Genomic DNA, 56,600 nt, shown 5'->3' on the forward strand with positions numbered 1-56,600 from the left:
TTTGTTCTGATTTGAGGCTTCGAGGATGTTGATTTTGAGTAAAGCCTCGTTTGGACCCAGTAGTTGTCCTTGCTCTATAAGTGTTTCTTCATTGCTGTTTCTACTGGAGTTGGTTTCCATTGGGGAGGAGTTTTCTTCCTGGCTACAGGAATTTCCAAAAAGAATAAAAAGGAGTAAAATAAGAGGTTTCATAAAAGCACTTTTATTAATATACGGGGATTGGGGCTGATTGGATTTCATAAAAAAGGCGCGAAGAATCGCGCCTTTTTTATGTTGTTCATGACCTATCTTTTAATAATCTTGAAATCCTCATTGGTTTTTTGTCCTCTGATTTTTACAAAATAAATACCTGCAGGACTGTTAGAAGCGTTCCAAATGATTGGCTTGGAGCCACTCATCTCACTGCTTTCAAATACTTTTTGCCCCAGTAGATTAAAGATTTGTGTTGTGACTTTACGGTCCTCACTATTTTTTAAGGCAAAATAGAATTCATTGGTCGATGGGTTGGGCCACACTGCTGTGATCACATTGGTCTCAACTGTGGCCAAATTTTGGGAATCTTGTTCGACAAATGTCTCCGATGGAGCGATTTCTGCAGCGGTATCTTGGGTAGAACCACTATCGACTGTTCCAAAAATCTGGAACACTTGATCTTCAGGACCTGTGCCAAACGCTATGGATCTAGAGGTCCAGTCAATGGCGCCAACACCAAAGAGGTCTGCCGAATCCCTAAAATTAGCCTCGTTGCCAATTAATCCTGCTTGTGTGGACCAGAACCACTGAGTTGCATCTGGTAAAAAATCAAGATTGGCATAAACGGATAGCCAGTATGTACCTTCCTGCAGAACCACTGGTTCTGGGAGATCCAAACTTAGATTAGTTTGGTTGGGTTCTGAAGAAGGAGCAATGGCACCACTATCATAAACCACGGCACCAGGGGCTCCCCCGTTATCTTCATAAATTACTATGGTGGCACTGGTTAGTGAAGGACTGTTGTTGGCACCACCAAATGCTACTATGTTGTTGACCGTCCATTGACTTCCTGAAGGAACGATAAAATCATCGGCGGACTGTGCCAAGGCACCCCCAAAATCAGGAAACAATTGTGAAGGGCTACTGCTTATTATGCCCTCATTTTGTTCGTAAATAGGTAATTCCGTCAAGGTGACGGTAAAGCCCTCAGCTACCTGCTCCCCACCTGATTTGGCTATTAAACCAATTGCTGCTGACCCTTCCAGGTCTGGGGCAAAAGAAAGTTGGATGACATCATCCTTTAAAACTGCAGTTACCAAATCGGGATTGGAATTGGTCAATTCTATCGAAATTGGCTTCCATGGATTGGTGCTTACAAATAAATCCTTGACGTTGACTTCTTTATCTGGACTGCCAATGGGCAATAACAAGTCAGGCAATAAATAGGCCACGCTTAGTTTTGGTTCAGGTGAACGGAATGTAAAAAACTTAGCATTGAAAATACCATTTCCGTGGGCGGCCACTGCCACAAAACCATCTTTTCGCGTTCTTACCTGAGGGACCACGGCGTTACCTACCACAAAAGGTTCCCTAAACCATCGAGTACGGTCACCATTTAGGTAGTAAGAAACATAAAGTCCTGTGCTTGTTCCCGCAAAGTATAGATTGCTGTTACCATTTATTGTAAACCAACGTACGGAAGGACCATTCCCAGTTCCGTCATTGTTCTCTTCCAAGTTGCCGCTTATGCTTTCCCATGTCTCACCGGAGTTCTCACTCATAAAGAGACTTTTAATATTATAGTTGGAGTATACGGCGAAAACCCGATCGGCATCATTTGGGTCCACGTAAATTTGGTTTACATTACCTGGAGGCAGTCCTTTCCCCGAAGAAATATCCACGACCGCCTGGTCATCCAAATTGGCATTGTCTACTTTGAAAATCATACCTGTTGAAGTCCCATAATACAATCTATTGGCCACTGGAAATCTGGAAACGTCCAGACCGGTAATCACAGAACCATCTGGAGTAGCTGTCTGCTCTTGCTCCACCCAGTTTACTGTTGCAGGGGCATTTGAAAAGAGAGGCACCTCATCCAAGTTATTGTTTCTCCACATCCGGTCACCGGCAGGCATATACATTATATTGTCATTAATGGGATCCAGAACAAAGGGAGCCACAAAATCGAAACCGCTAGCGCCCGCTGGGGTCACTCTAGTGAAGGATATGAATTCGCCTGCATCATCGAAGTTGAAACGATAAACATTTCCGAACTGAGCCGAAACGTAGCGAGTGAGACCACCATCAGCGATGGCATTGTAAGATCCATCCCCTCCAAAATCTTCTTCCCAAGGATCGTTGCCATTTATAGAATTGGTAAACCATGATCCATTATCCTGGAAACCAGCAACCACATCTTGACTGTTTCCTTCGGGGTCTATGGCTATGGCATATGGTTGCGTTGTAATATAACCATTGTTCAAAGAGGTCCAACTCACCGGTTCTGATGTTATGGTGATATCTTCGGTCACCCTTACTCCTCCATCGTTGGCAGAGATGGCCTTATTCGGGTTAGAGGGCAGGAAAACCAAGTTGTGCTGATCAGGATGGTGATCGGGATAAACAGCAAAGCTATTGCTGAAAATAGTGTAACCCCCGATCCAGCTCTCAAAACCGGCAGGGGTAGTAAATCCTGTGGTAGAACGATATAGGTTGGTGCCACCCAAAAACACCAAATCGGGATTTGTAGGGTGCACCTTAATCACCATATTGTACGCTCCTTGTAGATTCAGGTTCCCGGCAACGCCGCCAATAGTAGTGGGCAGGTTGGCGGTCAAATCGACCCATTGCTCTTCGGGGGTAGGCGCATCGGCTTGGTACCGCCATAAAAAAGCCTCACCTAGACTGCTCAAATCATAAGAGAAGAAATAAATACGATTTTCATCTGAGGGATCATAGGCCATAACGGTCCTCCCATAGGCTGGAAAGATTCCTTCAGGAGTAATATTGGTCCACATATCTCCATCTTGGGAGGTGTAAAAACCGGCGTTATCTCCTCCAAAAATATCCACTGTGGCATATATTGTCCCGCTAGGAGTAATCAACACCTCCGTTTGGCTGTCGAATCCACTGGGGAGGACCTCCTCAAAGGACCGAGCTCCATTTCGAGATCGGAATAAGCCATCGAAAGTGGCAGCGTACACATCACCACTTTCAGGATGTACGGCCAAACTGTTTATAAGGTCAAAAGAAGAAAAAGAGGTGACGTCGTTATCTGAAGTATTCCGCATTCTAAACCAAGTTCTTCCATTATTGTAGGATTTATAGATACCTGAACCCTGATAAAAGGCACCTGGTGCACTTGCGGAGTTTCCGTATCGTTCCCCGGAAGCATAATACCAAACATTTTGTCGGTTTTTTCTGGGATCTTGAACAATGGAGGTAATACTTGGCGATTGGCTTTTTCTTGTAACCCTACGCCACGTTTGTCCAGCATTCGTAGAACGCCAAAGACCTCCCGAGACTCCTCCAGCAAGTATGGTGTTCTCGTTTCTCATATCCAGTGCCAAAGCCCTCGTTCTTCCACCAACATTGAAAGGTCCTCGATTTCTGAAATAGAAAAACTTTTTTTTAGAGGCTTCTCCACCATAGGTTTTGGACATTTGAAGTTGAATGTCTGTAGAGTCTATATTTTCAGAGAATTTGGCCTCCAATAAGCGAATGTTCTCCGGAATCCTCTTGGTAAAAGGATCTTGGGTTTGCCTAAATTCATAGGCCAATCGGTCAAGGGCACGATCGCCAGGAGCTTTAGGTGTAACACCTACAGGACCTTTCTTGCTATCATAAATTTTAGATTGTTTGTAAAGATTATGTCCCTTTTGAGGAGAATCGTCATGTGTTCTTTTTAATTCTTGGGCTTGGAATCCATAAATAAATAGGAAAAAACAAGCGAAGAAAGAAAATAATGGTTTAGAGAGTAGAGATTTTTTCATATAGAGGTTGATTATAATGAATTAGCCTCTTAATATAATAAAAAATCAATGCTAGGGATATATTATTCCTACAAAATTCGATGAAATACATCGTTAAGAAAAGTAAAATGTATTTTCCCAACATACACTATGGGAATATTGACCCCAACTTTATTTTAAAATTTGGGAGATGATTCTTTTGTTGTGTATCATTGCGAAAAACTCATGATGCGAACGTTGGTTATTGGGGACATTCATTCAGGTTTACGGGCATTGGAACAATTAATGTTTCGTGCCAATGTTACCCCACAGGACCATCTTATTTTTTTAGGGGATTACGTGGACGCCTGGAGCACTGCAGTGGAGACCATCGATTTTTTGATGAATTTAGACAAAACGCACAACTGTACCTTCATTCGCGGAAATCATGACGAACTCTGCAGAGAGTGGTTGTTGACCAAAAAAGAAAACCCCCAATGGTTGGAACACGGTGGCAGGGCAACAAGGGATTCTTATCTTAAGTCACACCATGAGGAATGGGAAATGCATTTGGAATTTTATGCCAACCTTGTCAACCATTACTTAGATGATGACAATAGGCTTTTTTTGCATGCTGGGTATACCAATCTTAAGGGAATCGAGTTTGAGTATTTTGATCAATTATTCTATTGGGACAGAACACTTTGGGAGTTGGCCAAAGCGTTGAATCCCAATCTAACGCCTAAAGACCCGAATTTTCCTAAAAGGTTGATGCATTACAAGGAGATTTTCATTGGCCACACCCCGATATCCAAAGTTGGAATAGTGGAACCGCAACAGGGGGCCAACGTATGGAATTTGGACACTGGGGCTGCTTTTAAAGGGTGCTTGACCATGATGGATGTGGACACCAAGCAGTTTTGGCAGAGTGACCCGGTACATACCCTATATCCCAGTGAAATGGGCCGCAATTAAACAGTTTTAGCTTTTTGATCAAAATTTTCCAGCCTTGTGGTCATCCTGCCATTGGGCGAGCTCTTTCCATTGGCCCATATGGGCCATTTTGGCCTGCATGGGCCAAGAAGCAGGATCATGGATTCGGTATCGGTCTCCCCCAGAATTCAAAACTTCCTGACATTTGTCCGTAGTGGTTTCGGAAAGGGCCTTCCATGTTTTTATACCAAACTTATGGAATAATCCCTCAATTTTGGGACCGATTCCCTCCACTATTTTCAAATCATCCTGTTTTATTTTTTTACCCAGGGCTGCCTTTGCGGCTTCAGCATCGAAAGCTGAGGTTGAAGGTGGCGTTGCGACTTTGGAAGAGGTTAAGGATGAGCTGGTTTTTTGCATTTTTTCCATCGCACTCAACTTTTTTCTACAGGCGTCCAATTCGGTTTTCAACCTAGCGCTATCTACTTCTAGACTTTTTAGACTTTCCTTATTATCTGGGACTGAGGGAGTTTTCATCTTACCCATGAGATATCCCAAAATTCCAGAAATTAAACCAATTAATATTGGAATGATCCAGCACCAGATATTTAGATTTTCAGTGTTCATGGTAATTGTTTTAGCGGGTTTACGGTTAATTTTCAATGGGATGCCTCTCGGAAATTTGAAAGGCAATAGGACCATAAAGAGTATTGTTTTCCAGGGTCATATTTTCGGTTAATTTTCCATCTGTCTGGATTTGTCCAGAGGAAATTCCATGCATCACAAAATGATTTTTAACAGAGTTGGCCCTTGCCAAACCTAGGTTTGAAAAATTGGTGTTGTTTGTTTCATCTGGACTGTACAATCCCGTAATATGAACTACTTTATCTGGATTGGAATCGAGGTGTTTTTTTAAATCTTTTACGCCATTTTTCAAAGGCTCGGCAATGGGCATCTGAAATGATGGTTCTGAATAGTGGAAGCGGAAGTTGTCTTTGACTTCAAGAGAAAATGAACCATCAGCAATGGAGAATGAATGAGACGGAGGCGGGTTAGTTTTTATGAAGGATTCTTCTTGTCCAACCACTTTTGCGTTTATGGAGCCGATACATTCACTACATAGGTTTATGTAGAGCAGTGTTCCAACAACAATGGTTGCCAATATCCCCAGCAAATGGTAGGACTGTGTTTTCATTGGAGGTCGATATGTGTTCGGTCTACCTAAAATATTAAAAATATCTTAAAAAAATAAGATTTAACATTAACAAAATGAGGATGTTAGCAAGAAAATTAAATTAATTGAGAAAGGACAACACTAAAAACAGGCAAAAGCATACCAATCATACACTTTTTTTTACCACTGATACGATAACCGATTCAACTTGCTTCTAATATGTGGAAATTTGCATTAAATATTAGGTAAGAAACCCTATTTCTCCCGACGAAGTTCCGGCACTGGAATAGGGTTTATTCAAATTAAGTTTGAGTTAGTTAAGTTGGTTTAAACAGGCCGCCAATTCTTAGGTTCATCAAGAATGGCGGTCTTTCGTTTTTTATAAATCAAACTTGATGCCCTGGGCCAACGGAAGTTCAGTAGTATAGTTGATGGTATTTGTTTGTCTGCGCATGTATATTTTCCATGCATCAGAACCGCTTTCACGTCCACCGCCGGTTTCCTTTTCTCCACCAAATGCGCCTCCAATCTCAGCTCCGGATGTTCCAATGTTTACATTGGCAATACCACAATCACTTCCAGCAGCGGAAAGAAATCGTTCAGCTTCCCTTAGATTATTGGTCATAATAGCCGAGGAAAGACCTTGTACCACACCGTTTTGTTGTGCAATGGCATTTTCTACACCCCCGGTATACTTCAACAGATATAATATTGGGGCAAAGGTTTCTTCCTGAACGATTTCAAACGAATTTTCAGCCTCCACGATTGCAGGTTTCACATAGCAGCCACTCTCATAGCCTTCACCTTTAAGCACACCTCCAGCAACCAAAATGTTACCGCCCTCTTTTTGAGCTTTTTGGAGTGCCTTCTCATACATTTCTACTGCATCAGTATCGATCAAAGGACCCACGTGGTTGTTTTGGTCTAAAGGATTACCAATTTTAAGCTGTTTATAGGCGTCCACAATGGCATTTTTGACCTGATCATAAATGGATTCATGAATTATCAGTCTTCGGGTTGAGGTGCAGCGTTGTCCTGCGGTGCCCACGGCACCGAAGACAGCACCGATTACTGTCATCTTTATATCGGCATCTGGGGTTACTATAATGGCATTGTTTCCTCCTAGTTCCAACAAAGATTTTCCGAGCCGTGCAGCGACTTTTTGGGCCACAATTTTCCCCATTCTTATGGATCCTGTGGCGGAAACCAAAGGAATTCGCTTGTCATTTGTCATGAGCTCACCAACCTTATAATCTCCATTTATTAGACAGGAAATTCCCTCAGGGAGCTTATTATTCTTTAAAACTTCCGCAATTATGTTCTGGCAGGCAATGCCACATAAAGGGGTTTTTTCGGAAGGTTTCCATACACAGACATCGCCGCATACCCACGCCAAGGCCGTATTCCATGCCCAAACAGCAACGGGGAAATTAAATGCTGAGATGATACCCACTACCCCAAGCGGATGATACTGTTCGTACATTCGGTGTCCAGGGCGTTCGGAGTGCATGGTCAATCCGTGCAACTGTCGGGAAAGGCCCACGGCAAAATCGCATATATCAATCATTTCCTGAACTTCTCCCAAACCTTCCTGATATGATTTTCCCATTTCGTAGGAAACCAATTTCCCCAAAGGCTCTTTGAGTTCGCGTAGCTTTTCGCCAAATTGTCTGACAATTTCACCTCTTTGGGGAGCTGGAACCGTTCGCCACTCCATGAAAGCCTTGGTCGCGGTTGTCATCACTTTTTCATAATCTTCCGGGGTTGTAGAGGTAACCTTAGCAATAAGCACTCCATCAACCGGGGAATATGATGCTATGGTTTCGCCAGTTCCGAAGAATTCAGAACCGATGGAAGTTCCCAAGTTGGTTTCTTTGACCCCAAGTTGTTCCAAGGCCTTATTGATACCAAAAGAAGCTGCGATATTTGACATTTATAACTTTTTGAATGTTTATTGTTAAATTTTCGCAAAGCTACAAATAATCCAGAAGAGACTAAGGTGTTTTATGCCAAATGATGCAGTAAAAAAAGCAGTATTCCCATCAATGCGGGAAGCGCCTGCACGGTAAAAATCTTCTTGGAAGCGGTAATAGCACCATAGACGCCGGCCACAGCCACACAGCCCAAGAAGAAGAGTGCCACATATACTTGCCAAAGGGCATCTTGAATAAGCAGGGACCAAATGAGCCCAGCTGCCAAAAAACCGTTGTAAAGCCCCTGGTTGGCGGCCAAGGTTTTTGTTGGCTCAAACAGCTCCTCGGGAAAATTACGAAACACTTTTTTGGCCTTTGTGGTCCAGGCGAACATCTCCAACCATAAAAAGTATATGTGGAGCAAGGCCACAACGACAACGATGATCTTGGCTAGTAACAGTATCATTCTTTTTTTGCTATAAAACGTTCGTCAACGGGCATCACAGTCCCACAATTGTCACAGGTTCTCAATTTCTCTGAACCATAGAAGTGCTCGAAGTGCGCCAAAAAATCCTTTTCAATGTCAAGAAGCGTGAAATAGGCTTCATAAAGTTTATGGTTACAATTGTCACAAAACCAGAGCAGCCCATCATCCACATTCATACCAGCCCTTTTTCGCTCTACGACCAAGCCAATGGACCCTTCATAGCGGACCGGGGAATGAGGTATTTTGGCCGGATGAAGATACATATCTCCAGGACCGAGTTTCATGGTTTTTTTCTGCCCATCTTCCTGAATGTGCACTTCAATATTTCCTTCCAACTGATAAAACAATTCCTCTGTTTCGTTATAATGGTAGTCTTTCCGGGCATTGGGTCCCGCAACCACCATTACGATATAATCATCGGCATCTTTATATAAATTTTTGTTGCCCACAGGGGGCTTTAATGTAGCGCGATTTTCCTCAATCCATTTATGAAGATTAAAGGGTGCTCTTATTGCCATAAATCAACATTTTAGGAAAGGTAAAAAAAACCTTGTTGGGAACATAGGCTAAAACAAAAAAAGCCTGCTTTCAAAACGGGCCTTCTTGCTATAGGGTTGAAAGAATTATTTATTCAATGGTTAAAAAAATCTGGGTAAAATAAGGTCTGCCCGCCTTATCCAATTGAACGCTCAAGGTGGTATGTGTATAATTGCCTTCCAAAGCTGCCCTATGCGAGGCACTGTTGAGCCAACCCTCCAAAGCTTGCTCGGCAGTGGTGTAAAATCGGGCCACATTTTCCGAAACCGATTTTGCATTGGTCTCTTCGGCTATTTTGGAGGCTCTCTCCTCAAAGTTGTCGTGGCTCAAACTGTTTTTGGAAATCATATATTCATTATGTTCCTGGGCGTATTTATAGGCAGAAGGACTTTTCTCCAAAGCATCGACTCCTACGGAATTGCGGTATGCATTGACCAAGTCCAATAGCGTTCCTTCCATTTCAGTGGGTTCAATGGTCTCCTTTTCATTCTCCGAAAGAGCCTCAATAAGTTCCTGCTCTTCCTGCTCTGCAGATGAGGTACTGCACATGCTCAACCCCATCATCATTGCAATCACAAAGACTGCTCCAATCAATCGTTTCATTTTTCAATAGTGTTCGTTGGACCTGTTCCAAGGGTCCTAAGTGTTCTCGAGGCTAATCTAATGGAGAGAAAGCGTTAGTCCATAGAATTTCCATAGGAGGGCATATTCCTACGTTAAACGGTAGCTATGGAACGATTAAGTGCTATTTTGGAGTAAGGGCCTATGCCGTTCGTCGATGAAAAGATACCTTTTATATAATCTGTTGGTTCGACTCTTCAGGGGCTTCAGGCTCTTTTTCTTCAAGGACCATTGAAAAAACAAAAGCTCCGATTTCTTTTACGGGCTCGTAAAAAACGGACTCTTTTTTCGTTTCTTCATTTATAATGCTGAAGGAGTCCGTTAACCGTTCAAAAAAGATGAGAAAAGCACCTAAAATAATGGCCGCTTTCAGAGCACCAAAGAGGCCTCCAGCTATTTTATTCAAAAGGCCCAACATGGCAAAATCAGCAATTTTGGTTAAAAATTTGCCCGCAAATTGAACAGCCACCACGATAATGAAAAAGGTTATTAGAAAAGCGGCTATCTTCACATATTGTTCCCCCCAATCAAAGTTTTGGGAAAGATATTCCGCGGTAATGTAAGAGAAATGGATGGACCCATAAATTCCAGCTATCAGGGCAATCAAAGAAGCTATTTCCACGAATAGGCCATTCTTGAGGCCTTTATAAAGGCCCCAGACTAAGAGAATTCCAATTACAATATCCAAGAAACTCATAGGAGCGGTTTTAACAAATATAGAATATTGATTTGTACCTTTGGAACTCTTAAAAATTAAGATGTCCAGAGACGAAAAACTGAGGGAAAGATGGGATTTGTTGGTCGAAAAACTATCCAAACAGTTTTCGGATGGCGACCCTTTGGAAATAGATGGTATCATTTATTTGGTCGGGGTACAAGAATTGGGCAATTTCCATAGAGGTTTTAAGAAGGACGAGAAAATAAATCTGATGCATGTCGCCATCTGTAGATTATTGGAGCCTTATGGATATTACGATTTTGATTTTTTTGATGAGGATGGGTGGCCCCATTTCAAAATAAAGGAGCAATTACCGCCTTTGAAGGCTGGAGAGCAGTCCGTCCTAATGAAAGAAGCATTGGTGAATTACTTTTTAGAGAAAAAATATATCCCTTGAATGGAACTACAAAATCCCTATTATGCCGTAATTTTTACCAGCATCCGAACCGAGGGCGACCACGATTATAACGAAATGGCAAATAAGATGGTTGACCTAGCCAGACAACAACCTGGTTTTTTGGATGTTGAAAGTGCAAGGGATGGATTGGGAATAACGGTTAGTTATTGGGAAAGTTTAGAGGCCATTGCCCTTTGGAAGTCCAATGTGGAACACCAAATAGCACAAAAAAAAGGTATACGGAGTTGGTATTCATGTTACAGAGTGCGTATTTGTCGCGTAGAACGGGACTATGAGTTCAAAAAAAACAAAAAATAGCATATGGAAGAAAATGTCAGATTTTCCAATCTAAACCGAGCAAACATAATTGAAAGAGCCTCGAAGGAGTCGTTCGACCTTGTGGTCATTGGTGGAGGAATTACCGGAGGAGGTATCGCTTTGGATGCGGCTTCTCGTGGACTAAAAGTAATTTTGTTGGAAAAAGGGGACTTTGCTTCGGGTACCAGCAGTAAATCAACTAAGCTCATCCATGGTGGACTCCGATATCTGAAACAATTTGATTTTTGGCTGGTGAAGGAAGTGGGCTCCGAAAGAGCCATTGTGCATAAGCTGGCCCCACATCTGGTATTGCCAGAAAAAATGTTACTGCCCCTAATTGAAGGCGGGTCCTACGGTAAATGGCTCACCTCGATCGGTTTAAAGGTTTATGACATTCTTGCTCAAGTCACGGGAGAGGATAAACGTCAGATGTTGGACAAGAAAGAAGCCTTGAAGCTGGAACCTCTTTTACCAAAAAAGATTTTGAACGGAGCAGGGTACTACGCAGAATACCGCACAGATGATGCCCGGTTGACATTGGAAAATATTAAGACCAGCTTAAAATATGGGGCACAGGCTCTGAACTATGCTCGGGTTACGGACTTCATTTATGATGATGGCATGGTTGCAGGAGTAAGAGTGCACGATGAAACGTCAGGAAAAGAATTTGAGATAAATTCAAAATATGTAATCAGTGCTGCAGGACCCTGGGTGGATGAGCTTAGAGCCATGAACAATTCCAAAAAAGGCAAGCGTTTGCATTTGACCAAAGGGGTACATTTGGTTTTTCCAAAAGAAAAACTACCTGTAAAACAGTCAGTGTATTTTGATATTCCCGATGGCCGGATGATGTTCGCCATACCAAGAGGCAAGGTCACCTATGTCGGAACCACGGACACCAATTACAATTTGGACAAAGATCACGTTACCACCGACATCGCAGATGCCATCTATTTAATATCTGCCGTAAACAATATGTTCCCAAAAATCAATTTGGAGTTGGATGATATTGTATCGTCATGGGCCGGATTAAGACCCTTGATTCATGAAGAGGGCAAGTCAGCGTCAGAACTTTCCCGAAAGGATGAAATCTTCACATCAGAATCTGGATTGGTGAGCATCGCTGGAGGAAAGCTTACTGGGTATCGAAAAATGGCAGAGCGTGTGGTCAATCGTATTGCCAACAAGTTGGAAGAAGACCATCAACAAAAGGTAAAAGGCAGTTCTACCGATAAAATTCCTCTTGCTGGAAGCGATTTCAGAAAGTTTAAACATGTCAAAAAATATATTGCAGAAGTATCTGAACGTCTCAATAAAGAGGGGTTCTCGGAGTACGATGCGTGGTATTTGGTAACCACCTACGGTAAGCAGACTGAAAAAATATGGGATAATTATCTAACATTAAAGAAAAACGATTCCCAAGAACGGATGATTCGGGCTGAGGTGCAATTTTCCATCGCCCACGAAATGTCGTTGAATCCATTGGATTTCTTCATAAGAAGAACAGGACGGCTTTATTTCGACATTGATAGCATAAGACAGTACATGGGGCCCGTTTTCGAAGAGTTCAAGACTGCTTACGGATATAATGAAGCACAAATGAAAGAATTTAAGGAAAAGTTGGAGGAGGAATTGGATATCCATTCCAACTTTTCCTTAGAACGGAACTAGTTGTTTAGACCAACTATATCCTGTGCCCATTTAATGATTAGGTTAATGGTGCCTTCGTCCCATTTCCCTGGTTTTCCCTCAAAGGAGTTTTTAGGACTTTCGTGGATGGTGTTCCAGTGATCAAGTCCCGGATATTCATACAAAATATGGTCATTATGCCCGTTTCTTTTCAATACTTCGATGATCATGTGATTGTCAAAGGCAGACATGATCCAGTCGTGTTCCCCACGTAGAATACGAATGGGGACTTTTATTTTTTCCCACTGACCGGCCAAATCAATATCCTGTAATTGTTGATAATATGCCACGGGGCGACCATACATATGGGCTGGAGCATGATAATTGTATTCCGCTAGGGCAGGATAGGCATCGACCACTTCCTGATAGGTCTTTTTTTCGATCAACATCCCATAGTAAAGTGGAAAATAGTACTTGTTCATTTTTTCAACAATTTCCGATTCGGTGTTCCCTTGAAATTGAAGTATACGTCGTTCAATTTCCAACATGTGCTCAAACCAGGTCTTGAAAAAAGTGCCATCGGAAATAACCCCGGCTAGATTAAATTCGTTGGCCAACATCGGTGCTAGGGCACTACCCATGCTGGATCCATAGGCCACAATTTTTGAAGTATCCACATAGGGTTTGGACTTTAAACTTTTTATAGCGGCACGATATCCCTCAAGGTCGGTAAGAAAATCGGAACTACCGCAATCTCCATCACTGTCACCAACTCCGGGCTTTTCAATACGCATAACCACCATTCCCGATTTTTCTACCAAATCTTTAATAGTCTGTACCCAATTTCCGCTACGCCCTGGATAGGTTTCAATACTGGAACAGCTAAGACCACCAATCAAAACAATGGCAGGTTGTTTGCCCGCTTTTTTGGGCCTGGTGATTATGGTACGCTGAGTAATGCCGTAGGGACTGGTCACTTCTTCATAAAAGGTATCCAATCCATCATGTGTTTCCTTTGGTCTAGGTTTCAATTCCACAATGGCCTCAACGCGATTGGCTCCGCGTAGTGCAACAATCCTGGTTGGATTGTTGGCCCTTAGGCCATAAGAAACATCCGTCCAGACCTCATCGTCTTTAATCAACCGGCCGTCAACTTCAATAATAATATCTCCGGTTTGAAACCCTGCTTCTTCCAAAACACTTTTAGGATTTATTTTGATGATTTCCGCTCCCGGTCTCTCTGTTGTCGGGGAATTTATGGTGGCCTCCCATGAACATCGTCTGCCTAACATTTGGGAATGCATGGGCAGGAGCACCAATATGAAAAGAACACCTGTTAATAAACTTTTGTTTTTGAGTTTCATGTATAAGGATTTATGATTTCCTTAAAACTAGAATGTCTATTTTTAGAGACAGGTTAATTTATATGAAACGCGCAGCTTTTTATATCAAATTGCCCTGATCAATGACTTGTAGTCTCCTTGGATATGAAATCGAGCGACCGTTTTTACATTTTTAATTCAAGAATTGCGACCCACGTCCTCTTTTGGTTGTTTTATTATGTTCTTTTTGGCCTTATTTGGGTCGGGGACAAAGGATACGTGGCCTCTTTTTATTTGGAATTCATACTCTTGCCCATCCGTATTTTGGCTGTTTACATAACCATTTATTTTCTGTTGCCGCAGTTTTTGTTGAAGAAAAAATATGCCCACTTTTTGGTAGGTTATGGAATCACTTTGCTGGTTGGAGGATTTATGCAACGGGTGTTTATCCATTTTTTTTATGAAGAACTCTTACTGAACGATACCAGTTCGGGATTGTTCAGCATTATGATGTGGGTAAGGGCCATTGTACTAATCAATACAACTGTTCTTTTCGTTCTTGGGGTTAAGTTATTTCAGTTATGGTCCATGGAACGGGATAAAAACAAGGCCCTGGAAAATGACATTCTGGAAATTAGGGCCAACCGAAAAACCCATAGGGTTTCTATCCAGGAAATACTTTATGTGGAAGGATTGGGGAACTATGTCACCTATCATCTTGCCGATGATAGCAAGATAACCAGTTATGGAAGTATAAAAGGGGCCCTCCAACAGTTACCCAACAATTTTAGACGCGTTCACAAATCCTACATTGTGAACAAGGAACATATAAAATCCTATGATGCCATGAGCATAGACATTCAAGATAGGACTATTCCTCGGGGCAAAAGTGTTTCGGATAAGATATTGATGCCCTAGACTAATCCAGTTTTTCCGTCAATTTGGCGAAGACTTTTTTTGGGTTCTTACCCTTGTACAAAATGCTATACACCGCATTTATAATGGGAGTTTTGGATTTTTTCTTTAGTTTTTCCATGAGCAGGTGCGCACTTTTGGTCGCATAATAACCTTCGGCGACCATATTCATTTCCATCATGGCACTTTTTACAGTGTATCCCTTGCCGATCATGTTGCCGAACATACGATTTCTACTGAAAGTGGAATATCCAGTAACAAGGAGATCTCCCAAATAAGCAGAATTATTGATGTTCCTTTTCATTTTGTATACGCGATCTATAAAGCGTTTCATTTCACGGATGGCATTACTCATCAAAACGCTTTGAAAGTTATCCCCGTAGCCCAAACCATGGGCAATTCCCGCCGCAATAGCATAAATGTTCTTTAACATTGCGGCGTACTCCGTTCCAATGATATCATCAGAAATTTTGGTACGGATGTAATCACTTTCCAAAACTTTGGCCACTTTTTTGGCTTTATCGTCGTCAGCGCAAGCAATGGTAAGATAAGACAGTCGCTCCAAGGCCACTTCTTCAGCATGGCATGGACCTGTGATTACTCCAATGTTTTCAAAGGGGATTTTATATTCATCGTGAAAATGTTCTCCAACAATTTTTCCGCTTTCTGGAACAATTCCCTTGATGGCAGAAAAAATAATCTTGTCTTTTAGGGAAACTGTTAGACTTTTCAACTCATTCTCTAGGAAAGCCGAGGGAATGGCAAAAATTAGGACATCTGAATCCCTAATGGTTTTGTTGATGTCATGGCTTAAGGCTAATTTTTCAACATCAAACTCCACAGCGCTTATATAATTGGGGTTGTGCCCCTCATTTTTTATATGCCGAATTGCAGATTCGTTCCGCATGTACCATCCGACCGTATCCAAGTTCTCCGAAAGCATCTTTACCAAAGCGGTGCCCCAGCTTCCACCTCCCAATACGGCAAAACGTAATTTTTCCCTCATAGTGCCAATTTAGCGATTAAAGCTAAAAAATATATTTGACCCAAATTTAATCATTGATTTTCAGATAGTTAAAAACATTGGCATGATGCTTGAAAAGATATGGTTGAACCAAAATATCGAGTTATGAAAATTGGAAAACTACACTTTGGACTACTATTTTTTGGACTTTTATTGAGCTCTTGTTATACGGAAGTGATTGTTGAAGATGATATTATCGTAGAAGAGACACCGTTTAATGCAGCACTGTTCTTGGAGTCTTACGACCTATGGTATGTGGACATCAATGCGACCAAGGGCAATGGTGAGGTTCCTTTTTTACAGCAAGCTTTTACCATTTCATTTAAAAATGGGGTGGTGTATGCCAACAATAATTTGGTGGGCATTGGCAAAACAGGGAATGGATTTGGAATAGACGTGGGATCTTATGCCACTCTTTTGGGGGCTGTAGAAATTGATCATGACATAGATGGAATTTGGCTATTGGATATATCTGCCTTGGACAATGGTACGCTGGAATTTTATGAACGTAGCTCAAACACCTCTTATATTTTAAGGGGATATCAAAGAAACAGTTTTGATTACGATAGGGTCTTTTACGACAATATGCATTATTTCTTACAGGAGTATTCGGTTTGGGAAAAAACCTATACCAGTGAAGTAGGGGCACTGAATGATTTTGACGACGAGAATTATATTCAGTTTATCTCTGGGGCGGAGATTGGTGTTTTTAGGTCTTCGATAGATGCAGTGGGAATCCCTTTGAATGCTTTGAAATGGGATTACGAGGGCAACTACCAAGTATTTGATGTAGCCAATTACCCGACCTTGAAAACTTTAACGCTGGATTATGACTTTTTGGGCAATGATTATTTTGAATTGTACGTTATTGATGATAGTACTATTGAACTGTATCACACGGCAAGTGGCACTGCGTATGAATTCACAGGAAGGGGCTATCAGCAGTACTTAAAATCGGGAGGCACGACATCAAAAAAACGAGTAAAGCGCAACAACCCGGTAATGAATGTGACAAGACAAAGAAAAATGTAAGGAAAATAATTAGTGTTCGACTATACAAACAAGTTTTTTGGTTGGTTATTTAGTTAAGAATCGCTTTGGGCACTTTAGCTTGAAGCGATTCTTTTTTATCGGGTTTGATTGCTCTTATAGGCTGAAGGGTTTTCACCACTTATCTTTTTAAAAGTCCTATTGAAATAGGACAAGCTTTCAAAACCACATTCATAGCAGGTTTCGCTTATATTTCTGCCTGAAAGCAAAAACCGCTTTGCCTGTGTTATACGGTATTGGTTTAAAAAATTGGTAAAGGTACTTCCGGTGGACTTTTTAAAATACCTACAAAATGCCTCCTTTCCAAGATTGACCAATTTGGCGACCTCTTCCAACTTGATTTTTTGTGAGTAATGTTCATCAATATAGGAATAGACCCTTTGCAGACGCAGTTGCTGTTTTGCGGCTTTATCGTTGATGATTGGTTTGGAGTGCAGCAATTCAAACTCAGCGCTTTTGGCCAATAGTTTTAGAATGCGAAGAATTTGCAAGAATTGTTCAAAGGTATTCATCCTGTGCAATTGCTTCATCTGATTTCCAACAGTCTCCTTGGTTTCCCCTAAAAAAGCAATCCCATGCTGCGACTTCCCCAACAACTCATAAACGTCAATGAGCTCTTCAATTTCATTAAATATTTTTTCTTTAAATGAAGCACTGATGTGCAGCACCTCTTTTCTATAGTCTGTTTTTATGCCATAATCAAAGTTCAGGTGTGGAATGTTGGAACCTATCAAAACCAGATCACTTTTCTTAAACGCTGATATGTGACGTCCCACATGTCGTGTGCCATTGGCCCCTTCAATATAAACCAATTCAAATTCGGGATGAAAGTGCCAAAAGAACAGGTCGTTAAGTTTTGGGTTATGCAAAAGCCGAAAAGAACTTTTATCATCTGGCCGAATGTTTTCCAATTGAATTTTCACTTTATTGTTTTAAATGACTTGAAAATAATCAATATAAATCAATATAATTCAAATACTGGTCAATAGTAAGGTAGATGAAATGTACAAAGGCGACTAGTTTTGAATCACGGACATTAAATTAAAGAGGTAAGAAAATGGCACAGAAAAAGATGAAAATGGAAATGGCCAACAAAGCACATGAAGAAATTCCAGGAAATCCATCCACGGCAACCAGTAGTAAGATAAAATTGAACGATAGATCAAACGGAAAGACTTTGAGGGTACTTTCTGAACAGGATTGGGATTTTTGGATTGAAAATGGATACGTTGTCATAAAAAATGCTGTCCCAAAGCATCAAGCGAAGGCCACGGCAGATTTTTTATGGGAGTTTGACGAAAAGGACCCCAACGATGCCAACACTTGGCACACACCACCTCGAGCAGAAATGAAAATGAAAGAGTTAACAGGAACCGGAATGGTAGAGGTCTACAACCATCAACATTTATGGAACAACAGACAAACACGAAGGGTGTATGATGCTTTTGTGGATATCTGGGGGACCGAAAAACTATGGGTGACCATTGATCGGGCCAATTTAAACTTTCCACAACGGCCGGGCCAAAATAAAAAAGGATTCATCCATTGGGATTATGATCCCGAAACCCGACCACAAAATGTGCAGGGTGTTCTGGCCTTGGCAGATCAAACGGATGAAAATATGGGAGGGTTTCAATGCATCCCTTGGCTTTATCAAAATTATGATACTTGGAAGCTCACCCAACCTGAAGACCGGGACCATTTTCAGCCAGATATTACAGGGCTGGAGGATAAGATTGTAAAAGTGAAGATGGATGCCGGGGACCTCCTTATCTTCAACAGTACTTTGGCACATGGGATCAGGCCCAATAAATCGGGCAACAAGGTGCGGATAGCACAATATATTTCCATGATGCCAGCCGAAGAGGACAACAAACAACTGCGGGAATGGAGAATCAATTCATGGAAACACAGAATCGCACCAGAGGGCTATGCTTTTCCCGGAGACCCCCGAAATTGGGAACGCGATAAATACAATACCGCAAAATTAACCACACTTGGCAAGAAGTTATTGGGGTTGACCAACTGGTAGATCATGAAATCCTTAAAAATCATCCCTTCGTTGGTCTCTCTGATTGAATAGCCCTATTTTTGCCGGCTTCAACACAAAGCCATGAAAAAGTATCTTAATCTCTTTGACTTCTCACAGAAAGTAAATTATCGTACTGAAGTATTATCTGGACTGACAGTGGCGCTGGCCCTGGTCCCTGAGGCCATAGCCTTTGCGTTGATAGCAGGATTATCTCCTTTAACTGGATTATATGCTGCCTTTGTGATGGGATTGGTCACATCTATTTTGGGCGGTAGACCTGGGATGATTTCTGGCGCCACTGGAGCGGTTGCCGTTGTAATTGTAAGTTTGGCAAGGGATTATGGCGTGGAATATGTTTTCGCAGCAGTTGTTTTTGCCGGCATGCTGCAGATCATTGCTGGTCTGTTGCGTTTGGGAAAATTGATGCGTTTAGTGCCCCATCCCGTAATCTTTGGATTCGTCAATGGATTGGCCATAATCATATTTATGTCACAGTTAGATCAATTTAAGACTTTGGATGGAAGTTGGCTCACTGGAAGCACTTTGTATATATTTTTGGGATTGGTACTGCTTACCATGTTGGTTATCTGGGGACTTCCTAGGTTGAGCAAAGTGGTTCCTGCGTCTTTGGCGGCCATATTGTTGGTATTTGGAATCGTATTTTTCTTTAATATAGAGACTAGGACCATCGGCGATATAGCCTCCATACAAGGAAGCTTTCCTCCTTTCCATATTCCTGATTTGCCTTTTACCTTGGAAACCCTGAAAATTATATTTCCTTATGCGGCCATTGTGGCCGGGGTAGGACTCATTGAAAGTTTATTGACCTTGAACATTGTGGATGAAATCACAGAAACCCGTGGTCGTGGAAACAAGGAAGCTGTAGCCCAGGGAACCGCGAATATTCTCTCTGGTCTTTTTTCAGGGATGGGCGGCTGTGCCATGATTGGGCAAAGTCTGATTAATACTTCCAATGGTGCCAGAGCTAGGTTATCTGGGATTGTGGCGGCCGTGATGCTGTTGGCTTTTATTATGTTCGGTTCCAGTTTAATAGAAAAAGTGCCGATGGCTGCATTGACCGGTTTGATGATAATGGTGGCCTTGGGCACTTTTGAATGGGCCAGCCTCAGAACTTTTAGACGAATGCCAAAATCAGATGTACTGGTGATGATTTTGGTAACCTTGGTGACCGTGTTCCTTCACAATTTGGCTTTGGCCGTTTTGGTCGGGGTCATAATTTCGGCGTTAGTATTCGCTTGGGACAATGCCATTCGCATTCGTGCCAGAAAAAGTATTGATGAGGATGGAGTGAAACACTATGAAATCTATGGGCCACTCTTTTTTGGAAGCACTACCCTTTTTGCCGAAAAGTTTGATGTGCTCAACGACCCAGATGAAGTGGTTATTGATTTTGCCGAAAGCCGTGTAGTGGATATGTCCGCGATAGAAGCTGTAAATAAAATTACGGAGCGTTACCGAAAAGTAGGCAAAAAGGTACATCTGAAGCACCTCAGTAAAGATTGTATTCGACTCCTTAAAAATGCGGACGACATCATTGAGGTAAACATGTTGGAAGATCCAACCTATAAAGTGGCAGTTGACAAAATCTGGCCGTATAAGTAAGGAAGAAACAATCGGTATTGTGGCCAATCAATCCCTTAACCTTCCCGAAAAAACACTCACTTTGGGATTTTTGGGATTTCCGGTGATTCTTCTGAGCAGTACAATTTGGCCTGTGTGGTACATGCAGTCCGAAAGCATGCCATTTATCATGTTCCAATACGGATACACGGATTCCCTATCCCCATTTTGGAAAACAACGTTACACTGCTCGAATTCCTCGGCCTGCTTGCCTCGAATTTTGTCACTGGCCAATTTTATATTCCCCAATGTGCTTTTGCGAACTTCCTCGAATGAAAGTTCAGGGGGATTTTCCAGTCGGATGTTTGGATTTCCATCAGCGGCGTTCAAAATCATTTTGGACATGGTGTGTATGTGCTTCAAAGTTTCCTTGCTGGTCCTTGCCCCTTCAGAAGGGCTGTAATCCAAATCCTTTTCAGTCAATCCCTCGGTGGCCCAATAATATCGAAATCCGAGTGCATCTATCATTCGGGCAACAACATTACCAGGCCCAAAATCTTCAGGATATTCTGGTATTTGATAATATGGAAGTTCCATGTCCTGTGCTTGGGAGTTCAGCACTAATGTAAAAAAGAAAACAACACTAAATTTTTTTGATAAACGAAGATTTTTCATGGTAAAATAGAGCTAATCGACAATCGGTTTTTTGGTAAGGGTAAGCCCTATTTCATTAACTTCCATGAGGGCTGCAGTGCCATACCATTCTTTCAACTCCATAACCAGACTGCCGGCTTTAATGGCAGGATCGGTTTCTGTGAGCTTTTTGGCCTCTTCCACGGAATCTACATTAAAAATGTAAATGCCACGAAGGTCATCGTTGCCAAAAAACGGACCGGCCAGCACCAGTTTTCCTTCTTCGGCCATTTTCCCAATGTTGCGCAAATGGGCTGCTTGCAGGGCATTGGCTTCTTCTTTTGGCAATGATCTATTGGGTCCTCGTTTCAAAAAAGCAAATACATATTTCTTCATTCCGTAGTCATCAGCCCCATATTTTTTGGCTTTTTCGGCATTGTACACCACTTCATTGGCATTATTGGACTTTGTTTTTTCTTCTGATGGAGATTGTGCATGGATTGCAGCACAAAAGACCCAAAAGAGAATGAAAAGAATTTTTGTTTTCATGGGCTGGTTGATTTTTAGGTGTTGTAGAAATCGAAAATAACCTTTAAAAAATCACCTTTTTTAGTAGATTCTGTTAAAAACAAGTTGTTAAAAGTTAAAAATAATAGCGTATTCCCCTCCCTTTGGTCTTATCTAAGTCAATCGATGCATCCTTTGTAAAAAACATCAAAAGGATGCACTTCCACATTAAAAAGTTCATTTTGTATCGCAACATCTTCATGCAACAGTGTTTCGGCTGCTTTTAGATCAGAAGCTTTAAAAACAATCATTCCCGTATCGCTGTATCGGGCCCCCACAACAATGGTACTATCTTTACGTAGTTGTGCAAGAAACGCTGAGTGTTCTTTAAAAAATTGTTGTTCCATCGGCTCAACCTCCATATTCCATGAAGCGCCCAAGGTGTAAAGCGCAACAAAATGGGGGATTTCTACTTCTGACTTTTGTGCCTGTGCCATCAATGGAAGAATAAGCAATAGAATGATTTTTTTCATATCAATCTGTTTTTTTGAATTGCAATAAGGGTTGTTGGCTTTCATCGTATAAGTAAAGCTTGTTGTCTTCGATGTGATAGGAAACCACATGTGGCAACAGTTCCAAGAATTCGGTCTCCAGCTTAAGGTTTGGACAGGCCATTTTAGTGACCATTGCTTCTGAAAAGCGTAGCGCGTCCTTTTCAAAAGTTATCCCTCCGGCCATTCTGTTGCAACCGGCCATACCTGAAAAACGATTGGTCCTGGTATCGATTTCAAGAAAGGGTAAATCCTTTCCCTTAACGTTCATTGTCGAGAGCTGTTTTCCATTTATTTTATGAAGCACCCACATATCATGCAGTCTGTAATCTATCACATAAGAACCACATCCTTCCAAAATGGTGGCTGTGTTCTTATCCGTGTCTTTATAGGAAATGGTCACGGTGTATGGAGATTTCTTGTTGGTAATGGAATCGATACATTCCTTTTGGGCAATAATAATATCTATTGCAGCAGCGTCATTCTTAATGCGATACATTCTAAGGTTGGAGCCATCCAAAGTTATGGGTTCCGTAAGTGCAGCCGTCGACTGCATTTCGTTCATATCCAGTTCAAAATGGTCTTCGAACAGTTTTAGGTCCCACAAGGGTTCAGAGCCATTGGCCTTAAAGCTACTTTTGTCCAAAATCACTTTTTCTGTGTCATTCGCTTTGGTTGGGATAGTGTCTTCTACAAGAATGTCCTCTATGGTCGGTTCTTTAGGCTCCTTTTTTTTCTCGACACAGTTTGCCATAAGAGTTATGGAACAAACCAAAACAATTATATTTTTCATGATTTTTCCTATTCAGATAGGGTTCTTTTACTCCAAATCTCGTAGATGGGCATTCCTTTGCTGCTTAATCCAGAGTGGTGCCAGTCCCCATCCTTGATTTCATAGTCGAATTCCAAACTCGCACCAACACGCGAATCGTCCCTTGAAAAGAAGCCAATTAGCTCCGTGTATTTTCCATTCTTGGTGGTATAGGTTCCACCACCGGTCCCCATAAATTCTTTTGTTTCTGTATTATAGGCAATCCATTGAAATCGGGTGCCCGATAAAATCTTCATGGTCTTTCTGGGGCGGGAAGTGTCCATTTGGCGCATTTCTCCACCACGTTTTCTCCCTGAAATGAGCCATGCACCATTTAGTTCTCCTGGCCCACCATCATCGATTCGTGTCCAAACCTTATCCGCCATATGTAATTGTCCATCAATAAATTCAAATTCAGTACTTTCTGAGGTGCCTACCAAACTGGGATCAAATGTTGCGAATTCATAGGTGTGGTTAAAGGTGGCGTTATTTGTATTAAAAGAACCTCCCCAAGTCCCGCCAAACTTTCCCGTTTCCTTGTCAAAGAATGCTTCAGAGACGAAGCCATAAGAAAAAATGGTCACATAGTGGGTGTCAACACCTGCTTCGTTTTGTAAAACAGTCTCCCAAGCGCCGTCAAACGATTGGGACTGCAAAACGGAACAAAACAAGAATAAAAAGGGGATAATAATGCATTTAGTTTTCGTCAAATTCATCGGAATATAGAATTTTACCGTTCAAATCCTTTAAATATACATAATCTACGACCCCTTTGCCAGTGAAGGTAAAGATCAATCCCATAATTTTACCGGAGGTTCCTTTTAAGGGGGTTTGTAAAACCAGAACGTCATTCAAATGTATTTCAAGGAATTGATTCTTACCGATAATTTTCAACGTTTGCCATTCCTTCATGTTTACCCCTAGGGCGGAAAAGTCATTCTCCGCTCCCATTAAGAATTCATCGCCTATTTTTAACATAAGGTTGCTTTCACAACCCTTTTCAACGATGCCAACAGCAGAAACATCTTTTTCGTCAATTAGTACCATTTCCATATAAGGGCATATCAAGCTTCTTGAATCTTCAAACCGCACTTTTGTTTCCAGCACAAAGGAATCGCTTTGAAGCCCATTGAATTCGCGGATATTGAAAAAAGAAAGGATTAAGTTCTGTTTGGGATCCACGCCGGATTCTTGAAGATCACGGTCCCCAACTTTAAGCTTTCCGCCAGATATAATGTTCTCTTGATTGGGATAAATTGGAATTTCTTGAAGCCTTTCAGATTTAAGCGTTGCAAACCAACCGTCCGTTTGTACAAGAATTCGCTTTCTTTTGATAATACTGTCATTGGCTATTAACCGGGCCCAGTGAAACCCGGGGTAGTAGTAAATCTGTGAGAAGTTTTTCTTGTTTGGATCAATTGGGAATTTATGAGTGGGGTTCCATGACCGCTGGATGAAAAAACTGTCTGCTTTGACCTCCGTCAAGTCATAGGAAAAAATAACCGAGTTCGGCACATTGAAAGCCACTGTTTTGTTGACCGAAAAGGAAACATTTTCAGGGATTACCAATTGTTTTTCCTGCGTGACCAAAGAAATCAGGAGAAAGGTTAAAATTACAATGCTCAATGTAGCAACAACAAGAACTTTCTTTGAAAAAGGTTTGGGTCTGACTGAAGATGGTCCTGATACCAAAGAATCTTTGTGCTGATCTTGTCGAAAGTCGTTCCAGTTCTCGTAGTGCAGTAAAGAAACCAGAGCATCCAAGGTGCTGGGATGGGGCATCTTGTTAAAGTCATTTTTCCAGAGCCGTTTCATGGTGGATAGACTAATCCGGATATTGGACTTCTCATCCATCAGATCAATCAAGTACTGCAAATCTCGCTGGCTGAGATTTACCTCCGAAGAGGCCTTTTCTGGAAAGTAGCGCGCCACAATTTCCTGGATACAATTGTTTACGTAGTTTCTTTCATTAGCTGTCATGGGTACAATTTATAAAATGGACGTGATATGGATTATAAATAGATGCCTTTTGATGGTTTGTTACAGTAAGGTTCGCTCGAATTTTGAAAAAAAGAAAACATGAACAAAAAATGTATTAAACGGAGCATGGGACTTTTTGCCATGCTGACATTGATTTCAGGTCAAATGATAATGGGGCAAAACATTCCTTTGACCAAAGAAAACTGGAATATCATCGACAATGAGAATAACCAGACTCTTGATTTTCACACTACAAATTACAAAGGGAAAGTAGCATTACGGTTAGGAAGACACAAAATAGCCAAGCTCGAAGGTAAAACCTATGAAAATTTTGTGTTGGAAATGGATATTGCCGGAAAGGCGATGCCTGGGATAGGATTCCATGCGGAGGACTTATTCAATTATGAGTTTTTTTATTGTAGGGTTTTTTCTGGAGGAAAAGAAGATGCGCTACAATATGCCCCTGTGTACAACGCAGCGCTGCCTTGGCAGCTCTATAATGCACCCATTTATGAGACAGAAGCAACATTCAAACCAGAAGAATGGTTCCACTTGAAAATGGAAGTTTATGGGAATAACATGAGGGTTTTCATCGGAGATGACGATAGACCAAACATGCAGGTTGAACTTCTACAGCATGAAGTGGATAAAGGAGCCATCTTTTTAAAAACAAGTTTTGCAGAGGCCTACTTTGCAAACATCGAAATTCGTGAGTTGGAAAATCCTTTTCCCGTAGAAGAAGCAGAAAACCAAAAGACGTATTTAACGGATTGGGAAATCTCGGAGCAACTAGAGGGCAATATATATTCCCAAAGGCAATATTATCAATGGTTGGATGATGCTGAAAAAGAGCACAATTGGAGGAACATTAAAACAGATAAAAATGGAATCGTGAATTTGGCCCAATATTTTGACCATCCCAAAGAATCAGTTTTTGCCAAAACGAATATTATCTCTGAAGCGGACAGGAATGTTACATTGGCCTTTGATTACACCCAGGTATTAATGATCACAATAAATAATCAGCCTGTATTTTTTGGACGAGAGCTTGACACACACAATTTTATGCGAATGATGGATGGAGAGGAAAAAATACAGTTGTCCCTTAAAAAAGGGGACAACAAACTGGTATTTTGGGTACGGTCTGATGATGAATGGCAAGAGGCCAATCCACGTTATTTGGGAAGAAAACAAGCCATGAATTGGGGGTTTATCGCTCGATTGGAATGATGAACGGTATCTAAAAGAGGGCTTTTTGTTCGTTTTTTGGAGCAAAAGAATTGTAGGGTTATTTGGAAATCTTTTTGATACAATGAACCACTACGCCCTCTTCTTTAAACCTTAATTTTTAGGTGTAAGTACCAAGCTGTATTATTCCAATCCCAGTTATTCGAACTTATTTCGGGACAGTCTTGAAGTTTTGCATTAAGAACATCTCGTCGATACTATTTAGAACAAGGATTGGTGAATTGTTTTTTTTATTAAGTTTGACTTTAGTAAATGAGTCCATCTAACCGGACGCATTGCCTTTTGTTTTGAAAACTTTTTTCAATTTCGGGCTTATGGCAATAAGGAAGTCTAGCCAAAAAGCCGTCTTAGGGATAGGACACCGAATAATAGGGCTGGCTTCCAAAATGTATTTTCAGATTCGTGATTTCACACGAGGGTTTTCTTTCTTGACACATACGATGTTTGTATTTCGCATTTAAATGATAGTCTCTTCCTCGGACTTGATACTAGAAATTTTATAATGCCAAATAAAGATGAAAACCAAATACATCGATTTGATCGAACAGACCTACGATTTTCCACAAGAAGAATTTCAGCTTCAGGAAAGTTCATTGCAATTTCATGGAATAGACCTTATGCGCCTTATTGAGCGCTATGGCACCCCATTAAAATTCACCTATTTGCCCAAAATATCGGAAAATATCCAACGGGCAAAGAAATGGTTCAATACTGCAATAAACAAACACAACTATTCAGGGAAATACCACTATTGCTACTGCACCAAAAGTTCTCATTTTGAACATGTATTGAACGAGGCTCTTAAAAATGACATTCATATCGAAACATCATCAGCTTTTGATATTGATATCGTTGAAAATCTAAAGAGTGTCGGAAAAATATCCAACACACAGTATGTACTGTGTAATGGTTTTAAAAGGGACAGATATATTCAAAATATAGCCAGGCTTATCAACAGTGGCCATGAGAATTGTATACCGATCATAGACAACTTTGAGGAAATAGACCTGTTGAGTGAAAACATAGAAAGTAATTTTAATATTGGCATACGTATAGCTTCTGAAGAAGAACCCAAGTTCGAATTCTACACTTCGCGTTTGGGCATAGGGTACAAGAATATCGTACCCTTCTATGTCAGTAAAATAAAAGACAACCCAAAGGTCCAACTCAAAATGCTGCATTTCTTTATCAATACAGGAATTCGCGATACAGCTTATTATTGGAACGAACTTCTAAAATGTTTGAAGGTTTATATTAGTCTTAAAAAGATATGTCCCACACTGGATAGTCTGAATATTGGTGGGGGATTCCCTATCAAAAACTCATTGGCGTTCAACTACGATTATGAGTACATGGTTGATGAGATTATCCATCAAATTAGTCAAGCTTGCAAGGAAGCTAGTGTTGAGCCGCCCCACATCTTTACAGAGTTTGGCAGTTTTACGGTGGGAGAGAGTGGTGGAAACATTTATCAAGTGCTTTACCAAAAACAACAAAATGATCGTGAAAAATGGAATATGGTCAATTCATCGTTTATTACCACAATGCCTGATTCTTGGGCCATAAGCAAACGGTTCATCATGTTGGCAATCAATAGGTGGCACGACGAATACGAGCGTGTTCTGTTAGGAGGGTTGACGTGTGACAGCGATGATTATTATAACTCGGAACAAGACTTAAATGCGATTCATTTGCCAAAGTACAAAAAGGATAAGCCACTCTATATTGGTTTTTTCAACACTGGGGCCTATCAGGAAACTATCGGCGGTTTTGGGGGATTGCAGCATTGCCTCATTCCTCATCCCAAACATATATTGATACATAAAAATTTTCAAGGAGACCTTGAGACATCCGTCTTTGCCGAACAACAAACGGCATCTGATTTTCTCTCCATTTTAGGATACAATAAATACGAATTGAACAAAACTTCGCTTAAAATGGGGGAAAGTTTGGCATACCAAAAAAATTGATGCTTTAAATCAACTGAAATGAAATTAGAAAGAACATACGCAGGGATTCCAGAGGAATACGCATCTTCACACAAATCTAAAGTTGTTTTAATTCCCGTTGCCTACGATGGAACGAGTACCTGGGGCAAAGGTGCCGATAAGGGTCCGGATGCCTTTCTGCAAGCTTCAGAGAATATGGAGCTTTATGATATTGAAACGGACAGTGAAGTATACAAAGAGGGAATTTATCTGACGGAAACTTTGGATGGTTTCGACTCACCTGAAAGCATGGTAGAAATGGTTCATAAAGTGGTCAGGGATTATCTGAACAGAAATAAGCTCGTTACAATAGTTGGTGGGGAACATTCGGTCTCTATTGGTGCTATTAGGGCATTTGCAGAGTCGTACGAAGGATTGACGGTACTCCAAATAGATGCCCATGCCGACTTGAGAGAAGAGTACAATGGCTCTAAATATAATCATGCCTGTGCTTTACATGAAGCCTCACAGAACACAAACCTGGTTCAGGTTGGTATAAGAAGTATGGACAAAATGGAAACTTCCGTTATGAACAAGGATAATGTCTTTTTTGCCCACGAAATGGTAACCGATGATTTTTGGATGGATAATGTGCTGGATGCGATGACCGAGAATGTTTACATCACCTTCGATTTGGATGCGTTGGACCCATCCATTCTCCCAGCAACGGGAACGCCTGAACCCGGCGGACTTTTTTGGTATGAAACTTTGGAATTTCTTAAAAGGGTCTTTGAGGAATGCAATGTGGTCGGTTTTGATATCGTGGAACTTTGCCCTAATCCAGAAGACAGGGCTTCCGATTTTCTAGCCGCAAAACTTTATTATAAAATGCTGAGCTACAAATACAACAGTCAGGATTCCGAAGAAGTGGAATATTTGGATGGGCAACACGAGAGTTTTGAAAAATTTGATGGAACAAAAGAAGAATATGATGAGCGATAAAGGTGAAGTTTCCAAGTTTATCGAAAAGCATTTTCTTCATTTCAATGCAGCATCTTTGGTGGATGCTGCTAAGGGATATGAAGCCCAGTTGGGACAAGGGGCAAAAATGTTGGTGTCCTTGGCAGGTGCCATGAGCACCGCTGAATTAGGTAAGATTTTTTCAGAGATGATCCGTTCAAAAAAAGTTCATGTCATTTCATGTACCGGAGCTAATCTAGAAGAGGATATCATGAATTTGGTAGCTCATTCTCATTATAAAAGAGTGCCCAATTACCGTGATCTGACCCCGCAAGATGAATGGAATCTGTTGCAGAATGGACTCAACCGGGTCACCGATACCTGTATTCCAGAGGAAGAAGCTTTTAGACGTCTGCAGGAACACATTTATAAGATATGGAAGCAAGCAGATGATAACGGGGAACGACTATTCCCTCATGAATGTATGTACCGCCTTCTGCTATCAGGGGTGTTGGAAGAGTATTACGAAATAGATGTTAGAGATTCGTGGGTGTTTGCTGCGGCCAAGGCCAATTTGCCGATGGTGGTCCCAGGATGGGAAGACAGTACAATGGGAAATATTTTTGCCAGTTATGTTCTGAAAGGCGAGCTCAAAGCCAGCACCATCAAGTCTGGAATTGAATACATGACCTTTTTGGCCGATTGGTATAGGCAAAATTCCAGCAATGGTATTGGGTTCTTTCAAATTGGCGGAGGAATAGCAGGAGATTTCCCCATTTGTGTGGTTCCGATGCTCTATCAAGATATGGAAGAAAAAGATACGCCATTCTGGAACTATTTCTGCCAAATAAGTGATTCTACAACAAGTTATGGCTCCTATTCTGGAGCCGTGCCGAATGAAAAGATTACTTGGGGGAAACTCGATATAAAAACACCAAAATTCATAATAGAAAGCGATGCCACCATTGTGGCCCCATTGATTTTTGCCTACGTTTTGAAAATATAACTGGATCGAGAAAGGAGTGACATGAAAAGAGTTATAGTTGATTACAAAAAACTTGATGGGGTAATACTAAATCTTTTAGTGGAGAAGTACCCCGACGGTTACGGGGATGGCGACATCATTAGCTTTCGAAATTCTCAAGGAGAATGGGTTGAATGCATAGAGGTCAGAACAAAGGATACCGTATATTTGGTAAAAGTGAGCAAGCGACTTACAATGGCCATGGAAGACTACGAAATTTCCGCCGACAAAGAGGACGACATTACGCTGGATTACAGTGAACAAAATTTGGAAAAAGAATAAAAGAGTCCATCAAAGATTAAAAAAGACAATAGAAATTATTTTCTAACCCAATTGGACCCTTCGAAGTACAAGGAGAATGAAAAGCCAAATTCGAAGCCGTACTCTGGTTAGAATGGAAAAAGGCCATAGAACATATGGATAAATCAGATAAATAGGCTTTTCAATCCTATTTTAAGAATAGATTACAAAACAAAAAACACACAAAAAATGATGGAGGCAAAGTTCCACCTCGCCTTGCCATGTAGGGATATCGAGGAAACAAAAAAGTTCTATATGGAGATTATTGGCACCAACTTGGGAAGGAACACTGAAAAATGGTTGGATATTGACCTATTTGGCAACCAGTTAACATTTACACAGGCGGGTAACTTTAGTTTTGATTTCAAAAGCTATAAGCTTGATGACTATATTTTGCCAGCCTTCCATTTTGGAGTTATTATACCCAATGATAGTTGGGAGGAACTCTATGGCAGACTTTTTCAAATGGACTTAGAGGTAACCACTAAGGCCACTTTTATGCAGGGCAAAAAGGGGGAACACCTTTCTTTTTTTGTTCAAGACCCCAATGGATACATGTTGGAGTTCAAAAGCTTTAAAAATGTCAATGAAGTCTTCACCTTATGAAGAAGAAGAAGGAAGCCTAATAGTCACAACGCTTATTAGTTTACAGCGTTCTTAAATACTCTGCCAGATCCCGGGCTTCTTCCTCGGTCAGGTTTTGGTTGAGCATAATGGCATTGTTGTATTCCTTGAGCAAGGCCTTCGCTATAGGGTCTTCCTTTAGCATTCCGTCCGGATTCAAGATCATGTTCATTACCCATTCTGGGCTTCGGCGTTCGTATACTCCCTTCATGGCTGGCCCTATCATGCGTTGGTCCACCATGTGGCATGCCACGCAAATGGCATTGAATGTTGCTTCGCCTCGGGCGGCCATTTCGGCATCAATTTCTTCGGGGAAATCTACATTTTTGATGGGTCCAACTCCTTTGTTATCCAAATCAACGGGCACTCCTTCACTGGTCTGTGCCTGTTTTTCTTCTGTCTTTGTTCTGCTTACCTCAAAACCATCTTCTTTCTTTTCTTTTTTTCCACCACAGCCCATCACTAGGGATGCCAATGTAAACAAGACTAGTATTCTTTTCATTTTATGAACTCTTATAAGGTTGATGTCAATTGTAGCTACTAATATAACCAATATATGGTTGAAATCATGTTTCAACTTTTTGAACCCCCAATGTAGAAATTCAGGGGGTATTGAAAAAGTCAAGTGCTCTTTTTTCATTATAGGTAATGTTGTCCTTTCCCCAAAAGCCAACGTGCCCACCATATTTTGGCACTTCCAGATAGAGGTTGGGATTAATTTCAGCTTCCTTGTAAGGATAACATTCGGATCCCAGAAAAGAATCATCTTGGGCATTGATGATTAGGGAAGGCGCTTTTATATCAGATAAAAACTGGAGGGAGCTACATTTTTCATAATAATCCAAGGCATCTTTAAAATTATGTGCCCTGCTGGTGTAGATATCGTCGAAATCCTTGAGAGTCTTTATTTTTTTGATGTCCTCATCGGGAATTAGTTCTGGGAAGAGTTCTTGTTTTTCTCTCAGCTTGGCAATGAGGTGTTTCTTGAACCGCTTTGCATAAAGCACATTTTTAGGCATTAGCAATTGTTCACATGAATCACGCAAGCTACAGGGCACAGAGACGGCCACGGCTGCTTTAACTTCCTTTGGAACGGTGTTTCCCTCACCCAAATATTTTAAGGCAAGGTTTCCGCCCAAGCTGAATCCTTTTAAATAGATTTCCCCATACTTTTTGGCATCAAGAATGTGGTCTATGACTTCAATAAGATCCTTAGTGGCCCCAGAATGGTACGAGCGATATTTTGAATTGGGCTCGCCACTGCATCCACGATAGTTAACCGCACAGGCATCATATCCCTTTTGATTGAACACTTTAGCACTTCCTGTGATGTAGGGGCGTTGGGCGTTCCCCTCCAAACCGTGTAACAGGATGACCAATTTATTTGATGGTGTTTGGGATTTGCTCCAATCCAAATCTAAAAAGTCACCGTCGGCAAGTGTGATTCGCTCCCTTTTTTGGACAACACCATCCACTTTTCGAACAAGTCCAGAATAGATGGTGGCAATGTGCCCATTTCTAAAGAATAGCGGAGGACGGTAATTCGTTGAAAATAAAGGCATTAATATAAAATATTATGCTGGGCTTTCACTTTTTCAGGAAGATCCGTTTCGTCCAACATGTCCCTTAAATCAATTTCAATGGTGCGGCACAATGCTGTCATGGGGACATCGTTGATTCTTCCCTCAAAAGGATCTTCGCTGTTACTCCCCACTTTTTCCATGGTCGTAAAAACCCATGAAATCAACACGGAAAAGAAAATCATCAAAGCAAAGTACCACCAACTGAGTCCCATTTCCAGTTCTTGTAGCTGGGCCTTAAATACATTGAGGAGCCCAAAAGGTAGCAGCAGTACAAAAATCCAAGTAAAAAGTGTGCTGAAGTAGGCATACTGCCTTGGGAAAGGTGTGTTTTTTATTCGTTCACATTTCCCTTGAAGATTATACATTTCCTCCAAATTACTATGCAATACCTGTTTGTCGAATTCCGTTATTTTTTCCTCTTGCAGCAACTTTTTTAATTGTTGACCCTGGTTTTTAACGAGATGGGTGGCCACATTTTTTCTGTTCTGCAAATCATCCAATTCATTAGTTGAAAGGAACTTATCCATCCCGTCACAGGCTGGATTGCGTTCCCCATGTTTTTCAAACAATCGCTCCACGGCCCTATTTTCCTTAATGGAAAAACTGGTGGGTTGCCGTAATTGAATCCGTAGTGCATTGATCCACGCAACATGGCGGTAGATCAATTCCATTTGGGCGGAGCGGTCATTTTCAACAAAGCTGAGCACATTGTTGGCCCAGGTTCGGGAGTAGTTCACAATGCCTCCCCAAATTTTCCTGGCTTCCCAAAAACGATCATAGCTTTGGCTGTTTTTGAAACCGATATAGAAAGCCACAGCAATTCCAATCACCGATAAGGGTTGAAAAGGAATGTCGATATGTTTCCAGTCCAGAAAATGATAGAAATAAAAAATGATGGCTGCATAAACCGTGAAAAAAATCAAATTTTTCCAGGCATATCGCAAAATGATGTGCCAACTGATGTTTCTTTTGATGTACATGGCTGTTGGTTAAAACCTAAAAATACCAAATTCCATTATAACGGATTACAAATCAAAGTTGAAAGTAAAGATTGTCGTATTTTTAAGTTCCTTGAAAAAAGCACAATTCCAAAGGCTTCAACAAAAATCAAAAAGAGCATGAAAGACGCTAGATTTCCAGAATTAACGGCACGTCAAATAGGCATTTTGAAAACATATGGTAAAATTGAAAGCTATGGTGAAGCGACACGAATTTTTACGTTGGGCGATTTGCAATACGATTTTTTCGTTGTTATGGCCGGGGAGGTGACCATTGAAGATCCGTATAATGACAATAAGCTTATTGTGGCCCATCAAAAGAATGAATTTACAGGCGATAGTGGAATGCTTTCAAATAGGGGTGCGCAATTTCATGCAGTGGCCCAACCCAATACCTGTGTGCTTCGAATCACGCCAAAACGTTTAAAGGAGGCCATTTCAAAACACAGCGATATTAGCGATATGCTATTAAACGCCTTTTTGTTGAGGCAAGAAACAGTATTGACAGAATTTGAGGGGGGAATCAAACTGGTGGGATCAGGAACTTCAAAGGAAACTTACGCCATTCGGGATTTTATGGAAAAAAATCACCTTTGGTACAATTTTTTTGATGTCGACACCTCGGAAGAGGCTAGGGAACTCCTCAAAAACTTTGGGCTCTCCTCAGATGATCTGCCTATTTTGATAAATAGTGATGCCAAAGTTTGCCAAAACCCATCCTTAGAGGAATTAGCAAGATATTCTGGAGTTTTGATGGATTTTGAGGATAAGGTGTTCGACCTTTTGGTGATTGGTGCGGGCCCATCAGGATTAGCGGCAAGTGTTTATGCTGCTTCTGAAGGGCTGAGTGTGGTTACCATTGACAGCAAAGCTCCTGGCGGACAGGCTGGGAAAAGCTCAAAAATTGAAAATTATCTTGGCTTTCCTACAGGAATTTCCGGTAGTGACCTAGCCAATAAGGCCTATGTACAAGCTCAAAAATTTGGATGCAACATCTCCATCCCGCACAAGGCTGAAAGTATAGAACACACTGGCAGACATTTCATCGTAAAAGCTACCAATAAGACTATTAAAACAAGGGCGGTAATGGCTGCCACGGGTGCAAATTACAGACAGCTGCCCGTGAACAATATTGAAAAGTATGAAGGAAGTGGAGTCTTTTATTCAGCTACAGGAATGAATGCCGCTGCCTGTAAAAATGAACTGGTTGGTGTAATTGGAGGAGGAAACTCTGCGGGGCAGGCTGCACTGTTTCTTGCGGATCACGCAAAGGAAGTCCATGTGATTTTGAGAGGCGGGAATTTAGGGGGCAAGATGAGTGATTATTTGGTGCAACGTATTGAAGCTGCGGAGAATATTCTTGTTCATCTTCATACAGAAGTAGTTGAGCTTAAAGGGCGTTATTATCTGGAATCTGTTGTTATGAGAAATGGCCAAGGAGAATCTATCGAAAAGAACATCACCAATTTATTCACTTTTATTGGTGCGAGTCCCTGCACAGATTGGTTAAAAGGCTTGGTAGAGACCGATGAGCGTGGATTTATATGTACTGGCCCTGGAATTAAGGAGGAAAAGTTGCATTCCTGTGACATTTTTAGGGAACGCAAACCACAATCGTTGGAAACCAGCATACCTGGTTTTTTTGCCGTGGGCGATGTCCGAAAGGGCTCTGTGAAACGAGTAGCCTCTGCTGTGGGTGAGGGTTCCATGGCCGTCAGTCAGGTTCATCAGTTTTTAAGCGAAATAAAAAAGACCGAAGAAACAGTTTAAATCAATCAATTTTTGGGAAAGGTCTTGAGTAGGGCGTGTTGTTCTTCAATAGCAGCCTTGAATTCTTTTTTCAAAGTTTCCACCAACTCAGACACGGGCAATACATTTTCTATGGAGGTAACCCCTTGTCCTGCGGACCATATGGTCTTCCAAGCCTTGGCCTCGGTGTCCAACTCTTTTCCAAAATCAATTTTATGATTCTTTTTCAGATCCTCTTCCGAGATTCCGGCAGCTTGAAGGCTGGCCGCTAAAAAGTTGGCGTGCACTCCGGAAATGGCAGCGGTATAGACCACATCGCTGGCACCGGCATCGATGATCATTTTTCGATAATCCTCGGGGGCTTCACTTTCTTTCGTATTGATAAAACGTGTTCCCATATAGGCCAAATCGGCTCCCATCTGCATGGCACTGGCAACATCTCTTCCCGAACTGATACAGCCCGAAAGAAGGATGGTCTTATGGAAGAATTTTTTTATCTCGGCAACCAAGCTCATTGGGTTGATGCTTCCTGCATGACCACCAGCGCCTGCCGATACCAGAATAAGACCATCCACTCCTGCTTCAGCGGCCTTTTCAGCATGCCTCTTTTTAATGATATCATGAAACACCAGCCCACCATAACTATGAATGGCATTTACAACTTGGCTAACTGCACCCAATGAAGTGATTATTAAAGGCACTTTATGTTTTACACAGAGCTTAATGTCCGCTTCAAGCCGGGGGTTGGTGGGATGTACGATGAGGTTGACCCCAAATGGCGCCGGTTTCTTTCCGGTTTTTTCTTCATAATCCTTCAACTCGGATTTTATCTCGATGAGCCATTCTTCAAAACCTTCACTGGTACGTTGATTCAAAGCAGGAAAAGTCCCCACAATACCATTTTTACAACATTCCACTACCAATTTGGGATTGGAAATAAGAAACATAGGTGCTGCCACCACAGGCAATGATAGGTCTTGGATAAAGTCAGCTTTTTGGCTCATAAGGATTGTGTTAAACTATGTTTAAAAATAGTATTAAAAGTGGTACTTACTATGTATTAGTTTTTAAAACAATGGTAATTTTACAATTATTATGCATGCATAACAAATTAACCGACTATGTTTTTTAAGGAGTTTGAAATACGCTGGAGCGATTTGGACGCCAATCGCCACTTGGCCAACTCGGCCTATATCAATTTTATGAGCCATACCCGAATGGCTTACCTGGGTTTGATTGGATTTAATCAGAAGAGTATGGCCCAACACAGTCTTGGTCCCGTGGTGTTCTATGAGCACATATATTATTTTAAGGAGGTTTTTGCTGGAAAACCTGTAAAGGTTTCATTGAGCTTCAAGGGAATGAGCAAAGATGGGATGTTCTTTGAGTTTGAACATAACTTTTACGACAGCGAAGGAAAAAATTTTGCACGCTGCCAGATGATGGGTGCTTGGATCGATTTAAAAGAACGAAAATTGACCGGTTTGCCGGATGTGTTTTTGGAAGTTTTTGAGCAAATGGAAAAGGCAGAAGATTTTAAAATATTGACGAAAGAAGATACCCGAAAATATGTCCAGGTCCCCAAGGACCTACAAATGATTTAGTCCAATTTTAAAACTTAGGATTACCTATTATCTTTATTGGAAAACCCAAACCATTTTGGGAAAATACCGGTTTTGTCTGCTTCTATAATTTCGTCAAGCCATCGCTCGTACCAGTCCAAAAAATTGTTATCAGGGCTAAATAGAGGTCTTTCTATTCCAGATATTTCTATATTGACCACTTTGGCCTTGTGGACACCATTCAACACCAGGCCATGTAAAAAACTACATCCTTGAAATCCAAGGGGTAGGATTCCTCCATAAAGTTTTTCGAATTCGGTGTGATATTCTTCATCGGAGATTTCATCTTTATCCATAAATGAAGTCATGTTTTCCCATTCGTCATCACTCATTTCTGGATTTAAGCAACAATGCTTCTTCAAGAATATTTTCGGATCATCGGGAACTACTTGATCGAGGTTATGACCTAAAGGGTAGATTCCATAGTAAGGGCCGGCACCTGAGTTTTGGTAAGAAATTCCACCGTTTCCAATGTTCAGCAGAAAGGTTTTGTAACAAACAGGTAGTTGGATTCCATATTGTTTTTCAAAAGCTTCAACCTGATACGATTTTGCAGGAGGATTCAAATGGTACTTATGTCTCGCAGCACCAAAAGTCTTATATGCCAGGTCAATTTTTCTGGCTTCTTGGAACTTAATTTTAATTCGACGTATTTGTTCTGTGTAGTTTACCATGGAGTCCGTTTTGGATGTAAACTACATAAGCTCGATGTAATACTAACCAGCAAATTGACGGATAGTCGTTTGCACTTAACAAAAGGATGATAGCGTCTTGCCTAAGGCATCAAATTAAACACCCCTCTTGGCCCGTTTACTCGCCAAGTAAACCCCCAACAAAACAAAAATCGTTGCAATGACCTTTATCCAGGTCAGATGGTCCTTGCCCGTTGCCAGTGCAAACAAAATCCCGATGAGCGGCTGCATATAAACAAAGGCACCAACCGTGGAAGCTTTAAGTTCGGTAAGTGCAAAAACATTGAAAAGATAGGTCATAAACGTGGTCCCAATAACCACAAAAGCAATGGCGCCATAGACCCATAGCGGCATAGTGGACCATTGTATTTCTAAAAATTCGGGCAGCGTAATCGGAAAATTGATGACAACCGCAATGGTGAACAACCATTTCATCAATGTAAATGGATGGTACTTTTCTATCAGTTTTTTGGCCACAATGAGGTAGGCTCCATATGAAGTAGCGTTGATGACGAACAAAAAATTCCCAAAGGGAATGTTGGGGGCATCTTGTCGTAGTTCGGCACCAAAAAGAATAAGGCCAAGTGCCCCGACAAATCCCAACAAAATACCAATGGCTTTGTTGAAAGTTATTCGTTCACTTAAGAAGAAGGCCGATAGAACGACAACAATAATCGGGGTAATGGTCACCAATACAGCACTGTTGATAGGGGTGGACAATTGAAGACCCTTGAAAAAAGAGAGCATGTTGATGACCATTCCCAAGATGGAACAAACCAAGATTCTCCCCCAATCCCGTTTTTCAATTTTCTCCTTTGGACCAAAAAGGGAAATACCCCAAAATAACGCCGAAGCGCCCACCACCCGAAGCATAATAAATCCTAAGGGTTTTACATAGGTGGGCATAACACCTTTGGCCAGCGTATGGTTGATGCCGTAAATAGTGGTGGCCGTTATGGCTGCCAAAATTGCCAAGGTGCGCTTGCTCATGAATGCAGGGCCTTTTTGGCAGCTTCCGCTACTTTCTTGGAATTGCCAACAAAAATTTGATTGTCCACTAAAATTACTGGACGCTTTAAAAAGGTATAATGCTCTAGAATGAGTTTTTTATACTCGTTTTCAGAAAGTTCCTTGTCCTGCAATCCCATTTGACGGTATAGCATGGCCCTTCTACTAAATAGCGGCTCGTAACCCCCGCTGAGCGATGCCATTTCTTCCAACTGCTTAGAAGTCATAGGTTCCGTTTTAATGTCTTGCAGTATAACCCCATCCAACGGTTCCAGGTCCTTGATGATGCGCTGGCAGGTTGTGCAATTGCTTAAATGGTATATCTTTTTCATGTTAATGGCTTAGGTGCACAAAGGAAATCAAAATTCCATCAACACCGTCAAGATAAAGCAAAATCCACCGCTTTTTTGGCATGGATTTTAGTGGTGTCAAAAGTAGGAATTGAAGCTTCACTGTCAGGAATCAATATGGGTAGTTCCGTGCAACCCAATATAGCTCCTTCCGCTCCTAGCCCTTTCATTTTTTCAATGATGCCCAAACAAATATTCTTGGATTTTTCGGTAAATGTTCCTTTTACAAGTTCATCATAAATGATTGATTGTAAGATTTCGCGATCTCCGGCATCTGGAATCAGGACCTCAAGACCAAAGTCATCTTCCAGTTTTTTGGTATAGAAATCGTTTTCCATGGTAAATTTTGTGCCGAGCAGCGCTATTTTCTTTAATCCTCTCTCCTGAATAGCCGCTCCGGTCACTTGGGCAATATGCAAAAAGGGGATGCTCGTAGCCTGTGTGATGGCATCGCTGACCAAATGGATGGTATTGGTACAGAGTATAATGACTGCTGCACCCGCAGCTTCCAGTTTTTTGGCATGCTCGGCCATAATAGTACCAATTACTTCCCAATTGTCCGAAAAGGAATGCCGTTCAATTTCTTCAAAATCCACAGAGGAGAGTATGCTTGCCGCCGAATGCGAACCTCCCAGTCTCTCCCGGACCATTTCATTTATGTGTTGGTAGTATATTTTGGAGGATTCCCAACTCATACCCCCAATCATTCCTATTGTTTTCATGCTAAAATGGATTAGTTGATTTTTGTTTTTTTGTCTTGTATGCTATCTAGAGCTTGTTTGAAAGAGTTGATTGAACGAACAATATCTTTTTCCGTAGTGGCCCATGAGCAAACACTGATTCGAATCACTTTGCGCCCATTCCAAGTTGAACCACCGACCCAACAATCCCGAAGTTCTTGTATTTTTTTGAGCGTTTTGTCCGTTAGTTCATCAGATTCACATTGAACGATAACCTGATTGAAAACAACATCGTTCAAAACCTGGAAACCATCAACTTTGGAAATGAGCTGCGCAAATTGTTTGGCTCTTTGGTGCATTTCGAATATCATATCATCGATTCCTGTGCGGCCCAAATATTTCAAGGTGGCCCAAAGTTCTATCGCTCTGGACCTCCGTGACATTTCTGGAGTAAAGAACATACCATCTCTTTCTTGTCCAGTGACAATATAACCAGCATTCATGTGAAATGCTGAGGTCAAGGCTTCGCTATCGTTGCAAAGAACAATGCCGGAATCGTAGGGTACGTTCAGCGTTTTGTGGGCGTCGACCGCCCACGAGTTGGCTTGCTCAAAACCTTTTGTAAGATGTTGCAGCCGCTCAGTGCCTGCAGCCCACAGTCCGAATGCACCATCGATATGCACCCAGGCGCCATTGGTCGGGATTTCTTTAAAGAGGGTTTCAAAATCGTCAAAAGCCCCACTATTGACATTCCCGGCTTGCAGGATCAGTATGGTATTTTCGTCCAACTCTGGAATTTTATCAACACATATTCTTCCTTGTTGGTCTACATCCACCCATTCAATATTTTCTTTTCCAAGACCTACCAGCGAGATGGCCTTTAAAATTGTAGAATGGGCATGTTTGCCTGTTACTACCCGTATTTTGGGAGCTCCGAAAAGTCCTTTTTCATTGATGTCCCAATGGTTTCTTTTTAGAATTCGGTATCTAGCTGCTGCCAGACCACAAAAATTTGCCATAGAAGTGCCACTTACAAATCCTGCTACAGTTTTATCGGGCAACCCGAACAGGTCCACCAACCATCTTTGGACAACACTTTCCAACTTAGACGATATGGGAGACATTATCTGAAGCGCTGAATTTTGATCCCAAAAGGAGGCTAGTCCCTTGGCAGCCAATCCAGCAGGAACCACACCCCCGGTCACGAAACCAAAATACCTTCCACCGATATGGGGCATGGTATTGGGAGCGCCTTTGGTTTGTAGCAAATCAATAATTTCGTGCGAGTTCCCTGGTTTTTCAGGCAAATCTTCATCGAATGCGGATAGCATTTCCAAGGCTTTGTCCAATGGTGCTACATGGCGTTCAAATACCTTTTCAATGAAGTCGTTTCCGTAGGAAGTGACTTTTTCGAACAATGATCTGTCCGCAATTTCCGAGAACATTTTTGCCTGGATTTGATTGGGTTGCTTGTTCACTTTGTTATTTGGTTTTAGATAGGTGTTCAGCTCCTTCGATTACAAAGCGCAAGAGGAAATTTTTTAGGTTGGACAGGTTACCCCGCCTTCTTTTTTCTGCTTTGTCAACCATTTCGATATGGGTGTAATCGATGCAGTTTTCCATAATATTTATATTTCGCTAATTATCAATATATATGCTCAAAAAATTAGAGTTCGTTTTCCAAGACTTTTACATAACCTTGGATCACCTCCTCGTTTCTCCGATAATAGGTCCACTTACCGTGACGCGTGGGGATGACCAACTTGGCGTTTTGCATGGAATTTAAATAAGTGGATATGGTGGACTGTGATAAGCCCGTTTTATCCTGAATGTAACCCACGCAAACCCCGTCGTCAAAATGGTCGATATCTTGGTGCGGCGGAAAATTTTCAGCAGGATTTTTAAGCCACTTCAAAATATTTACCCTAGTTTTATTGGACAGTACCTTACTTATCTCGACAATATTCATACCTCAAATATAAATTAAGTATTTACATATCTAGAATTATAGATATGTTTTAACATTTTATTTTTATAGTTTGAGTGAGCCGAATTAGCATAAATCCCAAATCATACTACCATGAAAAGAAAGCCTATGACCTACTTGGGCCTTATGGTCCTTTGCATTTTGTTGTCCAACCAGGTACTGTCCCAACGGACCAATGTTGCCATAGGGATGGTGCCCAATTATAAGACTGATGGCTTTGGTGCCACCCTTAGTTTAAATTATACACGAAGTAGCACTGACTATCTCCAAGCAGCTGTGGTAGCCGCTTTTTCCAAAGAGCAACCTAACTCGGGCGTGGAATTCCCCTATGAGGACTACCTGTTCAATCTAGGGTATTTCACCACGGTTTTGTCGGCACCCCGAAAGGGTATCTTCTTCTATTTTGGGGGAGGGCCCTCGGTGGGGTATAAGCATATCAACGATGGGAATACTGAATTTCCTTTTGATGCCTTGGAGGCTGAGAGCAGTTTTATCTATGGCGGCTATGCCTCTTTTGAAATGGATTTTTTCCTTTCAGATGCGTTTTCCTTAATCATCCCCATCAATGGATATTACCATTTTAACAGTGATCTAAACGACTCCATGCTCTTGTTGGGTGTTGGGGTGCGGTATTACTTCAAATAATTCTGTACCAAAACTAAAATAACAAGTACTTATAACTTCACCTTTCTTTTTAAATAATGATTAATCTCCGCATAAGGCAGCATAAGTTCAATAGGCCCATCGGCATAGGAGGCCACTTCATATTGGTTGTAGATCAACCGTATGCCCTCTGGAGTATAGCCCACATTATCCGCTAGGTGGAAGCTATCCTTTTCAAACATAAAACCTGTCACATTGATGTTGGCATCCTGCGGGATACCCTCTTGGATTCGGAATTTGGTCTCGGCATACTTCTCAAAACCCTCCAAGTCCTTAAACAGTTCCCAGTTTTCAAGTTCAGTACCCTTGTTTTTATCAAAATTGAGCAGGGTTGTGGAGCCATAGCCATGCGCCCCACCGGTAAATGTGTAGGCATTCAAAACGAGTGTTAGGATCTCCTTATCCTCAAAAAGCACCTCACCCTTTATAGTGGCTTCCCAACCAACGGTTTCATCCGGGTATTTAGATTTCAATTCTTGAAAACCCGCTGTAAATGAGGTCATCGCATGGTCCATGCTTTCAATGTCTCCGCCATCATCAAACGAAAGCAAGGAAATGATTTCTTCTTCCAGGGCATTGTTGATGGTATTAGCAACAGCCATATTATCCAAGGCTTTTGGAATTACTATCTCGATGTTGGGACAGTCCGCACACGATTTGTTTTTCAGTTCAAAAGGCTCAAAAGTAAGTTTGTGCTCTTCTTCACAACCAATACTAATCAATAACAATAGGAGTAGGCTAACTATTTTTTTCATTTGAATGGGGTTAATGGCTTCAAAAATAAGACATCGTTGATTACTCCAAAAGATAACGATACATTTGCAAACATATCACAAGAAAATGAGTAATAAAGAATTAAAATTCAACAGCAAAACGATACACGGAGGCCAACATCCCGATAAGGCCTATGGTGCGGTAATGCCTCCCATTTATCAAACATCCACCTATGCCCAGACGACGCCCGGTGGGCATCAGGGTTTTGAATATTCTAGAAGTGGAAATCCCACAAGGACGGCTTTGGAAAATGCATTGGCAAGTATTGAAAATGGCAATTATGGCCTTGCCTTTGCCAGCGGACTCTCTGCCATGGATGCCGTGATCAAGTTGTTGGAGCCGGGTGATGAAGTAGTTTCCACGAATGATTTATACGGAGGGAGTTACCGTCTTTTTAAGCAGGTTTTTGAGAAGTACGGCATCAATTTTCACTTCGTGGGCATGCAAAATATAGATGCGATTGCCGAGAAAATCAATGAGAAGACAAAATTACTTTGGTTGGAAACCCCGACCAACCCGATGATGAACGTTATCGATATTATGGCCGCATCGCAATTGGCAAAAAAGCATGACCTACTCTTGGCGGTGGATAATACCTTTGCCACCCCATACCTTCAACAACCGTTGGATTTGGGTGCGGATATCGTGATGCATTCAGCCACCAAATATTTGGGAGGTCACAGCGATGTTGTTGTTGGAGCCTTGGTGGTCAAGGATAAGAATTTGGCCGATAAATTGTACTTCATACAGAATGCCAGCGGGGCCGTTTGTGGACCCATGGATAGCTTTTTGACGCTGCGCGGCATAAAAACCTTGCATGTGCGTATGCAGCGCCATTGTGAAAATGGCGAGGCCATTGCGAAATATTTGGCCAGCCATGCAAAAATAGAAAAAGTGTATTGGCCAGGTTTTGAATCGCATCCCAACCACGATGTGGCCAAGAGCCAAATGAACGGTTTTGGAGGGATGATTTCCTTCATCCCAAAGGGAAGCAGCTTTGAAGATGCCGTTAAAATTGTGGAAAAACTTCAGGTTTTCACCCTTGCAGAATCCCTCGGGGGGGTGGAAAGTTTGGCCGGCCATCCAGCGAGCATGACCCATGCCAGCATACCCAAGGAAGAACGTGAAAAAAGTGGTGTGGTCGATGCTTTGATTCGCCTCAGCGTTGGCATTGAGGATGTTGATGACCTCATTGCTGATTTGGAGCAAGCGATAGGGTAATCAATTTTGAAAAATTTTCAAAAAACCGCCTTTCAAATTATGCAAATAGTATAATTTAGCCCACAAATTCCTAATTCAATAAAAATTAGTGCTCTGTCAAGGTTCAGGGCTGCAAACAGAAATCCCTATATGGAAACAAAAATCAAAGCATTTATGGATGAGGTGAAGACCAGAAATGGTCATGAGCCAGAGTTCATCCAAGCGGTACAAGAGGTTGCGGAAACCGTAATACCCTACATCGTGAAGCATGAAATTTACCATGGAAAAAACATTCTTTTACGCATGGTGGAACCAGAAAGGTTGATTTCCTTTCGGGTGGCATGGATAGATGATGATGGAGAAATTCATGTGAACCGAGGTTATCGGGTGCAGATGAATTCTGCTATAGGACCGTACAAGGGAGGTCTTCGTTTTCACCCAACGGTAAATGCCAGTGTATTGAAATTTTTGGCCTTTGAACAGGTTTTCAAGAACAGTTTGACCACCTTGCCCATGGGTGGTGGTAAAGGAGGCTCGGATTTTGACCCAAAAGGTAAGTCCGACGATGAAGTAATGCGTTTTTGCCATTCTTTTATGGTTGAATTATGTCGCCACATTGGACCAAATACGGATGTACCTGCCGGAGATATCGGTGTAGGTTCACGTGAGATTGGATTCTTGTTTGGTATGTACAAAAAAATCAGAAACGAGTTCACCGGCGTGTTGACAGGCAAGGGACGTTCTTGGGGAGGTTCTTTGATTCGCCCTGAGGCGACGGGATACGGCACGGTCTATTTTGCGGACAGCATGCTAAAAACCCGCAATGAGTCTTTCGAAGGCAAAAAAGTCGTGATTTCCGGTTCTGGAAATGTGGCCCAATATGCTGCTGAAAAAGTGTTGCAATTGGGAGGCAAGGTACTTACCCTTTCCGACTCTGGGGGCCATATTTATGATAAAGACGGCATTGACAAGGATAAATTGGCTTGGGTCATGGACTTAAAAAACAACAAGCGGGGCAGAATTTCAGAATATGTGAAAGAATACCCTTCTGCGGAATACCACAAAGGAAAATCGCCTTGGAGCGTGCCCTGCGATGTGGCATTACCTTGCGCTACTCAAAACGAACTTAATGGTGATGATGCAGCAACCTTGATGAAAAATGGGTGTATTGCCGTAGCCGAAGGAGCTAATATGCCGTCAACGCCAGAAGCTATACATGCTTTTCACGAAGCGAAATTGCTGTTTGCCCCAGGAAAAGCTTCCAATGCTGGAGGTGTGGCCACATCCGGATTGGAAATGTCACAAAACTCACTACGGATCAGTTGGACCAGAAAAGAGGTGGACGAACGGTTGAAGGGAATCATGGAAGACATTCATAACTCTTGTATTGAATATGGCAAAGAAGAAGGCGGGTATTGCAACTACGTAAAAGGAGCAAATATTGCAGGCTTCGTAAAAGTGGCGGATGCCATGTTGGCCCAAGGGGTCATATAGCAAGGACCATAATAAATAATTTGGTTGGCAGTTACCATGGGTGATAATACCTTTACACCTAAGGCAGCTGCCTCTCTTTTTATAGGAACCAATGCAGATAACCACAAAAGCCATAGTGCTCTCAGCCATCAAGTATGGGGATACAAGTCTTATTGTCAAGGCTTATACAGCATCGGACGGGTTGAAGACCTATCTTATAAAAGGCGTGTTGACCAGCAGAAAAGGAAAGTTGAAAGCCGCCTATTTTCTTCCCTTGATGCAACTTGAAATTGTAGCCGTGCATAAAAATAAAGGTACCATGGAAAGCTTAAGGGAGGTCAAGGTGGATATTCCGTATAAAACATTGCATACCCATGTCGTGAAGAACAGCATTGTACTATTTTTATCGGAAATGTTGGGAAACAGCATTCGCGAGCAGGAGCAGAACCAAGGACTTTTCAATTATTTGCAATATGCCTTTCATTGGTTGGATGAGAACCATCCCGACCCGAATTTTCATTTATTGTTCTTACTTAACCTTACCAAATATTTAGGGTTCTATCCCGACACTTCTGGAGAATCAGCTCCTTATTTCGATTTACTTGAAGGAAGCTTTATTACAACACCCAGTCTCAATCCCTTGTTAGATGGGGAAACCGTAATGAGTTTTAAGAAATTGTTAGGCATGAATTTTGATGCACTTACTACGATTAAAATCAACAAAACCAACCGCCAAGAACTCTTAAAAAAGGTTGTTCTGTATTTTGAATTACATTTGCACGGATTCAGAAAACCGAAGTCTCTGGCCGTTTTAAATGCAGTTTTTGAGTAGTATGCGCAAAATAGGCTTTGTCCTTTCTTTTATTCTATTTTCTTCAATTGTATGGGGTCAAGAGGTATCTATTTTGGATGCGGAAACAGGCATGTCCGTATCCAATGTGGCCATTTACAACAAAGACAAATCCAGAACAGCCATTTCTGATTTTGAAGGTAAAAGTAATCTTGAAGCTTTCTCACGAAATGAGAAAGTAACCTTCAAGCACATCAGTTATGAAACTTATGTGACCACCAAAGCGCAGATAAGCAAAAGAGGTAACAGGGTATATCTTTACTTAAAACCAGAAGAGCTTCAGGAAGTTGTCATGTCGGTCTCCAAGTGGGAACAACAGAAAAAACATGTGCCTCAAAAAATTGCTTCCATAGACGCACGTTCCATCGCGTTCAACAATCCGCAAACAGCTGCAGATCTTTTGCAAAGTACTGGGAAGGTATTTGTACAAAAAAGCCAATTGGGAGGAGGAAGTCCCATGATTAGGGGGTTTGCTACCAATAGATTGTTGCTTTCCGTAGATGGGGTCCGCATGAACAATGCCATTTTCCGAGGAGGGAACATTCAAAATGTCATTTCAATAGATCCGTTTACCATTAGAAATACAGAGGTGATTTTTGGTCCTGGTTCTGTCATTTACGGAAGTGATGCCATCGGGGGAGTAATGAACTTTTACACCCAAAGACCTAGCTTTTCGTTTACGGACAGTCTAGCCCTGTCGGGGAACGTAAATTATCGGTTTTCTTCGGCAAACAATGAAAATACCACCCATGTTGATTTTAATTTGGGACAGAAAAAATGGGCCTCGTACACCAGTTTTACATACAACAGTTTTGGAGACTTGGTAATGGGGAAACATGGACCGGACTCTTATTTGCGAAACAACTTTGTTGTTCGCAGGGATGGCACGGATGTTTTGGTGGAAAATGATGATGCTAGAAAACAGGTGACATCGGGATATGACCAATTGAACTTCTTGCAGAAGATCACCTATCGGCCCAATAACCGCTGGAACTACGATTTGGGACTAATATATTCAGAAACATCTGATTATTCCAGATATGATAGATTGATTCGTCCTAACAGCGAAGGAGACGGCCTCCGCTCGGCAGAATGGTTCTATGGCCCCCAAAAATGGTTCATGGGCAATCTTCAAATTACCAAGAAAGGAAAAAACAGATTTTATGATGGGGTAAAGCTTACCACGGCGTACCAGCATTTTGTGGAAAGTAGGAATGAAAGGTTATTTCAGGAGGCCCTACGTTTCACCACAAAGGAAAAAGTGGATGCACTATCCGTCAACCTTGACTTTGAAAACAAAAAAATCGGGGATCTACGATTGTATTATGGTGCTGAATACGTCTTCAACAAAGTGAATTCAGAAGGAAGTCAGAAGGATGTTGAAACAAATCAGACTGTCCCGGCTGCCTCACGTTATCCAGATGGCGCCACCTGGCAGACATTTGCGGGATATGTCAATGGAGAATATCAAATAAAACCCAATTTCACCCTGCTTTCGGGTGCGAGATACAGTCAAGTTTGGGTAGACGCTCAATTTGAAAGCGACTTTTTTCCATTCCCCTTTGATGAAGCTGACATCATTACCGGTGCCCTCACAGGAAGCATGGGATTCAGCTGGTTTCCGAGTGCAAACCTGCAAGTGACCCTAAATGGTTCCACGGGATTTAGGGCTCCCAATATTGATGATGTAGGAAAGGTTTTTGATTCCGAGCCTGGTTCGGTGGTGGTGCCCAATCCCGACTTGGAGCCGGAATATGCTTATAACGCGGATATTGGAATCCGAAAAAACTTCGACGACAAGGTTGTTATTAGGGGAGCGGCTTACTATACCTATTTGGTCGATGCCTTGGTTCGTAGGGATTTTACCTTTAATGGACAGTCGGAAATTGAATATAACGGGGAACTGAGCAATGTACAGGCGATACAGAATGCGGCCAAGGCCTATGTGTATGGTTTTGAGTTTGGGTTGGATGCTTTTTTTGATGAGCATTGGTCGTTCAATTCAAACTTAACCTTGACCGAGGGAATTGAGGAGGATGATGATGGAGTGGATTCAGCAGCACGACATGCCGCTCCAACGTTTGCCGATGTGCACCTTATTTGGCAAAACCAAAAATTAAAGGCCGATTTCTTCTTAAATTATAATGGGGAAATTGGTTTCAGGGATTTGGCGTTGTCCGAAAGAAGCAAGGCTTTCATTTATGCCGCTGATTCCAATGGAAACCCTTTTGCCCCATCATGGTATACGCTCAACCTTAGGTCCCAATATCAAATTTCCAATGCGTTGCGGGCGACTATTTCCTTAGAGAATATGACCAATCAACGGTACCGCACATACTCCTCAGGAATTGTTGCCCCTGGGACCAACTTGATTTTGGGATTGGGCTATGCTTTTTAGAAAAAGAAAAGGCATGGAAATCTCCATGCCTCAAAATAAAATGGTTTTAGTGGTATGCAATAGGTGAAACTAAAGGCTATCAATGGCCTTTTTCGCAGCTTCCTTGGCATCTTCACCCATTTCTTCAGCCTTGTCCATTGCATTTTCACCGGCTTTCTTGATACTGTCAAGAGCCTGCTCACCCATTTCTTGGGCATCTTCTCCAGCTTGTTTTACGGCATCAACAGCATCATTGGCCGCTTCATTTATGCTTTCCCCTGCTTCATCAAGGGCATCTCCCGCCTCTTCAGTCGCATCTTTGGCCTTGTCGGCAGCATCCTTGCAAGATGTCATTACCGAGAAGGACAACGATAGAGCCATAAAGGCAATCAAAACTTTTTTCATATCTAACATGGTTTAGTGTTAATGGCTGAAAAGATAGTGAAATTTAGACAATTGAGAATGGGGTTCGTATTGTATTTAAGTTAAGGCATTTACCAAAAATCAAATACCTGATTTAATCGGGTATAATTCCCGTTAAATTTATAATTTTGCAGACTTGGAATTCTAGAAGCAACACTAGTAAATATGAAGTTTGCGGAGTATAAAGGATTGGATTTGCCCAAGGTTTCAGAGGATATACTGAAATTTTGGAAAGACCACGGGATTTTTGAAAAAAGCGTTTCCTTTCGAGAGGGTGGGGAGAGCTATGTGTTTTATGAGGGTCCGCCATCTGCAAATGGGATGCCTGGAATTCACCATGTGATGGCCCGAACCATCAAAGATATCTTTCCTAGGTACAAGACCATGAAGGGCTATCAGGTTAAACGAAAAGCAGGCTGGGACACCCATGGATTGCCCATTGAAATAGGCGTTGAAAAAGAACTTGGAATTACCAAAGAGGATATCGGCAAAAAAATATCGGTAGAGGAGTATAATGCGGCCTGCAAAAAAGCAGTGATGCGGTATACGGATGTCTGGAACGAAATGACCGAAAAAGTTGGTTACTGGGTGGATATGGACGACCCTTACATCACCTACAAACCCAAATACATGGAATCGGTTTGGTGGTTGCTTAAGCAAATTTACGATAAAGGACTGCTGTATAAGGGCTATACCATTCAACCTTATTCGCCCAAGGCAGGTACTGGATTGAGTTCCCATGAACTGAACCAACCCGGGACCTACCAAGATGTGACGGATACCACGGTTACTGCTCAATTTAAAGCAAAAACACAGACCCTCCCCGATTTTTTGAAGGCTGTTGAAGGACATATTTACTTTTTGGCATGGACGACCACTCCGTGGACACTTCCTTCCAATACGGCACTGACAGTAGGCCCAAAAATTAAATACGTTCTGGTTAGGACTTTTAATCAATATACTTTTGAACCGATTTCGGTAGTTCTGGCAAAGAATTTGGTCGGAAAACAATTCGCCGGTAAGTTTATTGCGGTAGAAACCGAAGCTGAATTGAATGCTTTTGAAGAAGGAGATAAAAAAATTCCCTATCTAGTAGGTGAATCTTTTTTTGGGAAGGATTTGATCGGAATCCGATACGAGCAGTTGATAGACTATGTGCAACCCTATCAAAACCCTGAAAATGCATTTAGGGTCATTTCCGGGGATTTCGTGACTACGGAAGATGGAACAGGAATTGTACATACGGCCCCCACCTTTGGTGCGGACGATGCTCTTGTGGCGAAACAGGCAATACCTGAGGTTCCCCCGATGCTTGTTTTGGACGAAAACGATAATCCCGTGCCTTTGGTGGATTTACAGGGCCGTTTTAGACCAGAAATGGGGGAGTTTGGGGGGAAGTATGTCAAAAACGAGTATTACGAAGAAGGACAAGCACCCGAAAAGTCGGTTGATGTTGAGATAGCCATCAAACTGAAAATAGAGAACAAGGCCTTTAAGGTTGAAAAATACGTACACAGCTATCCCAATTGCTGGCGTACTGACAAACCCATTTTGTATTATCCCTTGGATTCATGGTTCATTAAAGTGACTGATGTAAAGGATCGGATGTTTGAGCTGAACCAAACCATCAACTGGAAGCCCAAAGCCACGGGAGAAGGACGTTTTGGAAACTGGTTGTCAAACGCAAACGATTGGAACCTTTCCAGGTCAAGATATTGGGGAATCCCACTTCCCATTTGGCGCACTGATGATGGCAAAGAGGAAATGATTATCGGTTCGGTTGAAGAGTTGAAAAATGCAATGGCGAAAGCGATGGAAGCCGGAGTGTTGGAACAAGATATTTTTTCCGATTTTGTGGTTGGCGATATGAGCGAGGCCAACTATGACAAAATCGATTTGCACAAGAACATTGTTGACCAAATAACTTTAGTGTCACCCTCGGGACAACCCATGAAGCGCGAGACGGATCTTATTGATGTTTGGTTCGATAGTGGGTCCATGCCCTATGCCCAATGGCATTATCCTTTTGAAAATAGGGAATTGATTGACGAGGGCATCGCTTTCCCAGCCAATTTTATTGCCGAAGGGGTGGACCAAACAAGAGGATGGTTCTATACACTGCACGCCATAGCCACCATGGTGTTTGATACGGTATCCTATAAAAATGTGGTTTCAAATGGACTAGTGCTGGACAAGGAGGGCAAGAAAATGTCCAAACGGTTGGGCAACGCCGTAGATCCTTTCAAGGTACTGCCCGAACATGGGGCCGATGCCACGAGATGGTATATGATATCCAATGCCAATCCTTGGGACAACCTGAAGTTTGATGTTGATGGGATTGTCGAGGTAAAAAGAAAGTTCTTTGGGACGCTTTACAACACCTATTCCTTTATGGCGCTTTATGCCAACATAGACGAGTTCACATATAGCGAGGATGAGGTGCCATTAAAGGACAGACCTGAAATCGACCAATGGATTTTGTCCGAATTATATACCCTGATCCAGCATGTGGATGAGGCCTATGCAGATTATGAAGCCACCAAAGCAGCTAGGATGATTTCGGATTTTGTGCAGGAAAACCTGAGCAATTGGTATGTTCGGTTAAGTAGAAGACGGTTCTGGAAAGGAGACTATCAACAAGATAAAATATCGGCCTACCAAACCTTGTATACCTGTTTGGTGACGGTTGCCAAACTCTCTGCACCCATAGCACCGTTCTTTATGGATCAGCTCTATAAAGATTTGGACTCCAACACGCAAAAAGAAGGTTTTGAAAGTGTGCATTTAGCCAAGTTCCCGGCGTTTGATGAAAAGATGGTCAACAAAAAGCTAGAACGCAAGATGCAATTGGCTCAAAGAATAGCATCTCTGGTGCTGTCCATCCGTCAGAAAGAAAAAATTAAAGTGCGTCAGCCTTTGCAGAAGATTATGATTCCTATTTTGGACCATAACCAAAGGGAGGACATCGAGGCCGTATCCGGTTTGATAAAGTCGGAGGTCAATGTGAAAGAGATCGAACTTCTTGATGATGCCTCTGGCATTTTGGTAAAACAAATAAAACCTAACTTTAAGGTTTTAGGGCCAAAACATGGCAAAGATATGAAAGCCATTGCAGGCGCTGTTGCCCAATTAGGGCAGGAAGACATCCAAAAAATTGAAAAGGAGGGCGAATTATTGCTGCAATTGGAAAATAAAAACCTTACTTTAGAGTTAACCGATGTAGAGATCAGTTCCCAAGATATTGAAGGTTGGTTGGTGGCAAGTTCCGGTCCTTTGACAGTCGCTTTGGACGTCACCATTGACGATAACTTAAAAAAAGAAGGAATAGCCAGGGAATTGGTAAATAGGATTCAGAACATTAGGAAAGAATCAGGTTTTGAAGTAACCGATAAAATAGATATTAAAATCTTGAAAGATGGTTTGGTGGAAAGTGCGGTTTCCAGTAACGAAGACTATATTAAAACCGAAACACTGACAGCAGAACTCAACTTTGAGGAAAAATTAGAAGAGGGCATAGCAATTGCCTTTGATGACGTGAATACAAAATTGTTTATCCAAAAGCACTAGAAAATGGCAAATGAATTAAAAGTAAGATACTCGGATAAAGAACTTGCAGAGTTCAGAAAATTGATTGAAGAAAAAATTGAAAAGGCAAAGAGCCACCTGGACTTGTTAAAAAGTTCCTATATGAACGATGGCAATAACGGTACGGATGACACTTCGCCAACCTTTAAAGCGTTTGAAGAAGGTTCCGAGACCATGAGCAAAGAAGCCAATACGCAATTGGCCATACGCCAGGAGAAATTCATCAGGGATTTAAAAAATGCCCTATTGCGCATTGAGAACAAAACATATGGAATATGCCGTGTCACCGGAAAGCTAATCAACAAGGAAAGGTTGAAGTTGGTGCCCCATGCCACGCTGAGCATTGAAGCCAAAAACATGCAGAAATAACAAAACGCCTTAGGGCGTTTTTTGTTTATGAGAGCTCTGTTTTTCCTATTGGGGTTTTTCCTGTTGGGCAGTTTAAATGGTCAAAAGCTAGTGGAGAAAGGCCTGATAGGCCCTCATATAGAATCCATTCATATTAACGCCCATTTCTGTTATCAAATCGAGGTAAATACGCACCAAGGGGACGAGATACAGGTTTTGGCCAATATTGAAGGAGAATATACCAAAGATCTACTGGTAGGCCTCACAGAAAGTGGCAATACAGTTTTTGTTGATGCTGGTTTTCAACCCAATTTCATCAACCCCAATGATAAACTTAGCGCGCACAAGGTAATCTCAATTGCCCTGCAAGTAACACTCCCCGAGTACAAGGAGGTCCATATCTATGGTACAAACAGCAATACGAAAGTTTCAGGGAATTTTAGAAAATTGGAAATAAAAATAGCCGATGGGAGGTGTGTATTGCAAGACGTCATAGAGCATGTAGTTGTAACTACACAAAAAGCGGATATATTTTTAAATATCCCCAAAGGGGATGTCACTGCCAAAAGCCTTTATGGAGAAATACATGAAGAGTTCATACCCACTGGGGATTACCGATACATATTGAACACTGTTGAAGGGAATATCCACCTTAAGAAAACAAAATAATATCCCTACTTTTGCGCAATCTTTTTAAAAGCATGAATTTAAAGAAGTCCTTGTTGATTATCATATTGGTATTGGTGATTGACCAAATCAGTAAAATTTATATCAAGACAAATTTTGTGTTGGGAGAATCCCATGAAGTCTTTAGCTGGTTCAAAATACTATTTATAGAAAATGAAGGTGCCGCCTGGGGGACAAAGCTTAGCGACATTTTACCCATTTCTGAGTCAGCTGGAAAGTTGGTGTTGACGGTTTTTCGGATTTTTGCTGTTTTTGGGATTGCTTATTGGCTATGGGACATTATTAAAAAACAATCCTCAAGAACCTTGATCCTGGCTGTTTCGCTAATATTTGCTGGAGCGTTGGGAAATATTATTGACTCGGTTTTTTATGGGACTTTATTCGATGAAAGCAATGGACAGGTGGCCACCCTATTTTCCAAAGAGCCATATGGTAAGCTGTTTTATGGCAAGGTGGTAGACATGCTATATTTTCCTTTGATCGATACCACTTGGCCAGATTGGGTGCCTTCGTTGGGTGGGAAAAGCTTTCGATTTTTCGAGCCGGTTTTCAATATAGCTGATACGGCCATCAGTACTGGGGTGGGCATATTGATTGTCTTCAACAAAAAAGCGTTTCCAAAGAAGGAAGAAGAAGCCTCCTAGAATTGGTGAACCATATCGGGAGTTATGCAGTAGTCAAGTGCCACATCATTTTCATGTGTGTCAGAAATGGAATCATTCATGGGCTCAAAAAGAGAAAGCCCTACTTTCACTACATTTTTTCTACATTTCCCCAAAAAAGTATCGTAATATCCCTTACCGTATCCAACACGATGTCCGTTACCATCTACGGCCAGTAGAGGAACAAAAACCACATCAATTTTGTTTTCAGGAACTGGAATACCATCCATTGGCTCTGGAATATTCCAGTTATTTTTTTTGAGCACCGTGTTATCTGTCAATAAAAAGTTCACCATGGAATGGGGACCATCAACTTTGGGTACAACTACATTTTTGTCCCTGCCTTGCAAGAGGGTTATCAAAGGAAGCGTATCCACCTCTTTGTTTTCTTCTATGCTCAAAAAAATATGGAAATAAAAAAAATCCCAAATTGGGATTTTGAGTGCATGATTTGCTATTGTAAGACTTGCATTTGAAATGTAGGAATTACTAAACTCCTTTCTCAGCCTCAAATACTTTTTCCTAAGTTCATGCTTCAACATAAATCGTAGAAATGTTTGGGGTGTGTTTCGGAAAAGGCGTATTTACTCCCTGGTCGATACAGAGAAAAAGATTTTGAAAAACAACATCAAAATCAAATACATTCCCAAAACGATAACATAGTTTTCCATAGAATCGTATTTACATGGTTAAATCTAAGTAAAAGAATCGAAAAGTTTACTACGAAATGCGTTTTTTATCGGTGAAATACATCATTTTTAGTAACAGTTTAACATTTTTTCTTATTGTTTGAACACTTTTGAACACGTGGTTGGTTACAACACCACTTTCCAAATTAAACCTATGGTTTATTCTTAAAGTATAAACAGCCAACCACAAACGTAAACGTCAAATCCATCAACTTGAAGACAAGACACTTTGAATTTAAGGTTACCTTTGTTAGGAACGTCTTGTTATATGTCGGAAAAATCTCCAATACAGGTTCAAATAAGTGCATTGCCATCCGGCCCTGGGGTGTACCAGTTTTATGATGTTGATGGTGATATTCTTTATGTTGGAAAAGCAAAAAACCTCAAAAAAAGGGTATCGTCTTACTTCAACAAAAAGCAGGAGTATGGAAAAACCAGGGTCCTGGTAAAAAAAATACGTTCCATAAAGCATATTGTAGTTCCTACTGAGTCGGATGCGTTGCTTTTGGAGAACAATTTAATCAAGAAGTTGCAGCCACGTTATAATGTGATGCTTAAGGATGATAAATCCTATCCATGGATCTGTATAAAGAATGAACGTTTTCCCCGAGTGTTCCCGACGCGCAAATTAATCAATGATGGGTCAGAGTATTTTGGGCCTTATACCAGCATGAAAACTGTTAGGACGCTCTTGGAGCTTGTAAAAAGTCTGTACCCATTGCGAACGTGCAACTACGATCTTTCCGAGGAAAAAATAGCATCTGGGAAGTATAAGGTTTGTCTGGAATATCATTTGGGAAATTGTTTGGGTCCTTGCGAGGGCCTGCAGAGCGAAGCAGAATATCATGGGCAAGTTGAGGATATACGACAGATCATCAAGGGGAATTTTAAAAATTCCCTCCAATCTTTCAAAACCCAGATGAAGGAATTTGCTGCTACCATGAAGTTCGAAAAGGCGCAGCGTATCAAGAACAAAATTGATATTTTGGAGAATTATCAGGCCAAATCAACAGTGGTCAATCCAAAAATTGATAATGTTGATGTTTTTACCATCATTTCG

The 56,600-nt window shown here is 41.5% G+C and carries 58 protein-coding genes (2 of these 58 running past the window's edge); 26 read left to right on the forward strand and 32 right to left on the reverse strand.

The genetic code is table 11. The features are described from left to right. A protein-coding gene (locus GTQ34_RS07940) for a hypothetical protein (RefSeq protein WP_166523238.1) crosses the window boundary here: on the reverse strand, positions 1-192 show its start. 237 nt of this gene lie to the left of the window's left edge; the window shows 192 of its 429 coding nt (coding positions 1-192); its start codon is at positions 190-192; the stop codon falls past the left edge of the window. A 92-nt stretch (positions 193-284) separates the two neighbouring features. Then, complete coding sequence (locus GTQ34_RS07945; protein ID WP_166523239.1) at positions 285-3,965, reverse strand: T9SS type A sorting domain-containing protein; 3,681 nt, start codon at positions 3,963-3,965, stop codon at positions 285-287. Positions 3,966-4,172: 207 nt separating this feature from the next. Here GTQ34_RS07945 and GTQ34_RS07950 point away from each other — a divergent pair, with 207 nt between their 5' ends. Then, a complete protein-coding gene (locus GTQ34_RS07950) occupies positions 4,173-4,898 on the forward strand; it encodes a metallophosphoesterase family protein (RefSeq protein ID WP_166523659.1) in 726 nt (241 codons plus the stop codon). A gap of 18 nt (positions 4,899-4,916) precedes the next feature. Here the strand turns inward: GTQ34_RS07950 and GTQ34_RS07955 are convergent, their stop codons facing one another. From GTQ34_RS07955 to GTQ34_RS07985, 7 genes are all read right to left on the reverse strand, one after another. Next, positions 4,917-5,483, reverse strand: coding sequence for a hypothetical protein (locus GTQ34_RS07955; RefSeq protein WP_166523240.1), 567 nt, complete (start codon positions 5,481-5,483; stop codon positions 4,917-4,919). Between the two features lie 25 nt (positions 5,484-5,508). Then, positions 5,509-6,051: a hypothetical protein gene (locus GTQ34_RS07960; RefSeq protein ID WP_166523241.1), complete on the reverse strand. Its 543-nt coding sequence runs from the start codon at positions 6,049-6,051 to the stop codon at positions 5,509-5,511. 358 nt (positions 6,052-6,409) lie between these two features. After that, the gene (gene amaB, locus GTQ34_RS07965; protein ID WP_166523242.1) at positions 6,410-7,963 is read right to left on the reverse strand and encodes an L-piperidine-6-carboxylate dehydrogenase; all 1,554 of its coding nucleotides are present in this window, start codon (positions 7,961-7,963) and stop codon (positions 6,410-6,412) included. A 71-nt stretch (positions 7,964-8,034) separates the two neighbouring features. Beyond that, on the reverse strand, positions 8,035-8,406 hold the full coding sequence (locus GTQ34_RS07970; protein ID WP_166523660.1) for a DUF1304 domain-containing protein: 372 nt from the start codon (positions 8,404-8,406) through the stop codon (positions 8,035-8,037). After that, on the reverse strand, positions 8,406-8,948 hold the full coding sequence (locus tag GTQ34_RS07975; RefSeq protein WP_166523243.1) for a 3-hydroxyanthranilate 3,4-dioxygenase: 543 nt from the start codon (positions 8,946-8,948) through the stop codon (positions 8,406-8,408). The genes GTQ34_RS07970 and GTQ34_RS07975 overlap by 1 nt, the downstream gene beginning before the upstream one ends. Positions 8,949-9,057: 109 nt before the next feature. Next, a complete protein-coding gene (locus tag GTQ34_RS07980) occupies positions 9,058-9,570 on the reverse strand; it encodes a CAP domain-containing protein (protein WP_166523244.1) in 513 nt (170 codons plus the stop codon). Positions 9,571-9,760: 190 nt separating this feature from the next. Further along, positions 9,761-10,285, reverse strand: a complete 525-nt coding sequence (locus GTQ34_RS07985; protein WP_166523245.1) for a CvpA family protein — start codon at positions 10,283-10,285, stop codon at positions 9,761-9,763. Between the two features lie 61 nt (positions 10,286-10,346). Between GTQ34_RS07985 and GTQ34_RS07990 the strand changes: the two genes are divergently transcribed. The 3 genes from GTQ34_RS07990 to GTQ34_RS08000 are packed head-to-tail and all read left to right on the forward strand — an operon-like array spanning position 10,347 to position 12,692. Continuing rightward, positions 10,347-10,703 (forward strand): hypothetical protein, encoded by a 357-nt coding sequence (locus GTQ34_RS07990; RefSeq protein ID WP_166523246.1) that lies wholly within the window; start codon positions 10,347-10,349, stop codon positions 10,701-10,703. Next, on the forward strand, positions 10,704-11,021 hold the full coding sequence (locus GTQ34_RS07995) for an antibiotic biosynthesis monooxygenase family protein (protein WP_166523247.1): 318 nt from the start codon (positions 10,704-10,706) through the stop codon (positions 11,019-11,021). Positions 11,022-11,024: 3 nt separating this feature from the next. Next, entirely contained in the window at positions 11,025-12,692 is a 1,668-nt protein-coding gene (locus GTQ34_RS08000) for a glycerol-3-phosphate dehydrogenase/oxidase (RefSeq protein WP_166523248.1), read from the forward strand. On the opposite strand, the gene GTQ34_RS08005 is transcribed toward GTQ34_RS08000, so the two are convergent. Beyond that, the gene (locus GTQ34_RS08005; protein ID WP_166523249.1) at positions 12,689-14,014 is read right to left on the reverse strand and encodes a serine aminopeptidase domain-containing protein; all 1,326 of its coding nucleotides are present in this window, start codon (positions 14,012-14,014) and stop codon (positions 12,689-12,691) included. The two genes, GTQ34_RS08000 and GTQ34_RS08005, sit on opposite strands and share 4 nt — an antisense overlap. Positions 14,015-14,137: 123 nt before the next feature. Here GTQ34_RS08005 and GTQ34_RS08010 point away from each other — a divergent pair, with 123 nt between their 5' ends. Then, entirely contained in the window at positions 14,138-14,890 is a 753-nt protein-coding gene (locus tag GTQ34_RS08010; RefSeq protein ID WP_166523250.1) for a LytR/AlgR family response regulator transcription factor, read from the forward strand. A 1-nt stretch (position 14,891) separates the two neighbouring features. On the opposite strand, the gene GTQ34_RS08015 is transcribed toward GTQ34_RS08010, so the two are convergent. Continuing rightward, on the reverse strand, positions 14,892-15,893 hold the full coding sequence (locus GTQ34_RS08015) for an NAD(P)H-dependent glycerol-3-phosphate dehydrogenase (RefSeq protein ID WP_166523251.1): 1,002 nt from the start codon (positions 15,891-15,893) through the stop codon (positions 14,892-14,894). A 123-nt stretch (positions 15,894-16,016) separates the two neighbouring features. Here GTQ34_RS08015 and GTQ34_RS08020 point away from each other — a divergent pair, with 123 nt between their 5' ends. Continuing rightward, the gene (locus GTQ34_RS08020) at positions 16,017-16,943 is read left to right on the forward strand and encodes a nicotinic acid mononucleotide adenyltransferase (RefSeq protein WP_166523252.1); all 927 of its coding nucleotides are present in this window, start codon (positions 16,017-16,019) and stop codon (positions 16,941-16,943) included. Positions 16,944-17,038: 95 nt separating this feature from the next. On the opposite strand, the gene GTQ34_RS08025 is transcribed toward GTQ34_RS08020, so the two are convergent. After that, complete coding sequence (locus GTQ34_RS08025; RefSeq protein ID WP_166523253.1) at positions 17,039-17,884, reverse strand: helix-turn-helix domain-containing protein; 846 nt, start codon at positions 17,882-17,884, stop codon at positions 17,039-17,041. 134 nt (positions 17,885-18,018) lie between these two features. Between GTQ34_RS08025 and GTQ34_RS08030 the strand changes: the two genes are divergently transcribed. Both GTQ34_RS08030 and GTQ34_RS08035 read left to right on the forward strand, forming a co-directional pair. Continuing rightward, the gene (locus GTQ34_RS08030; RefSeq protein WP_166523254.1) at positions 18,019-18,993 is read left to right on the forward strand and encodes a phytanoyl-CoA dioxygenase family protein; all 975 of its coding nucleotides are present in this window, start codon (positions 18,019-18,021) and stop codon (positions 18,991-18,993) included. 81 nt (positions 18,994-19,074) lie between these two features. Further along, a complete protein-coding gene (locus tag GTQ34_RS08035; RefSeq protein ID WP_166523255.1) occupies positions 19,075-20,616 on the forward strand; it encodes a SulP family inorganic anion transporter in 1,542 nt (513 codons plus the stop codon). A 27-nt stretch (positions 20,617-20,643) separates the two neighbouring features. Here GTQ34_RS08035 and GTQ34_RS08040 read toward each other — a convergent pair whose 3' ends face one another. The 6 genes from GTQ34_RS08040 to GTQ34_RS08065 form a co-directional block, all read right to left on the reverse strand. Next, positions 20,644-21,171: a DinB family protein gene (locus tag GTQ34_RS08040; RefSeq protein WP_235914991.1), complete on the reverse strand. Its 528-nt coding sequence runs from the start codon at positions 21,169-21,171 to the stop codon at positions 20,644-20,646. Between the two features lie 90 nt (positions 21,172-21,261). Next, positions 21,262-21,756: a YciI family protein gene (locus GTQ34_RS08045; protein ID WP_166523257.1), complete on the reverse strand. Its 495-nt coding sequence runs from the start codon at positions 21,754-21,756 to the stop codon at positions 21,262-21,264. Between the two features lie 137 nt (positions 21,757-21,893). After that, a complete protein-coding gene (locus GTQ34_RS08050) occupies positions 21,894-22,247 on the reverse strand; it encodes a YciI family protein (RefSeq protein WP_166523258.1) in 354 nt (117 codons plus the stop codon). A gap of 1 nt (position 22,248) precedes the next feature. Continuing rightward, positions 22,249-23,058 (reverse strand): META domain-containing protein, encoded by an 810-nt coding sequence (locus GTQ34_RS08055; protein ID WP_166523259.1) that lies wholly within the window; start codon positions 23,056-23,058, stop codon positions 22,249-22,251. A gap of 8 nt (positions 23,059-23,066) precedes the next feature. Then, positions 23,067-23,792: a membrane or secreted protein gene (locus GTQ34_RS08060; RefSeq protein ID WP_166523260.1), complete on the reverse strand. Its 726-nt coding sequence runs from the start codon at positions 23,790-23,792 to the stop codon at positions 23,067-23,069. Beyond that, positions 23,773-25,056, reverse strand: coding sequence for a hypothetical protein (locus tag GTQ34_RS08065; protein WP_166523261.1), 1,284 nt, complete (start codon positions 25,054-25,056; stop codon positions 23,773-23,775). The genes GTQ34_RS08060 and GTQ34_RS08065 overlap by 20 nt, the downstream gene beginning before the upstream one ends. Positions 25,057-25,155: 99 nt before the next feature. Here GTQ34_RS08065 and GTQ34_RS08070 point away from each other — a divergent pair, with 99 nt between their 5' ends. The 6 genes from GTQ34_RS08070 to GTQ34_RS08095 all read left to right on the forward strand — a co-directional run bounded on the left by GTQ34_RS08070 (position 25,156) and on the right by GTQ34_RS08095 (position 31,122). Further along, positions 25,156-26,286, forward strand: a complete 1,131-nt coding sequence (locus GTQ34_RS08070; protein ID WP_166523262.1) for a 3-keto-alpha-glucoside-1,2-lyase-like domain-containing protein — start codon at positions 25,156-25,158, stop codon at positions 26,284-26,286. Positions 26,287-26,819: 533 nt separating this feature from the next. Beyond that, positions 26,820-28,274, forward strand: coding sequence for a type III PLP-dependent enzyme domain-containing protein (locus GTQ34_RS08075; RefSeq protein ID WP_166523263.1), 1,455 nt, complete (start codon positions 26,820-26,822; stop codon positions 28,272-28,274). Between the two features lie 18 nt (positions 28,275-28,292). Then, complete coding sequence (gene speB, locus GTQ34_RS08080; RefSeq protein WP_166523264.1) at positions 28,293-29,234, forward strand: agmatinase; 942 nt, start codon at positions 28,293-28,295, stop codon at positions 29,232-29,234. After that, positions 29,224-30,198: a deoxyhypusine synthase family protein gene (locus GTQ34_RS08085; protein WP_166523661.1), complete on the forward strand. Its 975-nt coding sequence runs from the start codon at positions 29,224-29,226 to the stop codon at positions 30,196-30,198. The genes speB and GTQ34_RS08085 overlap by 11 nt, the downstream gene beginning before the upstream one ends. A gap of 21 nt (positions 30,199-30,219) precedes the next feature. Beyond that, entirely contained in the window at positions 30,220-30,498 is a 279-nt protein-coding gene (locus GTQ34_RS08090) for a hypothetical protein (RefSeq protein WP_166523265.1), read from the forward strand. A gap of 207 nt (positions 30,499-30,705) precedes the next feature. Then, positions 30,706-31,122 (forward strand): VOC family protein, encoded by a 417-nt coding sequence (locus GTQ34_RS08095; protein WP_235914992.1) that lies wholly within the window; start codon positions 30,706-30,708, stop codon positions 31,120-31,122. A 40-nt stretch (positions 31,123-31,162) separates the two neighbouring features. On the opposite strand, the gene GTQ34_RS08100 is transcribed toward GTQ34_RS08095, so the two are convergent. From GTQ34_RS08100 to GTQ34_RS08110, 3 genes are all read right to left on the reverse strand, one after another. Then, positions 31,163-31,642 (reverse strand): c-type cytochrome, encoded by a 480-nt coding sequence (locus GTQ34_RS08100; protein ID WP_166523266.1) that lies wholly within the window; start codon positions 31,640-31,642, stop codon positions 31,163-31,165. Between the two features lie 100 nt (positions 31,643-31,742). Next, positions 31,743-32,702, reverse strand: coding sequence for a YheT family hydrolase (locus GTQ34_RS08105; protein WP_166523267.1), 960 nt, complete (start codon positions 32,700-32,702; stop codon positions 31,743-31,745). Next, positions 32,702-33,703: a bestrophin family protein gene (locus GTQ34_RS08110; protein WP_166523268.1), complete on the reverse strand. Its 1,002-nt coding sequence runs from the start codon at positions 33,701-33,703 to the stop codon at positions 32,702-32,704. Before GTQ34_RS08110 ends, GTQ34_RS08105 begins: the two co-directional genes overlap by 1 nt. A gap of 138 nt (positions 33,704-33,841) precedes the next feature. Between GTQ34_RS08110 and GTQ34_RS08115 the strand changes: the two genes are divergently transcribed. After that, positions 33,842-35,491, forward strand: a complete 1,650-nt coding sequence (locus GTQ34_RS08115) for an FAD-dependent oxidoreductase (RefSeq protein WP_166523269.1) — start codon at positions 33,842-33,844, stop codon at positions 35,489-35,491. A gap of 5 nt (positions 35,492-35,496) precedes the next feature. Here GTQ34_RS08115 and GTQ34_RS08120 read toward each other — a convergent pair whose 3' ends face one another. Next, entirely contained in the window at positions 35,497-36,474 is a 978-nt protein-coding gene (locus GTQ34_RS08120) for an NAD(P)H-dependent flavin oxidoreductase (protein ID WP_166523270.1), read from the reverse strand. A 117-nt stretch (positions 36,475-36,591) separates the two neighbouring features. Here GTQ34_RS08120 and GTQ34_RS08125 point away from each other — a divergent pair, with 117 nt between their 5' ends. Next, positions 36,592-37,074 carry an acyl-CoA thioesterase gene (locus GTQ34_RS08125; RefSeq protein ID WP_166523271.1) on the forward strand — a complete coding sequence of 161 codons (483 nt, stop codon included), beginning with the start codon at positions 36,592-36,594 and terminating at the stop codon, positions 37,072-37,074. Between the two features lie 20 nt (positions 37,075-37,094). On the opposite strand, the gene GTQ34_RS08130 is transcribed toward GTQ34_RS08125, so the two are convergent. From GTQ34_RS08130 to GTQ34_RS08160, 7 genes are all read right to left on the reverse strand, one after another. Then, positions 37,095-37,766 carry an SMI1/KNR4 family protein gene (locus GTQ34_RS08130; RefSeq protein ID WP_166523272.1) on the reverse strand — a complete coding sequence of 224 codons (672 nt, stop codon included), beginning with the start codon at positions 37,764-37,766 and terminating at the stop codon, positions 37,095-37,097. 114 nt (positions 37,767-37,880) lie between these two features. Beyond that, entirely contained in the window at positions 37,881-38,774 is an 894-nt protein-coding gene (locus GTQ34_RS08135; protein WP_166523273.1) for a DMT family transporter, read from the reverse strand. Then, entirely contained in the window at positions 38,771-39,124 is a 354-nt protein-coding gene (locus tag GTQ34_RS08140; protein ID WP_166523274.1) for an arsenate reductase family protein, read from the reverse strand. Before GTQ34_RS08140 ends, GTQ34_RS08135 begins: the two co-directional genes overlap by 4 nt. Positions 39,125-39,171: 47 nt before the next feature. Next, a complete protein-coding gene (locus GTQ34_RS08145; protein WP_166523275.1) occupies positions 39,172-39,864 on the reverse strand; it encodes an aspartate/glutamate racemase family protein in 693 nt (230 codons plus the stop codon). A gap of 11 nt (positions 39,865-39,875) precedes the next feature. Beyond that, positions 39,876-41,300: a pyridoxal phosphate-dependent decarboxylase family protein gene (locus GTQ34_RS08150; protein WP_313790412.1), complete on the reverse strand. Its 1,425-nt coding sequence runs from the start codon at positions 41,298-41,300 to the stop codon at positions 39,876-39,878. Between the two features lie 4 nt (positions 41,301-41,304). After that, entirely contained in the window at positions 41,305-41,445 is a 141-nt protein-coding gene (locus GTQ34_RS08155; protein ID WP_166523276.1) for a hypothetical protein, read from the reverse strand. A 43-nt stretch (positions 41,446-41,488) separates the two neighbouring features. Continuing rightward, the gene (locus tag GTQ34_RS08160) at positions 41,489-41,791 is read right to left on the reverse strand and encodes an ArsR/SmtB family transcription factor (RefSeq protein WP_166523277.1); all 303 of its coding nucleotides are present in this window, start codon (positions 41,789-41,791) and stop codon (positions 41,489-41,491) included. Positions 41,792-41,902: 111 nt separating this feature from the next. Between GTQ34_RS08160 and GTQ34_RS08165 the strand changes: the two genes are divergently transcribed. Next, positions 41,903-42,454: a conjugal transfer protein TraO gene (locus GTQ34_RS08165; RefSeq protein ID WP_166523278.1), complete on the forward strand. Its 552-nt coding sequence runs from the start codon at positions 41,903-41,905 to the stop codon at positions 42,452-42,454. A 29-nt stretch (positions 42,455-42,483) separates the two neighbouring features. Here GTQ34_RS08165 and GTQ34_RS08170 read toward each other — a convergent pair whose 3' ends face one another. Further along, the gene (locus tag GTQ34_RS08170) at positions 42,484-43,227 is read right to left on the reverse strand and encodes a DUF3298 and DUF4163 domain-containing protein (protein ID WP_166523279.1); all 744 of its coding nucleotides are present in this window, start codon (positions 43,225-43,227) and stop codon (positions 42,484-42,486) included. An 85-nt stretch (positions 43,228-43,312) separates the two neighbouring features. On the opposite strand from GTQ34_RS08170, the gene GTQ34_RS08175 reads away from it, so the two are divergent. From GTQ34_RS08175 to GTQ34_RS08190, 4 genes are all read left to right on the forward strand, one after another. Further along, positions 43,313-44,467: a cystathionine gamma-synthase gene (locus tag GTQ34_RS08175; protein ID WP_166523280.1), complete on the forward strand. Its 1,155-nt coding sequence runs from the start codon at positions 43,313-43,315 to the stop codon at positions 44,465-44,467. 129 nt (positions 44,468-44,596) lie between these two features. Continuing rightward, positions 44,597-45,940 (forward strand): NADP-specific glutamate dehydrogenase, encoded by a 1,344-nt coding sequence (gene gdhA / locus GTQ34_RS08180; protein WP_166523281.1) that lies wholly within the window; start codon positions 44,597-44,599, stop codon positions 45,938-45,940. 91 nt (positions 45,941-46,031) lie between these two features. Further along, the gene (recO, locus tag GTQ34_RS08185; protein WP_166523282.1) at positions 46,032-46,751 is read left to right on the forward strand and encodes a DNA repair protein RecO; all 720 of its coding nucleotides are present in this window, start codon (positions 46,032-46,034) and stop codon (positions 46,749-46,751) included. Position 46,752: 1 nt separating this feature from the next. Further along, positions 46,753-49,167, forward strand: a complete 2,415-nt coding sequence (locus GTQ34_RS08190) for a TonB-dependent receptor (RefSeq protein WP_235914993.1) — start codon at positions 46,753-46,755, stop codon at positions 49,165-49,167. 69 nt (positions 49,168-49,236) lie between these two features. On the opposite strand, the gene GTQ34_RS08195 is transcribed toward GTQ34_RS08190, so the two are convergent. Further along, on the reverse strand, positions 49,237-49,551 hold the full coding sequence (locus GTQ34_RS08195; RefSeq protein ID WP_166523284.1) for a DUF4175 domain-containing protein: 315 nt from the start codon (positions 49,549-49,551) through the stop codon (positions 49,237-49,239). Positions 49,552-49,734: 183 nt separating this feature from the next. Here GTQ34_RS08195 and ileS point away from each other — a divergent pair, with 183 nt between their 5' ends. From ileS to GTQ34_RS08215, 4 genes are read left to right on the forward strand one after another with little or no spacing between them, the layout of a single operon-like run. Next, positions 49,735-53,136 (forward strand): isoleucine--tRNA ligase, encoded by a 3,402-nt coding sequence (gene ileS / locus GTQ34_RS08200; protein ID WP_166523285.1) that lies wholly within the window; start codon positions 49,735-49,737, stop codon positions 53,134-53,136. A gap of 3 nt (positions 53,137-53,139) precedes the next feature. Continuing rightward, positions 53,140-53,523, forward strand: coding sequence for a TraR/DksA family transcriptional regulator (locus tag GTQ34_RS08205; RefSeq protein ID WP_166523286.1), 384 nt, complete (start codon positions 53,140-53,142; stop codon positions 53,521-53,523). Positions 53,524-53,550: 27 nt separating this feature from the next. Then, complete coding sequence (locus GTQ34_RS08210) at positions 53,551-54,171, forward strand: hypothetical protein (RefSeq protein ID WP_166523287.1); 621 nt, start codon at positions 53,551-53,553, stop codon at positions 54,169-54,171. A gap of 32 nt (positions 54,172-54,203) precedes the next feature. Then, positions 54,204-54,833, forward strand: a complete 630-nt coding sequence (locus GTQ34_RS08215) for a lipoprotein signal peptidase (RefSeq protein ID WP_166523288.1) — start codon at positions 54,204-54,206, stop codon at positions 54,831-54,833. Here the strand turns inward: GTQ34_RS08215 and GTQ34_RS08220 are convergent. Next, positions 54,830-55,393 carry a 5-formyltetrahydrofolate cyclo-ligase gene (locus GTQ34_RS08220; protein ID WP_166523289.1) on the reverse strand — a complete coding sequence of 188 codons (564 nt, stop codon included), beginning with the start codon at positions 55,391-55,393 and terminating at the stop codon, positions 54,830-54,832. The two genes, GTQ34_RS08215 and GTQ34_RS08220, sit on opposite strands and share 4 nt — an antisense overlap. Positions 55,394-55,808: 415 nt before the next feature. Here GTQ34_RS08220 and uvrC point away from each other — a divergent pair, with 415 nt between their 5' ends. After that, positions 55,809-56,600 carry the 5' portion of an excinuclease ABC subunit UvrC gene (uvrC, locus tag GTQ34_RS08225; protein ID WP_166523290.1) on the forward strand. 999 nt of this gene lie beyond the right edge of the window, so 792 of the gene's 1,791 nt are visible here — the first part of the coding sequence; its start codon is at positions 55,809-55,811; the stop codon falls past the right edge of the window.

It is taken from the genome of Flagellimonas ochracea (assembly GCF_009903685.1).
Classification (GTDB): domain Bacteria; phylum Bacteroidota; class Bacteroidia; order Flavobacteriales; family Flavobacteriaceae; genus Flagellimonas; species Flagellimonas ochracea.

Excerpts from the sequence above, each read along its gene's own strand:
- GTQ34_RS08015 (WP_166523251.1), bottom strand. The coding sequence starts at position 15,893 with ATGAGGGAAAAATTACGTTTTGCCGTATTGGGAGGTGGAAGCTGGGGC.
- GTQ34_RS08040 (WP_235914991.1), bottom strand. The coding sequence starts at position 21,171 with ATGGAACTTCCATATTATCAAATACCAGAATATCCTGAAGATTTTGGG.
- GTQ34_RS08100 (WP_166523266.1), bottom strand. The coding sequence starts at position 31,642 with ATGAAAAGAATACTAGTCTTGTTTACATTGGCATCCCTAGTGATGGGC.
- GTQ34_RS08220 (WP_166523289.1), bottom strand. The coding sequence starts at position 55,393 with ATGTTGAAGCATGAACTTAGGAAAAAGTATTTGAGGCTGAGAAAGGAG.
- GTQ34_RS08140 (WP_166523274.1), bottom strand. The coding sequence starts at position 39,124 with ATGAAAAAGATATACCATTTAAGCAATTGCACAACCTGCCAGCGCATC.
- GTQ34_RS08195 (WP_166523284.1), bottom strand. The coding sequence starts at position 49,551 with ATGAAAAAAGTTTTGATTGCCTTTATGGCTCTATCGTTGTCCTTCTCG.
- GTQ34_RS08085 (WP_166523661.1), top strand. The coding sequence starts at position 29,224 with ATGAGCGATAAAGGTGAAGTTTCCAAGTTTATCGAAAAGCATTTTCTT.
- GTQ34_RS08045 (WP_166523257.1), bottom strand. The coding sequence starts at position 21,756 with ATGAAAACAAAAATTCTTTTCATTCTCTTTTGGGTCTTTTGTGCTGCA.
- GTQ34_RS08165 (WP_166523278.1), top strand. The coding sequence starts at position 41,903 with ATGAAAAGAAAGCCTATGACCTACTTGGGCCTTATGGTCCTTTGCATT.
- GTQ34_RS07990 (WP_166523246.1), top strand. The coding sequence starts at position 10,347 with ATGTCCAGAGACGAAAAACTGAGGGAAAGATGGGATTTGTTGGTCGAA.
- GTQ34_RS08145 (WP_166523275.1), bottom strand. The coding sequence starts at position 39,864 with ATGAAAACAATAGGAATGATTGGGGGTATGAGTTGGGAATCCTCCAAA.
- GTQ34_RS07975 (WP_166523243.1), bottom strand. The coding sequence starts at position 8,948 with ATGGCAATAAGAGCACCCTTTAATCTTCATAAATGGATTGAGGAAAAT.
- GTQ34_RS08210 (WP_166523287.1), top strand. The coding sequence starts at position 53,551 with ATGAGAGCTCTGTTTTTCCTATTGGGGTTTTTCCTGTTGGGCAGTTTA.
- GTQ34_RS08055 (WP_166523259.1), bottom strand. The coding sequence starts at position 23,058 with ATGAAAAATATAATTGTTTTGGTTTGTTCCATAACTCTTATGGCAAAC.
- GTQ34_RS08125 (WP_166523271.1), top strand. The coding sequence starts at position 36,592 with ATGTTTTTTAAGGAGTTTGAAATACGCTGGAGCGATTTGGACGCCAAT.
- ileS (WP_166523285.1), top strand. The coding sequence starts at position 49,735 with ATGAAGTTTGCGGAGTATAAAGGATTGGATTTGCCCAAGGTTTCAGAG.
- GTQ34_RS08175 (WP_166523280.1), top strand. The coding sequence starts at position 43,313 with ATGAGTAATAAAGAATTAAAATTCAACAGCAAAACGATACACGGAGGC.
- GTQ34_RS07950 (WP_166523659.1), top strand. The coding sequence starts at position 4,173 with ATGCGAACGTTGGTTATTGGGGACATTCATTCAGGTTTACGGGCATTG.
- GTQ34_RS08065 (WP_166523261.1), bottom strand. The coding sequence starts at position 25,056 with ATGACAGCTAATGAAAGAAACTACGTAAACAATTGTATCCAGGAAATT.
- GTQ34_RS08060 (WP_166523260.1), bottom strand. The coding sequence starts at position 23,792 with ATGAATTTGACGAAAACTAAATGCATTATTATCCCCTTTTTATTCTTG.
- GTQ34_RS08155 (WP_166523276.1), bottom strand. The coding sequence starts at position 41,445 with ATGGAAAACTGCATCGATTACACCCATATCGAAATGGTTGACAAAGCA.
- GTQ34_RS07985 (WP_166523245.1), bottom strand. The coding sequence starts at position 10,285 with ATGAGTTTCTTGGATATTGTAATTGGAATTCTCTTAGTCTGGGGCCTT.
- GTQ34_RS08000 (WP_166523248.1), top strand. The coding sequence starts at position 11,025 with ATGGAAGAAAATGTCAGATTTTCCAATCTAAACCGAGCAAACATAATT.
- GTQ34_RS08030 (WP_166523254.1), top strand. The coding sequence starts at position 18,019 with ATGGCACAGAAAAAGATGAAAATGGAAATGGCCAACAAAGCACATGAA.
- GTQ34_RS08075 (WP_166523263.1), top strand. The coding sequence starts at position 26,820 with ATGAAAACCAAATACATCGATTTGATCGAACAGACCTACGATTTTCCA.
- GTQ34_RS07980 (WP_166523244.1), bottom strand. The coding sequence starts at position 9,570 with ATGAAACGATTGATTGGAGCAGTCTTTGTGATTGCAATGATGATGGGG.
- GTQ34_RS07955 (WP_166523240.1), bottom strand. The coding sequence starts at position 5,483 with ATGAACACTGAAAATCTAAATATCTGGTGCTGGATCATTCCAATATTA.
- speB (WP_166523264.1), top strand. The coding sequence starts at position 28,293 with ATGAAATTAGAAAGAACATACGCAGGGATTCCAGAGGAATACGCATCT.
- GTQ34_RS08005 (WP_166523249.1), bottom strand. The coding sequence starts at position 14,014 with ATGAAACTCAAAAACAAAAGTTTATTAACAGGTGTTCTTTTCATATTG.
- GTQ34_RS07960 (WP_166523241.1), bottom strand. The coding sequence starts at position 6,051 with ATGAAAACACAGTCCTACCATTTGCTGGGGATATTGGCAACCATTGTT.
- GTQ34_RS08115 (WP_166523269.1), top strand. The coding sequence starts at position 33,842 with ATGAAAGACGCTAGATTTCCAGAATTAACGGCACGTCAAATAGGCATT.
- GTQ34_RS08090 (WP_166523265.1), top strand. The coding sequence starts at position 30,220 with ATGAAAAGAGTTATAGTTGATTACAAAAAACTTGATGGGGTAATACTA.
- GTQ34_RS08095 (WP_235914992.1), top strand. The coding sequence starts at position 30,706 with ATGATGGAGGCAAAGTTCCACCTCGCCTTGCCATGTAGGGATATCGAG.
- GTQ34_RS08190 (WP_235914993.1), top strand. The coding sequence starts at position 46,753 with ATGCGCAAAATAGGCTTTGTCCTTTCTTTTATTCTATTTTCTTCAATT.
- recO (WP_166523282.1), top strand. The coding sequence starts at position 46,032 with ATGCAGATAACCACAAAAGCCATAGTGCTCTCAGCCATCAAGTATGGG.
- GTQ34_RS08050 (WP_166523258.1), bottom strand. The coding sequence starts at position 22,247 with ATGAAAAAAATCATTCTATTGCTTATTCTTCCATTGATGGCACAGGCA.
- GTQ34_RS08170 (WP_166523279.1), bottom strand. The coding sequence starts at position 43,227 with ATGAAAAAAATAGTTAGCCTACTCCTATTGTTATTGATTAGTATTGGT.
- GTQ34_RS08135 (WP_166523273.1), bottom strand. The coding sequence starts at position 38,774 with ATGAGCAAGCGCACCTTGGCAATTTTGGCAGCCATAACGGCCACCACT.
- GTQ34_RS08120 (WP_166523270.1), bottom strand. The coding sequence starts at position 36,474 with ATGAGCCAAAAAGCTGACTTTATCCAAGACCTATCATTGCCTGTGGTG.
- GTQ34_RS08110 (WP_166523268.1), bottom strand. The coding sequence starts at position 33,703 with ATGTACATCAAAAGAAACATCAGTTGGCACATCATTTTGCGATATGCC.
- GTQ34_RS08130 (WP_166523272.1), bottom strand. The coding sequence starts at position 37,766 with ATGGTAAACTACACAGAACAAATACGTCGAATTAAAATTAAGTTCCAA.
- GTQ34_RS08160 (WP_166523277.1), bottom strand. The coding sequence starts at position 41,791 with ATGAATATTGTCGAGATAAGTAAGGTACTGTCCAATAAAACTAGGGTA.
- GTQ34_RS08020 (WP_166523252.1), top strand. The coding sequence starts at position 16,017 with ATGAAAATTGGAAAACTACACTTTGGACTACTATTTTTTGGACTTTTA.
- GTQ34_RS08215 (WP_166523288.1), top strand. The coding sequence starts at position 54,204 with ATGAATTTAAAGAAGTCCTTGTTGATTATCATATTGGTATTGGTGATT.
- GTQ34_RS08070 (WP_166523262.1), top strand. The coding sequence starts at position 25,156 with ATGAACAAAAAATGTATTAAACGGAGCATGGGACTTTTTGCCATGCTG.
- GTQ34_RS08205 (WP_166523286.1), top strand. The coding sequence starts at position 53,140 with ATGGCAAATGAATTAAAAGTAAGATACTCGGATAAAGAACTTGCAGAG.
- GTQ34_RS08035 (WP_166523255.1), top strand. The coding sequence starts at position 19,075 with ATGAAAAAGTATCTTAATCTCTTTGACTTCTCACAGAAAGTAAATTAT.
- GTQ34_RS07995 (WP_166523247.1), top strand. The coding sequence starts at position 10,704 with ATGGAACTACAAAATCCCTATTATGCCGTAATTTTTACCAGCATCCGA.
- GTQ34_RS08010 (WP_166523250.1), top strand. The coding sequence starts at position 14,138 with ATGAAATCGAGCGACCGTTTTTACATTTTTAATTCAAGAATTGCGACC.
- gdhA (WP_166523281.1), top strand. The coding sequence starts at position 44,597 with ATGGAAACAAAAATCAAAGCATTTATGGATGAGGTGAAGACCAGAAAT.
- amaB (WP_166523242.1), bottom strand. The coding sequence starts at position 7,963 with ATGTCAAATATCGCAGCTTCTTTTGGTATCAATAAGGCCTTGGAACAA.
- GTQ34_RS07945 (WP_166523239.1), bottom strand. The coding sequence starts at position 3,965 with ATGAAAAAATCTCTACTCTCTAAACCATTATTTTCTTTCTTCGCTTGT.
- GTQ34_RS08105 (WP_166523267.1), bottom strand. The coding sequence starts at position 32,702 with ATGCCTTTATTTTCAACGAATTACCGTCCTCCGCTATTCTTTAGAAAT.